The organism is Chryseobacterium angstadtii, from assembly GCF_001045465.1.
Lineage (GTDB): Bacteria > Bacteroidota > Bacteroidia > Flavobacteriales > Weeksellaceae > Chryseobacterium > Chryseobacterium angstadtii.
Map to the genome: position 1 here is coordinate 230,687 of NZ_LFND01000001.1, position 57,671 is coordinate 288,357.

Sequence of the window (57,671 nt, forward strand, 5' to 3'; positions counted from 1 at the left end):
ACTCGTTTTATGCATCAGCATTTTATCTTTTGCACAGACAAAAGCTCCATTTTCAGGTCACAGAAGTTTTGATATTCTTCAGGGATTCAGCGGATCCGGAACTCCTCATTATTATCTGGACATCAAGAAAAACGGAGATGTCTATTTCGGATTTGTACAGGTGAATCAGGCAGACAGAACTGAAACCACAGAAGAAGTCAATGCAGGAAAATACAATCCAAAAGTCATGAAAGTAGTTTTCAAAAAATACGGTGAAACCTTCTATGTGAAATTCGATAAGGACAATATCTACCTTACGGATAAAGAAGGAAACATTCAGAAGTCCGAAGACTGCTGCTCTTCTATGGAAAGCGCAACCCAGGATATCTGTACCTGCGAAAGTCAACTGTATAAGTAATGAAAATACTCAAGCTTCTATTTATTTTCCTTCTTTTGGCCTCCTGTGGCGGAAAAGAAAATCATCCTTATACTTTTTATTACTGGAAAACCTCTTTAAAGCTTGATCAGGAAGAGAAAAAAGCACTGAACAAAGCTTCCGTACCATTTCTCTACACCCGGTTTTTTGATATTGATAAAGCCGGAGGAAAGTTCCAGCCGGTTGGTGTGATCACGCACAATGCAAGCTTTCAAACGGATAAGACGATTGTACCTACTGTTTTCATTACCAATCAGTCTATGTATCATATTTCTGCAGAGGAAATCAAATTCCTGGCGAAAAACATTGATGATCTGGTGAAAAAGAAAGCAAAGGAGTACGGTTTAAAGATGAATAATGAAATTCAGATCGACTGCGACTGGACAGCGGGAACAAGGGATGATTATTTTAAATTTTTAAAGGAACTGAAAAAGGTTTCCGGAAAAGAAATCACCTGCACGCTGCGTCTTCATCAGGTGAAAGATAAAAACCAAACCGGAATTCCGCCTGTGGAAAAGGTATATCTGATGTGCTACTCTACTTCCTCACCATTGGAAAACTCCAATAAAAATTCAATTCTGGATGTAGCCACCTTAAAAAGTTATCTTTCAAAACTGGAAGATTATCCTGTCAAAAAAATAGAGGTCGCACTTCCTGTTTACTCCTGGGGAATTGTCACCAATCATCTTGAAAAACATAAATTAATTAATGCCCTGTCTAAAAAAGATCTGGAAAATCCCGGATTTAAAAAGATCTCGGACAATGAGGTTGAAATTATTAAAGACGGCTTCTATTTCGGAAGTTTTTTAAGCAAAGGATTCAGGATAAAAGTGGAGGAGATATCAACGGAACAACTGGAAGATGTCATCCGTTTTCTGGAGAAAAAAATACCTGCCTTTAATGTAATTTATTATCAATTAGATAGTAAATTTGTAAGTAACCGAAATTTTTAATGGTTTTCAAGCTTATTAAACAGGTTGTCAACTACGCAGATACAGAAAGACACTATGAGTTTTTTAAATTCTGCTGAAATTTAATTATAAAAATAAAAACACCCATTAACTATATGAAAAAGTATATTCTTTCACTGGCGGTTCTATCGCTGTTTTATACTGAATCTCGCGCCTGCGCGTGGTCAGATCCTGATTATGAATATTTCAACCTGTTTACGCAGAGCATCATTAAGGATAAGTCTTATCTTCCTTTTTTACTCACGTATTCAAACAGGTTTTATGGTGATTATAAAGGCATGACGATTCCTGATGATAATATCGAGACCTGGAAGAAATTCTTCAACAACCAGCTCAACTATGCAGAAACAGAGAATCTGGTGTATAAGATAAGCATGAACGACCTCAATGCTTTAAAAAACGGAAATCCGGGTAATCCTTTGCTGCAAAAACTGGGAACAGGATTCTACCAAAAATATAAAGAAGGCATCGATTATTTAATTGAAGCCAAATACCTGGAGCCGTACATGAGTATTAATTATGTGGAAAGTTCGGACTCTTTTTACAACAGCGGCCCGTCAAAGAGTCTAAACGCCACTTCCATTGATTATGCTAAAACAGTGAATGCACTGACTTCTTTGTACAATGCCACCCGAAATCCGGAAATCAAGCAGCGTTACGGATATCAGTTGGTAAGATTCAATCATTATACAAGAAATTACGATGCTGCTCTTGAAGCGTTCAAAACCTATATAGAGCCCATCAAACAGAAAGGCACGGTGTATTTTATGGCACTGGATCAGCTTGCAGGTGCTCAAAGGGGGAAAGAAATGAACAGTGATGCCAACTGGAACTTTTTCCAGGTTTTCATGAACAGCAAAGACCGTAAAGAATCTGCTTTTGTTTCGATGAAACTTTCGGATACGGCTTCTTTCAGCAACATCATGAAAAGAGCGGGCACCAATGATGAGAAAAATATGGCGTATTTCCTTTTAGGCTATGAAGGTTTCAACAACCCTATTCCTATCATGGAAAAGATGTATGACATCAACCCGGATTCAGAAATTCTGAAAGTGATGGCCGTAAGAAGTATCAATGAACTGGAAAGAAGTTATCTTCCTATTTATTATTACACATCGGACGCTACAGACAGTCCCAACGTAATGAGAGGGAATGCGGATGATCATGACAAAACATCTAAGGATTCAACTGCGGAACCTGCCGAAGCAAAAAAAGAAGAGAAGCTTTCGTTCTGGCAAAAGATTGTAAGGTTCTTTAAAAATCTGTTTGGAGGATCAAAATCGGATGGAGCCAACGGAGATAAAAATAAGCAGAGCGATGATGAACTGCTGAACAACCCGGACAGAATTCCGTTCTACACAAAATCCAGCTACGGCTACGATGAGAAAACAAAAGATTATCTGGACGATCTGGAAAAATTCGCAGAGAAAACCGCCAAAGTCTCTAAGGATGAATACTGGCAGATTGCTGATGCTTACCTGAAATTCCTTAAAAAAGACTATAAGACAAGTACGGAAATCCTGGAAGATATTAAAACCACGAATCCGGAATATCTGGAAGAAATTAAAAGAATGAAGGTTCTGAATGATATTGTGTCTCATCCAAAAATAGATGCAGAATTCGAAGATCATCTGATGAAAGACTATGCTGATTATTTTGTAAAAAAAGAAATAAAGAAAGACAGCACAGCGACTTCTGATTATGATTATTACGGGGAAACACCGTCTACTGCAGATTTCCTTAAAGATGTTCTGGCCAACCGTTATTTCCTTCAGGGAGAAGACGGAAAATCGTTCCTGATGAACAACAAACTGTCGGATCTTCAGTACAACCCAAATTCAAGTTTGGTTAAAAGTGTTGAAGACTTCTACAAAAAACCAAATAAGACTCAGTTTGAGCAGCAGATCATCGCTAAGAATATGGATAATGTAGGAAACATTGATGCCTTCTTCAGTATGATTTACGGTGACAGGGCGATGAAACAGGCCGATTTCGAAAAAGCAAAATCCTATTACGAAAAAGCACAAAGTTTCGCCGGCATCCCGAGAATGAATTACGACTGGACCGATAAAGGAGAAGTAATCACTCCAAAACAATATGCTCCGGGTGAATACAATGGCTTCAAAGACATTTCGAATCTTGTTTTCGGGCACAATATGTGGGAAAGTTTCGGAAGTGCTGAAACGGAAAGTATGGAAGCTGAAGATTATTCGGCATTCCCATTCATTAAAGAAAGCATGAATAAGCTTGAACTGACGGATGCTTTGATTCAGCTTAAAAAGATCAGCGCCGGAACAGATGAAAAGGCAGCCAAAGCCAACCAGCTTATAGGAAACCTTCTCTATAATACTTCAAGCTTGGGGTATTACCGACAGCTTTTCGTAATGGATATCGACAACAGCAACGGAGGAAAGTATGATTTCTGGAATACGGACAGAAAGAATCCTTATAAATATTATTACAAAAACTTCCTGTATACCACTTATATTGAACCTGATAATTTTGATCTTGCCATCAATTATTACCAAAAAACGCTGAAGCTTTCACAAGACAAGGAACAGAGAGCCAGAGTTCTTTTCCAGATGGCGAGTGCAGAACAGGGGAAATATTATCAATATGAAGCGAAAAACCAGGTGAATATCAATTATTCGGATCCTAAATATTCTGAAAAAGAACAGGCTCACCAAAACGAGCTCGACAATATCAGAAATGAAAAATACAGAACTTATTTTGCCCAGCTGAAATCTCAGTATGCCGATACTGAAACTTTGAAAGGACTATCGGGAAGCTGTAGCTATTTCGGATATTTTCTGAGAAGATAATTGAACATACATTGATATAAAAGAAAAAGGAATCGCTATGATTCCTTTTTTTGTTGCTGTTTGGAAAGCCATTCTTCATGTTTCCGTTTAAAGAATTCATGTTTGTAATCCTGATTTCGCTGCGCCGCATCTATGGAGTGCGAGGTATGAATATCTGCATCTTCTTTCGCAAACTTAGCCAGTTCTTCATAATAGCAGTGAAGCTGGTCCAGTTCTTTTTCCGTCAGGTCTTCAATATCTACAATTCTGTTGCTTGCTTTTTCATGGGCCGCAATCAGTTCGTTGAGCTTAATCTGTATTGCTTTCGAATCTTTATTCTGTGCTTTCTGAATTAAAAATACCATCAGAAAAGTGATAATGGTGGTTCCGGTATTAATGACGAGCTGCCAGGTTTCAGAATAATTAAAAACAGGTCCCGATACGGCCCATATCACTACAATCAGTACTGCACCTATGAATGCCATTGAACTTCCTGTAAACTTGGTAGCCCAGTCTGAAAATTTTTCAAAAAGATTATTGTTTTTATGGCTCATGCTGTCAATTCTTTTAATAAATGTATTGAATTAACTTGAATCGGGTGTAAGAAAGTTGGAATATTTGTGGGGATGGGAGTTGGGAGATGGTGTTGCTTTTTTGTCTCTCGCGGATTGAGCGGATGAAGCAGATTGTTTTCTGTATTTATATTAAAAAGTTTATCCTGAGTTCGGTGTTTTTTGTAAATATGTTATAAGTCTTATTATGCTTAACCTGAAACATCCTTGTCAAGGTTTTGAACCTTGACAAGGATAGTTGTGGTCATTCATTCAGGTTAATTAAAAGAAAAACAGTCGTCATTCAGACTTCAATAAACTTCCATCCCCAAGCTTCCATCTTCTTTTCTTCACCACACTTCTCTTCTTACAATCACTTCGTTTTTTTAAACCTGTGCCACCAAATCAGAAATCCGGTTACCGGTAACGAGCAGCCAATTAATGAAACCATAAAGTAGAGAATAATACTTGGAAGCCCCATAATCTCTCCTGTGTGCAGGGGTTTCGCCAGAGCGGTAAATTGTTTATTCAACGGTCTGTCGGAAAAGAGTTCTTTTGTTTTAAAAACTCCTGTTTTATCGAAGGTGACTTCATCCGGAAGCATCATGCCCAGAAAATTTTGGGTATTGGTCTTGATGACTACATATCTCGGGTTTTCTTTGTTGGGAAGTTCAATGCTGGTAACCGCCGTATAAGGAAGCTGCTTGTTGGAAAGCTCCAGGATCTTATCAATCGATGCAGAAGCCGTATTCTTCAGATTCTTTTTTTCATTCTGCTTCTGAAGCATATCTTCCATAAGTACTCCGAAAGGATCATCTTCACTTTTATCTTCAGCAATATGATCAATTGACGAGCCTCCCAAACTTACAATAAGAGCATTTTTCACCCACGGATAGGTAACATATAGACCTGTAACCGCGATGAAGAACAGCATTAAAAAAGTATAAAATCCCAATGTATTGTGCAGATCGTAATTCACACGCTGGAATTTGGCTTTCAATTTTACGGTAAGTCCCTGTTTCAGAAATTTCAGTTTTTTAGGAAGCCACAAAATGAATCCGGAAATGAGGAGCAGACAGAATATAAGGACAGATGCTCCTACAATCTGGCGTCCGACATTTCCCATCATCAGGTTTCTGTGGATATCTAGTACTATTTCGAAAAAACGATTGGCTCCTGTATCCGCCTGCCCCAGGATCTGTCCGGTATACTGATTATAGTATGAGCTTTTATCCAGCTGATTTTCTTTGTAGGAGATCACATAGCTTCTGCTTTTGCTTTCGGGAATTAACAGGGATGTAAGTTCTTTTCCGTTTTTCAATAATTCCGCCTGAATCTGATCCGGATTCCGGGAAGCGGATGAGCCTGGAGAGATGTAAACTTTATCACTGTTGTAAAGGTCTATGATCTGGTTTTTGAAGGCATACAGACATCCCGTAAGGCACATAATCAATACAACTATACTCGACAGAAGCCCCAGCCAAAGATGCATCATCCACATCAGGTATTTGATGAGTGATTCATTTTTTCTTCTTTTCCGGTAAAGGGTTTTAAATAGTGATTTCATTGGGTGCGGGTTTCGGGTTTCGGGATACGAGATTCGGGGTGCCGGGTTGGGAAGCGTATTCATCTTAACAGCAAAAACATTAAGACAGGAATTCTGCCTTAATGTTTTCTAATTAAAATTTGATATGAATGTTTTTAATTCAGGATGAAAATTGAAAGACTGATGATGGAATTGATCTTAGTTTAAAAAAGATTTTTGTCATCTTTAATTAACCGGGCAAAAAGACAGTTACAGACTCATATAACTTTCCTCTTCCCTTATCAAATCTTAATCAAGTCTTAGATCTGATTACTTTCTTCCTTTGAATTTAATGTCTTTTACAATCTCCTCGAATTGGGTATAATGTTCGGGAGTAAGTGCTTTCTGAATGGCTGCTTTTCTTTGAGCATCAAATTTCTCCCAGTATTCTTTAGCAAGATCATTATTTCCGTGGTACACATCGTGAGCATCGTTGAATGCTTTTTCAAATGCATCATTGGCAGCGTTCACTACCGCGAATTCTTCTTCTGAAAGCTGTGCTTCCGTTTTTATTCTTTCCAAAAGAGCATTGTCGTATCTCGGTCTCTTTCTTGAATTTTCATCCACGAATTTGTTGAATTTCTCCATTTGCGGACCATCAAGAACTTTAGCCATTTCTACAGACTGCTGTGCTCTCAGTTCTTCATTTTTAATTCCCAGAGCTACTCGGTCCATATTTCCACCCTGCGCTTTTGCAGCCTGGAAGTTCTGTTCCTGAAGATCCTGGTATTTTTTGGTAATCTCGTCGAAGCTTTTCACCTGATCCGGAGTAAGCTGTATTTCAGTTTTGAACTGAGCATAGTCAATTCCTTTCTTTTTGTCTCCTGAACATGCAACTAAAACTGCACCAAGAGCAAGGGCTAAGAATACTGTTTTTATACTTTTCATAACGAATAATTTTGTTAATTAGAATTTATAGTTTACCTGTACCGCAAAGTTTCTCGGTTGGATCTGATCGATATATCCTCCTCTGAAATAAGAGTTGTACCCTACTGTATTGAAGATATTGTTGAAGAAACCTCTTAATCCCAATCCGTTTTTGAAGCTGTACCCAATCTGAGCATCTACCGTAGTGTATTCCGGCATATTGAAAGGCTTCTCACCCGGCTGTGTTCCGTTCACATGGCCATTATCTAATATAACTTCAAGTTTATAATCATCTACCGGTCTGGTTCCTACGTAATAAATCCCTGCCCCCACGTCAAGTCCGGTAAGAGCTCCGGTATTAAATTTATAATTCAGCCAGCCGTTTGCCGTATGTTTAGGGGTATTGATAGGAGCAGATCCCGTTACAAATGAAGGGCTGTCTTTATACTGAGCATCTACATAAGCCCAACCTGTCATAATCTGAAGGTTTGGAAGGATTTTTCCGATCAATTCCACTTCCATTCCTTTTCTTTTCAGTTCTCCGGCTAAAGCATATTTACCGGTTCCGTTTCCTCCGTTTCCAATAATTTCATATGATAAATTATCGGTATTGATATCAAAGAAAGTAACATTAAATCTCAGTCTTTCGTTAAGCCAATCGGACTTAATCCCTGCTTCCCACTGTTTTGTAGTGGAAGCTCCAACGGTACCTCCTGCTGCCAATGGATTATTAGAATTTCTCAGAGCTGTAGTACTGGTATAAGATCCGAACACATTCATGTTTTCAATAGGAGAAATCATAATTCCTAATGAAGGGTTCCATGCATAGTCTTTTTCTTTATCCGAACCAATCAGCCTGCTGTAACGAAGTCCTAAGTGTGCTTTAATATATTTATTGAAGGTAATGACATCCTGCGCCATTAATCCCATAGTAGGTGCTACTGCATTAACAACTTTAGCGGTTTTTAAATCAATAGCCACTCCTTCAGGAAGAATATTGCTAACGTCATTCAGAACATTAATCCTGTCAATTACTTTTGTAGCATCATATGAAGTGGTGGTCACATTAGATTCTTTCCAGTCGAATCCTACCTGGAAGGTATGTTTCATAAACCCGGTCATCACATCTGCCCCGATAAAGTCAAACTGAAGGACTTTGTTCAAATCTTCCCTGTCTGATCTGGTCAGTGTTCTGTTACGGAATTCATTTGGATTGTTTCTATTCAGAGGAGCTAAAGCGGCACCCACAATTTCAGACTGGTAAGATGAGCTCATGAAAGCTGCTCTTAACTTTAACTTTTCGGTCAGTTTTCTGGTGGCTGTCGTAGAGAAATTGAATGTCTCAATTTCCGCGTTATCTGAAGCGAAGCCCAGGAATTTTCTTCCCGGCATTTTGTATATGGCTTCTACATTTCCTTTAGCAAGATTTACGGTTCCTCTGTCCGGAGTTGTATTGTTGTGCATATAATCCATCTCAACTACAATTTCCGTTTTGTCATCCGGACGGAATGCGATAGATGGGTTTACATAAATACGGTCTGTATGAATAAATCTTCTGAAGCTGTTGTTGTTCTGGTAAGCAGCATTTAATCTAACGGCCACTTTTCCCTGAGAATCCAGCACTCTCTGGAAATCTACGGTAGGTCTGTAAAAATCCCAGCTTCCGTATCTGAACCCTACATTGGTTTGGTTGATAAACTTAGGAACCTTCGTTACTACGTTGATCACTCCCCCTGCAGAGCCAAGTCCGTCACCAATTCCCTGTGTAACGGCCGCAGAACCTTTAATTACCTGAATACTTTCCACACCCTGCATATCAGTAAGCATTGCTCCCGTACGGAAGTCCGAGTCCATCTGAACTCCGTTCTTCAATACCGGTACTCCACGATACCCTCTGATAGACATACTTTCTCTGGTACCACCATAGCTTCCAAACTGGGTAACTCCCGGAATATTTTTAGCTACATCTGTTACGGTAAGTCCTCCAAGATCTTCAATTACTTTATAGGAGATCACGGAAATACTCTGGATCTGGTCTCTGGTTTTTAAAGGAAGTCTGGTAATGACTTCAAGCCCTTCCGGCTGCTTCTTTTTTTCACCAAATAATTCTACTTCATCAATCTCTTTTGATTTTTTAATAGAATCATTCACTTGCTGTGCGTTTACAAAAACCCCACCCAATACAAGCAGAGAAAAGGATACTACTTTATTCATCTGATAATTTTCTGCAAAATTATTATTTTTAATAATTCTAAATAAATAATACCAGGTGATATTTCTCATCACAAAGAATTGCCGGATATGGTATGTTGATTATCTGCAGGAATCTTAAAAAATACCTTTAAGAAAAATGTTAAATGATTAATAAATAAAAAGAGATGCCCCGTATAAGGTAGCATCTCTATAAATTTTTCAAAGTAAAAAAATAACAATCTCCTGTAATTTATCCTAAAACAGGATTATTCTTTTTCTTTAAGTTCAACTTCTTTGATGAGCTCTTCGAATTTTGTATAATGTTCAGGGGTAAGTGCTTTCTGAATAGCTGCTTTTCTCTGCTCATTAAATTTATCCCAGTATTCTTTGGCAAGATCATCATTTCCGTGGTATACATCATGAGCATCATTAAATGCTTTTTCAAATGCATCATTGGCAGCGTTCACTACCGCAAATTCTTCTTCTGAAAGCTGTGCCTCCGTTTTAATTTTCTGAAGAAGAGCGTCATTATATCTCGGCCTTTTTCTGGAATTTTCGTCTACAAACTTATTGAACTTTTCCATTTGTGGAGCATCCAGTACTTTTTCCATTTCAAGCGCCTGTTGTGCTCTAGCTTCTTCCTGTTTGGTGAGAAGTGCTGTACGGTTCATTTTTTTGCCCTGCCCCTGTGCTGCATTGTAGTTATCTTCCTGAATCCTGGTATACTTTGCAATAATTTCATCAAACTGCTTTTCTTTTGAAGGATCCAGCTGTATATCTTTCTTTAAGGATATCCAATCTATTTCTTTACCTTTTTTATCTCCTGAGCAAGAGAGCATCAGTATGGCAAAAGCTATCAGTGATAATTTCTTTAACATTTTCATACTTATTATTTTTTAAAATTTGTAGTTAAGCTGTACGGAAATATTTCTAGGAGCAGTTCTGTTAATAAAACCTCCTCTGAAATAAGAAGTATATCCTATGGTATCAAAAATATTGTTGATGAACAATCTGATATCTGCTTTGCCTTTGTAAGAATAATTAAGCTGAGCATCTACTGTGGTATAACTTGGGAAATCAAAATAATTGGTTCCTGGTACTGTATTGTGGGAAGCCACTATTCTTGTGTATTCGTTAGCTAATCGTTCTCCTACATAGTACACTCCGGCTCCGGCCCCGAATCCTTTCAGTGTTCCTTCACTAAACTGATAATTCATCCACGCATTAGCAGTATGTTTGGGAGCATTCATAGGTCTGGATCCATCCATATAAGCCGGGCTGTTCTGATACTGCGCATCCAGATAAGCCCAACCTGCCATCACCTGCCAGTTATTGGTAATTTTACCTAAAACCTCCAATTCTACTCCTTTTCTTTTCAGATCTCCTGCTAATCCGTACAGGTTTCTATTAACCGAACCATTCGGATTCACAATATTATAAGACAGATTATCGGTTAAAATACTGAAGAGGGTAATATTGGCTCTCAGCCTTTCATTAAACCAGTCAGATTTCACCCCTGCTTCCCATTGTGCGGTAGTAGAAGGTCCTACAATCCCACCTCCTTCAAGATTAAAATTGGCAGATCTGAGCGATGTTGTATTGGTATAAGATCCAAAAATATTCACATTTTTCAGTGGTGACACTATAAGACCAAAAGAAGGATTCCATGCTGAAACTTCCTGTTCTGTTTCGGGTCTACCGTTTAGCTTACTGTAGCGTACGCCCAGATTGGTCTTAAGAAAAGGCAGCCATTCTGTAACCGCCTGTGCCAGGAGACCGTAAGTTGGGGTCTTCACCGTATTGTAAACCGGATTATTGAAATGAATATCATACGGCAAATCATTAGAAATATTCTGAGTAACATCTATCTGATCTACTGTATTTACCACAGTCCCATCATTTCTGTAAGCCGTAAAAGTGGATGTTGTAATGTTACTGTCTTTATAATCCGCCCCAATCTGGAAAGTATGTTTTATACTCCCTGTTTTGATGTCCTGGCCAATGAAATCAAACTGAAGGGTTTTATTTTCATCTACAGTTCCGTACTTTTCCCAGGCTCTGTTTCTTAGATTCGGCGTCACAATGACTCCAGCAGATTTTAAAGGAGTGATGTAAACCCCTTCTGTCATTCTGTCATAAGAAGAAGCCATATACTGGAGGCGAACTGATAATTTATCGGTAAGCTTTCTGTTAACTCTCGTTGAAAAGTTGTAAGATGAAACTTTTGAATAATCTTTGTTAAATCCTAAATATTGATTCAACGGTAAATCGTAAACTTTGTATTCTGTATCCTGCCCCAGGTTTACAGTACCTGGATCCACAACAGAATTATCTTTCATATAATCCATCTCTACTATGATTGAAGTTTTATCATCCGGCTTAATCACGAAAGAAGGGTTGATATAAAATCTGTCGCTTCCGGTAAGTTTCCGGAATCCGTCGGAACTGGTATATGAAGCATTCAGCCTTACTGCCAATCTGTTATTGTTATCAAGTACACGCTGGAAATCCAGAGTAGGTCTGATGGTATTCCAACTGCCATATCTTAGTCCAACATTAGTTTCATTAACGAATTTAGGAATCTTGGTGACTACGTTGATGACACCTCCTGCACTTCCTAACCCATTACCGACTCCCTGAGTGATTGCCGCCGATCCTTTAATAACCTGAATGCTCTCTACCCCCTGCATATCAGTAAGTATAGAAGCCGTACGGAAATCCGAATCCTGCGCTACCCCGTTCTTTAAAACCGGAACCCCACGGTAACCACGGATGGTCATACTTTCTCTGTTCCCTCCATAGCTGCTGAACAGGGTAACTCCGGGTACGTTTTTAGCTACATCGGATAGATTTAAACCTCCAAGCTGCTCTATTACTTTATTGGAAATTATAGAAATACTCTGGATCTGATCTCTGGGTTTAAGAGGAAGCCGGGTAATGGTTTCCAAACCTTGAGGCTGCTTATGTTTTTCGCCAAAAAGCTCAACATCGTCAATCTTTTTATGTTTTATAGTATCCGTTTTTTGCTGTGCGCTCGCCAGTACTCCACCGAGTACAAGCAATGAAAAAGATATTGCTTTATTCATCGTATATTTTTTTGCAAAAATATTATTTTTATTAATTCTAAATAAAATAATAAAAATGACTTATGTCACCCGACAATGAACTTAGCTACGGTCTCTGCTAAAAAATCCCTGTCGGGAAACAGGGATACCATATCAATTGAATAAGATAAAACTAGAAGCCAAGATTCATGTATACTTTTCTACCATTCAGCGGCTGAATTGATCTGAAATTGGGATTCTGATAGATTCCGGTGTAAGTATTAAACTCAGCGTTTGAAATCTGCTGTTTATTTTTAAAAACAAACCATGTAACCGGACCTCCGTTGGTAACAGCAGATGCAGCTCCAAAATTGGGAGTGGTTAAAGACCCGTTGTAGGTAAAATATTCTCTTGTATTTTTAGGAAATAGAGCAGTAAGATCGAAGGTCGTATTAGGAGAATATACTGCATTGGGCATTGTGGGAGATTGGTTGAACAAATTCTGGAGTGATGAATTGGCGTTTCCTTCATCAACCATTACGCTCAAAACCGCATAGGAGTTGTCCGCAGCAATATTTACAAAATGAATTTCCATTTTAGCATACTTCCCATCAATGGTGTGTTCGCTGCTGTAATGGAAATGAAAATTGACAAGGTTGTACTTCTTTCCGCCTACGGTAATAAAATTGTTGAAGCTGTCTGAATTACTCACATTCACCCGCAGGTTTTCACCGGCATTATTCGCTACGGAGTTTAAGGTAACAGCACCATAATGCAGAACCGGATCGCTGCTGTGAAAAACGATTGCTTTGGAAGGTTCAATGTTGATTGGCGACTGAGATTCTGCTACCGCTGAAGGAAAATTGGATGTAAAAATAGCCGTACTGATAATATCCGAAGGATACGCTGTAAGTTCAATATTGGTTTCTTCATCATTTTGGCAGGAGGTAAGAAGAAAGAATAACGACGTGATTAGCAGACCGCCTTTATAAGACCGTCTTGAAATAGATTTGCTTTTCATCTGTTTTTTTGTATTAAATTTTTGTGTGTAACTGAAACAAATGTAATGAGATTTCAAAAGTAGAATCATTACAGCCATTAGTTTTAATTCAAATTTAATAACCTACAAAAACTCACAAATTATTTAAAAATATAAACTCAAAAAAACGCAATCGTTATAAAAATTCATCATTTGAAAAAAGCCCGGTTTTTAAAACCATCAATCGGAATTATGAGTCGAAAATAAAAAAATCCGTCTCTGGAAAAAACGGATTCAATAGTTATTGTAAAGTATAGGATTATGACGCTTGAGCTCTTTAAAATATTTGAAAATTTACTTTATCGGAGTGTTTTATTTTTTAGGCTCGGGATATCGTATTGCTTTATCAATTTCAATGGGATTGTTCTCCCTAATCATCTTTTTTCTCTCTTCATCAGACATCCCTTTCAGCTGGTCCAAACTTTTAACCTGTACTCCGGCAACATAGAATGTATTTTCCGGATTGGTATTGGATCTGAATGCCTCTGCAAGGTCTTTCAAAGGATTATCATAAAGTTCCATTTGTTTTTTTGCTATGATTTTTTCTGTAACAGGAACTGGTTTTCGTCCCTGAAAACTGTCGAGGAATTTAGCTTCATAAGTTTTAGGGAGTTTCATACTTTTTGACAGTTTAAAAATAAAGTTCTTTTTATCGTCTTCAATCTCGAAGATCAATCCGGGAAGTCCCCGAAACTTGTAAGGCCCTTCACTCAGATTAACATTTTTGGAAAACCAGGCGATCCAATTTCTTCCCCCAAAAGTTGTCGTTGCTTTCTGCAATGTATACTGCCCGTCAATTTTGGTCTCATTGAGAAGCTTCCAGTCCATTTTATCTGTTGACTGCAGAGAAAAAAAGTCGTTCAGCAAAATCAATGAGGTATTTTCAAAGGAGTTTTTCTTTCTGATCACTGCAGGGAGATGATCATCCCATCTCGTTCTTCTCTGGCCACGAATAATATTTAAAGAATCAGTTTCAGCATAAGAGTAAGGATAAAATTTGACATCGTCTGTATTGACATCTAAGATCATATTATCCTGAGAAAATTCTTTTGCCAGTGAATCCAATTTGTACTGAAACTTATAAATAAAGCGGTGGGTTTGTGCGGAAAAGAACAACGGAAATAAAAGTAAAATCAGTTTTTTCATGTTCGAATTTTATTCAAAAATATCAATAATGTCTGAATTAGCATGAACTTATCACTAGATATTTAGTTAAAAATATATTTCAAGACTTAAAACAAAAAATCCCTTTTCTTTCGAAAAGGGATTTGTATTAAGATGATAAGCCAAAAGGCTCAATTATCACACTTTAATTTCAACGTCTACACCTGAAGGAAGTTCTAATTTCATTAGAGCATCAACAGTCTTAGAAGAAGAAGAGTAGATATCCATCAATCTCTTGTGAGCTGATAATTGGAACTGCTCTCTAGCCTTCTTGTTTACGTGCGGAGATCTCAACACAGTGAAGATTCTCTTATTCGTTGGCAATGGAATTGGTCCGTTTACAACAGCACCAGTAGCCTTTACCGTTTTTACGATTTTCTCAGCAGACTTGTCTACCAAGTTGTAATCGTAAGATTTTAGTTTTATTCTGATTCTTTGTGACATTTCTTTACTTTAAAAAATTAACCTTTTGCTTTAGCGATGATATCTTCAGCAACGTTTTGAGGAGTTTGTGCGTATTTCTCTAATTCCATAGAAGAAGTAGCTCTTCCTGATGAAAGTGTTCTTAGAGTCGTTACATATCCAAACATCTCAGAAAGTGGAACTGAACCTTTGATTACAACAGCACCGTTCTTTTCTTCCTGACCACTGATAGTACCTCTTCTCTTGTTAAGGTCACCAATGATGTTACCCATATATTCTTCCGGAGTTACAACTTCCAGTTTCATAATAGGCTCCATAATTACTGGCTTAGCAGCACGTCCCGCTTCTTTAAATCCTAATTTAGCAGCTAATTCGAAAGAAAGAGCATCAGAATCCACTGCGTGGAAAGATCCATCTTTAAGAGTAACTTTAATACCTTCAACTTCGAAACCAGCCAATGGACCGTTCTTCATTGCAGCTTTAAATCCTTTTTCAATGGCAGGAACAAATTCTCTAGGAACGTTACCACCTTTGATCTCATTGATGAATTCTAAACCGATTTTACCTTCGTCTGCAGGTCCTAGTTCAAATACAATATCAGCAAATTTACCTTTACCACCAGATTGTTTTTTGTAAACTTCTCTGTGTTGAGCAACTTTTGTTAAGTTTTCTTTGTATTCTACCTGAGGCTGTCCCTGGTTTACTTCTACCTTGAACTCTCTTCTCATACGGTCTACAATGATATCCAAGTGAAGCTCACCCATACCAGAGATGATCGTTTGTCCTGAAGCCTCGTCAGTTCTTACTGTAAACGTAGGATCTTCTTCAGCCAATTTAGCTAGAGCGTTACCCATTTTATCCTGGTCAGCTTTAGTTTTAGGTTCAACAGCGATACCAATTACCGGATCAGGGAAAACCATCGATTCAAGAACGATTGGGTTTTTCTCGTCACACATAGTATCACCAGTTTTGATAGACTTGAATCCTACCGCTGCACCAATATCTCCTGCTTCAATATATTCTACAGGGTTTTGCTTGTTAGCGTGCATCTGATAGATTCTTGAGATTCTTTCTTTATCACCTGAACGGGTGTTCAAGATATAAGAACCTGCATCAAGTCTTCCTGAGTATGCTCTGAAGAATGCTAGTCTTCCCACGAACGGGTCAGTAGCAATCTTAAATGCTAATGCAGAGAAAGGCTCGTCTACAGATGGCTTTCTTGTGATTTCAGCGTCAGTTCTTGGATCAGTACCTTTGATATCGTCTTTATCCAATGGAGAAGGCAAGTATTTACATACTGCATCCAACATAAACTGTACTCCTTTATTTTTGAATGAAGAACCACAAGTCATTGGGATAATAGATAAATCAATAGTAGCTTTTCTAAGAGCTTCGTTGATTTCTTCTTCAGAGATTGAATCCGGATCTTCGAAGAATTTCTCCATCAAAGTCTCATCGTAGTCAGCCACAGCTTCTACTAATTTCTCTCTATATTCAAGAACTTCAGCTTTCATGTCTTCAGGAATTGGCACTACTTCGAAAGTAGCTCCTTGTCCTGCTTCATCCCAGATGATAGCTCTGTTTTTAATTAAGTCTACAACACCTTTGAAATCTTCTTCAGCACCGATTGGTAAAACGATTGGAACTGCATTAGATCCTAACATTTCCTTAACTTGTTTTACAACGTTTAAGAAGTCAGCACCTTGTCTGTCCATTTTGTTTACGAATCCCATTCTAGCAACTTTGTAGTTGTCAGCAAGTCTCCAGTTTGTTTCAGACTGAGGCTCTACTCCATCTACTGCAGAGAATAAGAATACCAATCCATCCAATACTCTTAAAGATCTGTTTACTTCTACTGTGAAGTCAACGTGTCCTGGTGTATCGATGATGTTGAAGTGGTAAGGTTTAGTATCTGCTACAGGTTTTCCCTGATCAGTTGGAAAGTTCCAAGAACAAGTAGTTGCTGCAGAAGTAATTGTAATACCTCTTTCAGCTTCCTGCTCCATCCAGTCCATTGTAGAAGCACCATCGTGAACTTCTCCAATCTTGTGGTTTACCCCTGTATAGAATAAAATCCTTTCTGTAGTGGTAGTTTTACCAGCATCAATGTGCGCAGCAATACCAATATTTCTTGTAAATTTAAGATCTCTTCCCATTTCAGATTAGAATTTAAAGTGTGAAAACGCCTTGTTAGCTTCCGCCATTTTGTGAGTATCACTCTTTTTCTTGTAAGCAGCACCTTCTTCTCTTGAAGCAGCTACTACTTCATTAGCTAATTTCAAAGCCATAGACTTATCATTTCTCTTTTTAGAGTAGCTAATTAACCATTTCATTGCCATAGAAATTTTTCTGTCAGCTCTGATTGGCATTGGGATCTGGAAGTTAGCTCCACCTACTCTTCTAGAACGTACTTCTACGTGAGGCATAACGTTTGTTAATGCATCTTTCCAGATTTCCAGGGCAGTTTTTTCAGTTTCCCCTTTTTTAGTTTCTACGATATCTAATGCATCATAGAAAATTTTGAATGCGATTGACTTCTTACCGTCAAGCATTAAGTTGTTTACGAATCTCGTTACCAATTGATCATTAAATTTAGGATCTGGTAACAACGGTCTTTTTTTCGCTTTTGTCTTTCTCATTGCTTCTGTACCTTATTTAATGATTACTTTTTCTTTCCTTTTGCAGGAGCAGCAGCTGCTTGTCCTGGTTTAGGTCTCTTAGCTCCGTACTTAGATCTTCTCTGAGTTCTTCCATTTACACCAGCGGTGTCTAATGCACCTCTTACGATGTGGTAACGTACTCCCGGTAGGTCTTTCACCCTTCCGCCTCTAACCAATACTATCGAGTGCTCCTGAAGATTGTGTCCTTCGCCCGGGATGTAGGCATTCACTTCTTTACCGTTAGAAAGTCTTACCCTTGCTACTTTTCTAAGTGCAGAGTTAGGTTTCTTAGGTGTAGTAGTATATACTCTCGTACATACACCACGTCTTTGTGGACAAGAATCTAGGGCAGCCGATTTGCTCTTCTTGGCAAGCGTGGCTCTTCCTTTTCTTACTAATTGTTGAATAGTAGGCATTTAATTGCTTTTTATTTTAGGGTGCAAAAATAGGAATATTTTTTTAATCTGCAAAACTTATATAAAAATTAAAATCAAACACTTACACATGAAAGACACCGCATCTGAAATGTTCCACAACAGGGGCCCGATATTCATTGAGAAAATATAAAAAACAGAGGAATATTTTTTCTTAATGACTCTATATTAAATAATTGTAAAATCTATTCCATTATTTCAACATCCACATTTTTATTCCAGTCAAAGTTTTTGACATGCTCTTTTAAGGAATTATGAATATGAGGATCTACGGAATAAACAGACACATGATCTACTAGCCGATGTTATCAATAAGCTTTTCATTTGTCTGCAACATTAATACTTCCAAACTATTTTAAGAAATTTTCTTATAGTTATCTTCTATCGGCATCGGGGCCTGTTCGGCACAATATTTTCTAATTTTGTTACTATAAAAAAATAAACATATGAAAAATGCAAGCATTATCGGCCTGAAAGAGGCCGATTGTAAAAACATTTCAGAAAAATTAAATACCCTGTTAGCGAACTATTCCATATTCTATCAGAACACAAGAGGTTCTCACTGGAATATCAAAGGAGACCAGTTTTTCACCCTTCATCCGAAGTTTGAAGAATTGTACAACAGCCTTGTATTGAAGATCGACGAAATTGCGGAAAGAATACTGACATTAGGAGCAACTCCCGCCCACAATTATTCCGATTATCTGAAAGTATCTACTATTAAGGAAAGTAAAGAGGTAAGCGACGGTACAAAAAGTGTAGAAAATATTCTAAGCTCCTTCAAAGTAGTTCTGGATCTGCAAAGAGAACTTCTGGATATTACCGGAGAAGCAGGAGATGAAGGAACCAATTCCCAGATGAGCGACTACATCACAGAACAGGAAAAAGAAGTATGGATGTACAATTCTTATTTAGGAAAGTAACCGACAAAAATCAATTGATTAATAAAAAAATCGTCTTACATTTAGACGATTTTTATTTTAAATAACTATATTTGCGTTAAAATCACACATATTATGTACGACGTTCGATTAAACTCTATACTTGATAACGATTTCTATAAAATAACCATGCAGAATGCGGTGGTAAAGCTATTTCCTAGCTCCATCGTGAAATATGAATTCATCAACAGAGGAAAACATCAGTTTCCGGAAGGTTTTGATACCGCATTAAAAGAAGCTGTCAATAAAATGGCAGAGCTGAAACTGACCAAAGATGAAAAAAAATTCATGGCAAGAACCTGTCCTTATATAGATCTGCCCTATCTTGATTTCCTGGAAGGCTATCATTATGATCCTTCCGAAGTAAAAATTCACCAGGAAGGCAGTGATCTTTCGGTAACCGTAGAAGGACTTTGGTACAGAACCATTCTTTGGGAAGTTCCTTTGCTCGCTTTAATCAGCGAACTTCATTATGAGATGAATCATATGGAAAGAGATTCCAATGAAATTGTAATGAAAAAAACTTTAGAAAAAGCAGATTCACTCGCAAGACTTGGGGTTAATTTTGCCGAATTCGGGACCAGAAGAAGACATTCTTATAAAGTACAGAATCTGGTGATGGAAGCTTTAACGCAAAAGAAAGAATCCACATTCATCGGAAGCTCCAATGTACATTTCGCTATGAAATACGGAGTTAAACCAATTGGTACTCACGCTCATGAATGGTTTATGTTCCATGCTGCCGAATATGGATTTAAAATGGCCAACGAACTGGCACTTGAGCACTGGGTAGATGTCTACAGAGGGGATCTTGGAGTAGCCCTTTCCGACACCTATACCACGGATGTTTTCTTCCAGCAGTTCGATAAAAAATTCGCCAAGCTTTTTGACGGTGTCCGTCATGACAGCGGTGATCCTTTAGAATTTGCAGATAAAACCATCGCACATTACAAAAACAACGGTATTAATCCATTATTCAAATACATTATCTTTTCTGATGCTTTAAATCTGGAAAAAGTAGAAGAAATCACCAATTACTGCAAAGGAAAAATCGGTGTCTCTTTCGGTATCGGAACAAATCTTACCAATGATGTAGGCTTAAAACCAATGAATATCGTCATGAAATTGATCGGTGTACAGGCACCCAATAAAGAATGGATCCCAACAGTGAAACTTTCAGACGAACATGGAAAATATACCGGAGATCCTAAGATGATAGAACTGGCTAAGGAGTTTTTGAGAATAAAAGATTAGGTTTTAGATTTCAGACTTCGGAGACTAGATATTAGACTTATTATTAAAACATTGATTGCTATGAAACTAAAAATTTACGTATCCCTGAGCATCCTGATGGCAACTTTATCTTTTGCACAGGAAAAGAAGGCAGAAAAACCAAAATTCAACCAGGAACTGGCCACTTCTCTTGGTGCAGACCAATACGGAATGAAAGCTTACACCATCGTAATGCTTACAACAGGCAGCACAAAAATTGAAGACAAAGCCAAAATGGGCGAAGTGATGAAAGGCCACATGGCCAATATCGGTAAGCTGGCCGATGAAGGAAAAATTGTGGTAGCCGGACCGTTTTTAGAAAAAAATAAAGAAAACTATCGTGGTATGTTCATTTTCAATACCAAATCTAAAGAAGAGGCCGAGCAATGGGTAAAAACAGATCCCGCTGTGCAGGCCGGCGTTTTCAGCTATGAAATATTTCCGTGGTACGGTTCCGCAGCCTTGCCGCTATATCTGAAACATCACGGAGAGATTTCAAAGGAAAATCCTTAAAAAAATCTTTGACCATATATTGTTTCAAGAGTTTTGTATAATCAAATTCATATAAAAACCAATGAGCATCCTATCCAACATTTTCTGGGCATTTAAGCGCCAGAATTATCCCAGCATTGAAGATTTCAATAATGAAGTTAAAGATTATCAGAAACGTATATTAAAGGACAAAGCCTCCTGGGATCCTGAAAAAATAGTTATTGACGCACCAGAAATTGATGTTTGCTACGAAGCATGGATCAGAGGAAAAGAAAATATCAGTACCAATGAAACACTACTGGAAAGCGAAAAAGATCCTTTCCATCAAGACAACAGCGAAAATGGCATGTTTCAGGTAGAACTGTGTGCAACGCTGAAAGCAGCCAACGGAACCAATTTTACAGCTCTGGACCTTTTGCATCAGTTACAAAATCAGGTTAGCAACAAAGAACTTGGAGATCATCTCTTTTTTGAAGGTCTTACTCCGCAAAGTCCTGGTGAACAAAAACAGGATAAGCCGCTTTATTATATGTACTGCGGTAGCTGATAAAAAAAATTAGACTTCAGCCTGCTTCAGATAACAATTGAATAAAATATAAATAAATCATTATGTAACATCATAGTGATTTATTTTTTTATTATATTAGACATTCGTTTTCAGACGAATACAAATTAATACCATAAACTAAAAAAAATTAATTCATGAAAAAAACTCATTTATCAAAGATCTCAAGAAAAGAACTGAAAGAGGTATTTGGAGGAACATTAGTCCATGCCCTGGAATGTTATTCAGACAGAGAATGCAGTGGACGTGGCGAAGGAATGATCAGATGTCCTGACGGAACCACTTCCATGACCGGCCATATATGTATGGGAGGAACATGTGTTATGGCCACAGGATTCTGCGGACCCCTTGTTCTGGATCCGGGACCACACCCGGGACCAATGCTTCCATAATTATAGTATTCATAACAAATAGAGTGAACCTTTCCGGTTCACTTTTTTTGTGATAATAATTAAATAAGTAAAAAAATAAATCCCACAAAATATGGAACATTTAGTCTAAAAATACACAATTAACAAATTAAATACCACAAAAACATTATTATGAAATAAAAAATCAATATTAACTCATAAATACGTAAAAAATTATTATATTAGGTGAAAATTAATTCTATGAAAAAACTATTACTTTTGAGTTCCATGGCACTCGCAACAATGGGCAGTGCACAGATTTTAGTTACGGAAAGCTTTGAAAATCCAACCTATCCTGGATTTGTAATTAGCGGAGGGTATACAGGTACTGCCGGAGGGTATCTTGCAGGATGTGACGGTACGGTAGCCATAGGTGCTGAAGCTTATGGATCGAGTACAGCCAACAGAACCATTAATCTGATCTACACAAAACCGGCAAGCATAACTGCCAATGGAAAAAAAATAGATATTTCTTTTTCATACAGTACATCCCCTTATGATGGAACAAGCAGCATAGGCGGAACCATTACCGCAGCCTATTCTACAGACTCAGGAGCCACTTATACAACTGTTGGCTCTCCGGTTACTTTAACATCAGCTGCACAAACCTGTGCCACATTTGCGGGTACAATTCCTGAAAGTGCGAATGTCAACGGAAATTTTATGCTTCGTATTCAGACGTTAGGAACAACAGGAACTACCTATGACTTTTACAGTTTTATAGATAATGTTAAAATCAAACAGGAAGTGGTAGCAGCTCCTGCCTGTACTGCACTAACCAGTCCGGCAAACGCCGCCACAGGAGTTCCGGTACGTCCGCCAATGACCTGGGCAGCAGCAGCAGGCGCAGAACTTTATAAAATAAAAGTGGGAACCACTCCGGGAGCTTCCAATGTATATACCGGAACCACATTCGGTACTTCATTTACGCCACCATCTACAAGTGCTTTCCCTCAAAATACACTGCTTTATGCATCAATTACTCCATCCAATGCGATAGGTGATGCAACAGGATGTACGGAAATTTCCTTCACTACAGGAAGCAATCCTTTCACCCCTTATTGCGGACCACTTGTTGCTAAATCAGCAGTGTACCCTATTTCAAATGTTGTATTGAGCGATATGACCAATGCTTCCAGTGCAACTGCCAATACCGGTGATGGACACGAAAACTTTACCAACAAAATAGCAACTCTTACAAGAGGAACGTCACATCCTATAACACTTTCAGGAACAGGTTTAGGAACTAACCGATTCGGATTTACTGTTTTCATAGACTGGAATCAGAACGGAAGCTTTACAGATGCAGGGGAAGCTTATTTCGTGACTTCTGATTTTGCAGGAGGTACAGGCGCTACAGTGACTGCCAATAAGAATATCGTGGTTCCGGCTACTGCAGCTTTAGGAAATACGAGAATGAGAGTAAAATACCAGTTCAATAGTTCAACCACCAGTGTAAGAGCAGAATTATCAAACCCTTGTACAGATCTTAATGAAGGGCAGGCTGAAGATTATATGATTATTGTACAGAAAAATGTATTAGCTACGTCTGATGTAAATGCAGATAACAAAGCAGACATCACTGTTTATCCTAATCCATTCAAAGATATCCTGAAGATCTCTGATATCAAAAATGTACAGACTATTGTTGTAACCGATATTTCAGGCCGTCAGGTAAAAACACTGAAAGCAAGCAATGAAATTAATCTTTCTGACTTGAATTCAGGTCTTTATCTAATCTCTCTTCATATGGAAGACGGAAGCATTAAAACGCTGAAAGCTATCAAAAAATAATCAACTTAAAATTCTATTACATCATGAAGCGGCGGTATTGTACTGCCGCTTTTTATTATTCTGTACATTAATTTAATATATTTAAGTAAAACTAAAATCGTATGAAAACAATACAGGAAGTTCTGAAAAAGCTGGACGAAATCATTATTTGGCGCAAGGAAAACCAAAGCCCGACAGGATATTTTGTATGAAACTCATATCAGATTTGAATTCAACGATTATGTATTTCCAAAAATGATGCACTATGAAAACACAAACTATGACTTTATTTCTATTAATTCCTATTTCATTTTTTTCCCAAAAGACTGAAAAAAATTTTATCATAGACGATGACGGAATTACTGTTGAAAAGTTGAATAAAACACTTTCGTATGATGATAATTATAATAAGGATAACAAGATTTATAAAATTGGGAGACGTTTTATTTACTCCTATTATTATGAAAACCAGGAGGGAAAAAAAATTTTAGTTGGAAAAGGTGAACCCATAAAACAGCAGGATTATTATATACATGATTGGAAGTTCATCCCAATAGATAACCCTACAGACGAGACAGTAAAAAATATAATTTTAAAACCCGTTACTGGCAACATATTCAAACATCACCTTCCTGACTATAACCAAACCGGTATCTCATATGAGTATGTAATGGGCAATAGCCTTGCGCTAAATACGGAAACCACAGGCGTGATAGAAAATGAAATGAATCTTTGGATCCACCCGCCACGCAGCAATTTTTTTGAGATTTTAGAGATAAACCCTTTTCCTTATATTAAAGCTCCCTATAAAACAGGCAACAAATGGAAGTGGAAACTGGAAATCGGAGACGGCTGGTCAGATAAAAGATGGAAGGAATGGACAGGGGGAATAGAAAACAGCTACGAGTATGAAATTACAGACAGAAAAAATATACCAACAAAATTAGGAAATCTGGATTGCTATGTTGTAACTGCAAAAGCCACAAGCAGAATAGGAGAAACGGGACTCATCTCCTATTTCAGTCCCATCTATGGATTTATAAAACTCGAATACAAAAATATTGATGGGACAAAAACGGTCCTTGAACTTGAAAAGGCGGAATAAACAGTACATATTAATTCCAGATTTACCAGAATTACACTCTTACCATTAATACAAATAAAAAAACAAATCATTATGTAACATCATGGTGATTTATTTTTTAATATATTAGTAACTCATTTTCAGAAATATACAAACTAAAACCATCAAAAATTAATTCCATGAAAAAAATGAATCTATCAAAACTTTCAAGAACAGAGCTGAAAGAGGTATTTGGCGGGTATTTATATCCGGCACCATGTCCCGGAGGATGTCCGGGAGAAGCGATGATCAGGTGTCCTGACGGCTCCACAACGATGACTAATTTCATATGCATGGGCGGAGGATGTGTAGCAGCAGCAATGTGCAAACCATTGGTTCTTGAACCTTTTCCAGATCCGGTGATCTTCACTCCATAATCAGATTAACAAAAATAAAGTGAGCTTTCCGGCTCACTTTTTCATTATTAAAAAGATGACTCTACTCGTTTTCAAACCAATACACCAATGATCACAGGTTTTTTTATTATCTTTAAATAAACAAAAACCGCCATGAAAACCATTGAAGAAGTTCTGAAAAAACTGGACGAGATCATTATCCTGTGTAAAGAAAATCAAAGCCCCGCGGGGTATTTTGCATGTACTTACCGCATTATGACCGCTCAGGTCCTGAAAGGCATCCAACAGAAAAAATTTGATGACAATCCAAGAATGATCCAGTTGGATATTGCTTTTGCCCAAAGATATCTTGAAGCATGGGAAAACTACAGTAAAGGAAAAAAGTGCACCCAGTCATGGTACACCGCTTTTGAAGCCGCAAAAAACAAAAATCTTCTGATTTTACAGCATATTTTCTTAGGAATGAATGCACACATCAATCTGGATTTGGGTATTTCCGCTGCTTCTGTAATGCCTTACCGTAAGATCAATCCGTTGAAAAAAGATTTTGAAAACATCAATACCGTTATTGCTTCCATCAACCAGCAGGTTCAAAATTCTCTGAGTACAATCTGCTATCCGGTAGATCTTATCGACAAAATATCTAATGGAAAAGACAATGCCATTCTGGATTTCGCCATTTCAAAAGCAAGGGAAACCTCCTGGGCCACGGCAGTGATTGCCTCAAATACCCCTAACTTTTTAAGAGAATCCGTTATTAATATAGTAGATTATGCGGCAGCAAAAGTGGCATCCCAGATATTAAATCCAAAAATTCTCACACCTGCACTCACCAAAGAGTTTAAAAAATATGAAAGCACCAATATTGTAAAAAATATTGAAATCCTTGAATCGACAAAAACGGTTTAGATTCAGCCTACTTCCTCTTGCTGTCATTAAAACAAAAAAGATCTCTGCACAGGCAAAGATCTCTTTTTATAGTTAAAAACTGAGTTTTAAGGGCACATCAACACGCACTCCAAAACAGTCGCTCTGTATCCGAATAATACTCCGTTACAGTAGCAGGCTATTTGTGCCGGTGGTTGACCACCTCCATCAATAATTTTACCTCCTTGAAGTTCTTTAAGCTCAGTTCTTGTAAGCTTTTTCAATGTTTTTTTCATGTTTAAATTAGTTTTAATTTTATCACAATACTATGATTTATCAAAAATAGCAAATAAATTAAACATTTAAAAATACTATCAAATAAAAAAATCATTTAAAAACACGGATAAACATTACTATATTCTAAAAATGTTTCAGATTAAATTAATGAATGCATTCATGCCCATTTTTATTGAACCCGCCATTAAAAATAATTTTACAAAAACCAATTTTCACAGCATCAAGTTCCTTTAAAAAAGAGTCTTTTGCTTCATGAAAGAATACAGTTTTCCGTATAGTTTTTACAGCCTTTTTTCATAATTTTGAAACATGGAGATGACATATTTAATTATTGGATTGATTGCCGGCGGAATTCTGGGGGCCGTTATTTTGTATTTTGCTTTAAAATCATCAACGGTTTCAAGAAGTTCTTATGATGAACTGAACAATCTGCATATCAGGAACCACTCGGATCTGGAAAACCTGAATCTGAAGGTTCAGGAACTTACCCAAAATATCAACAGAGAAAAAGAACAGAATCAGCAACAAACCGATCTTTTGAATGATCTGAAAAATGAATACGCAAAAATTTCCGCTGAACACGCTTCTCTGAACACTCAGTTCTCAGAGCAGAAACAGCTCAATGCAAAACAGACTTCTCAGATTGAATCCCTGATTTCTGAAAAGCAGCATATTTTTGCTAAAAACTCCGAACTTTCTGCCAAGAATGATGGCCTTCAGCAGTCTATAGATACTCAGAAGGAAGAAATTATAAAGATACAGGAAGAATCTAAGCTTCAGTTTGAAAACCTGGCCAATAAAATTTTAGAAGAAAAAACGGAGAAATTCACCACCTTAAACCAGAATAATTTAAAAACGATCCTGGAGCCTTTTCAGGAAAAAATCGCGGATCTGAAAAACAGAGTTAATGAAGCGTATGAAAAGGAAAATAAAGAACGTTTTTCGCTGGCTGAAAAAGTAAAAGAACTCGCAGAACTGAATCAGCAGATCTCTGAAGACGCAAAAAAACTTACGAGAGCATTGAAAGGGGAAAGCAAGACCCAGGGAAATTGGGGTGAAATGATCCTTGAAAGTATTCTTGAAAAATCCGGGCTTGTAAAAGGCAGGGAATATTTCCTTGAACATGAACTCCGCGATGAAGACAACAAAGCCCTTTTCTCAGAATTTTCCGGTAAAAAAATGCGCCCTGATGCCGTGGTAAAATATCCGGATGAAAGAAATGTAATTATTGATTCCAAAGTATCTCTTACTGCTTTTACCGAACTGGTAGATGAAGCTGATCAGGACGTATACGCCATGAAGCTTAATCAGCATTTAGGATCTATAAAAAACCACATCTTACAACTGAGCCAGAAAGCTTATGATGACTATGGAAAGTCACTGGATTTCGTAATGATGTTTATCCCTAGTGAACCTGCTTATATTGCCGCTATGCAGGCCGATCAAAACCTATGGAACTATGCGTATGAAAGAAGGATTTTACTTCTGAACCCAAGCAATCTCATCACTTCCCTGAAATTGATCGCTGATCTCTGGAAACGTGAATACCAGAACAGAAATTCCATGGAAATTGCTGACCGCGGTGCAAAACTGTATGATAAGTTTGTAGGCTTTGTGGAAAACCTTGAAAAAGTGGGAAAAAATCTGGATCAGGCTAAAAATGTTTACAATGATGCTTACAAACAGCTTTCCACCGGAAATGACAATCTCGTGATACAAACCCAGAAACTGAAATCCCTGGGAATTAAAAATAAAAAAGACCTGCCGCAAAGTCTTATTGACAACAGCAGCTTTTTAGAAACAGAAAATTAAACGCATGAAAAAAAACCATATTATTTTAATTGTAAGCATTGTTTTCTTTATAGCGGCTTTAGCTTTGCCTGCTGTTTTCAGACAAAAGGCCAGTGAGATATATGGTTTTACCTGTTTTTTAATGGGATGGATGGATCTGTACGGAAACGGAATTTCCTGGCTGGCCAATCCTGTTTTGATTTTTTCCTGGATTTTTCTTTTGGTCAAAAAGCCTAAGATTGCGGCCTTTCTAGGATTGATTTCCGTAGGAGCTGCCGTGTACTATCTTACGGAAACAGAAATAACCGTTTATGAATCCGGATCTAATCATAATTACCCTATTTCTTCATACGGAATCGGGTATTATCTTTGGGTGGTAAGCTGCCTCACCATGTTTATAGGCAGCCTGCTTCTTATGAGATCTGAACAGAAAAGCCCGGCAGTTTAAAAAAACCGTTTACCATGTTTTCCTTTGCCGCCTATTCTTATCCAAAATCCGAATCTTTTAAAGAGATTCTGTTTTCATCGGTTATTGCCGGGATTTCAATTTATCTATTTCTGATCGTTTTCCAACCTTTCGGAACAGAGAACTTTCATCATCCTTATAAATATCTCCTTCTTTTCCCTTATTCAATTATTTTCGGAGGTGCTTTTTTTCTGGCAGGCTGCAGCACCATTCATTTTAAAGAGTGGAATATCGGATCTGAGCTGCTGAAAATTACAGCTATTCTTTTTTCCTCATCTATCGTATCTTATTTTTACAACATTCTATTCATAAGCCATGTTACAGCAAGTTTTGAGAATTATCTCTATATGTTTCTTTACTGCCTGGCAGTAGGTATCCCAATTTCCAGCATTTATATTTTGTCAAGGTATATTTATCTGAAGACCATTCATGAAAAAGAAGCTGATCAGATTTCCCGGCATCTGGCAGATCATTCCGTTTCCACTGAAAATAAAGACCAGCAAAAGCTATTCATCTCAGCAAACAACACAAAACTGGAGATTCAGGAAAATCATTTCATCTGTGCCCAGTCTATGGAAAATTATTGTCTGATCTATTTTTCAGAGTATGATCAGGTGAAAAAACTTATGATCAGAACCAGTCTTTCCCATCTGCTGGAACAGGTTCAGACCGATTCTATAAAAAGATGCCATCGTTCTTACATCATCAATTTAAATAGGGTGAAAAGCTTGAAGGGAAATGCACAGGGCTACAAGCTCTCACTTCCTGAAATTGATTTTGAAATTCCGGTTTCGCGAAGTTTTATTTCCACGATTATTCCGAAACTACAATCATAAATTAACTGAGTTCGGGCTAAGACATTTCAGATCTCCAGGCTAAGGCTGAGATTTAGAAAAGCCAAAGGCCAATTTTGCTACGCAAGTGAAATGTGAAACTCTACAATCCCGCACCTCGAAACTTGTATTCCAAAACTCTCAAACCCTCCGACTCTCAAACCCGAATCCCGGACCTCGTAACTTTCAACATCTCAATTTTCTTATCCTGAACTTAGTTTAAATAAGCCTCTCTTTGCCGCCCGTCACTTTAGTTTGCCATTCATCACTTTAATTTGGTATAGCTAACGATAAGCTTCAATTTTGTTCAAAACTTAAAAGCAATGAGCAAAAACATCCGTTTCTTCAGTATTTTTATTCTGGGATTTACCCTCTATTATTTCTTTGATTTTTTCTGTTTTAAAAGTATCCAGACTTTTATAAAAGAGACTTCGGGAAGTAAGGCACTTGCCCATACGGCAGCCTACTCCATTACCCTGATCCCTTTGATCATTACATTGAAAATCTTATTTCCTAAGAAGAATACCTTCTCGTTATTTTCACTGGATAAATCTATTCTAAAAGGATTATTCGTGGCATTTATAGGAACACTTCCCATGCTTATCGGCTATTTTATGTATTTTAAAAGGGTAGAAAGTGTAAATTTTCAATCTTTATTCATCAATACAATATCTTCTCCTTTCTTTGAGGAAGTGATCTTCAGAGCATTTCTTATCGGGATCTTATTCAGATTTACGGGATTGGGCTTTATTTCTTCTATTCTGTTCGGATCTTTGTTATTTGCACAGATGCATTTGTACCAAAGCAGTAATCCCACAGAGCTTATGGAGATATTTCTTATTACTTTTTTAGGATCGGTATTCTTCTCGTGGGTCTATTTTGAGATGGATTTTAATCTTTGGCCGGCTATTTTCCTTCATGTTTTTATGAATCTGTACTGGGAAATCTTTAATATCGCCGAAAATGTATCCGGTAACCTGTATGGAAATATATTCAAAATCTTATCTATTATACTCGTTATCACAGTGGTTATTTATAGAAAACAGAAGCATAAAACTCCGTTTCAGATCACAGGGAAAACCCTTTTCATCAAAACTAAACCGTCTTAGTCCCAATTTTTTGCATAATTTTGCAGCATGTTGATAGAAAGTTTTCAAAACGATAAAATAAAAAATGTCACCAAACTACTGGCAGACAACAGGTTTCGTAAAAAATCAAAAGTTTTTGTAGTAGAAGGACAACAGGAAAATGAAAGGGCTTTGCAGTATGGTTTTGAGCCTGTTGAATTTTTTATCTGTGAAAATATCTTTAAAGGAAAGCTTCCGGAAGGCAGAATTCATCATGTGAGCGAAAAAGTGTATGAGAAAATAGCTTATAGAGGAAGCTCTGAAGGAATTATAGGAATTTATAAAACCAAAGAAAGTTCACTTTCTTCCTTTGTTCCAAAAGAAGATTCCACGGTTATTATTGTGGAAGGTGTTGAAAAGCCGGGAAATCTCGGTGCCATTCTGAGAAGTTGTGAAGCTTTTGGAATTGATGCCCTGATTGTAGCCAACGGAAAAGCTGATTTTTACAATCCCAATGTCATTCGTTCCAGTGTGGGATGCTTATTCGGAATGGATGTTTATGATGCGGGAAATGAAGAGACTCTTGAATTTTTGGAAAAAAATCAGTTCAATATCTACACCACGCTTATGGATGAAACGGCGGAAGATATGTATAAGAGAGATTTTACGCAGCGTTCTGCCGTATTGTTCGGAACAGAGCATTCGGGATTAAGTGATTTCTGGATCGGTAAGGGAAAAAATACATTGATCCCAATGGCCGGCAGTATTGATTCATTGAATTTAAGTAATGCGGTGGCTATTACCTGTTATGAATCTCTGAAACAAAAGAAAGGATAGTGAAGGAAGCCGGCAGATCCTGAAAGTCTGCTTCTGCTGTTGAATAAAAGACATAAAAAAACCGTCTCACTGGGTGAAACGGTTCTTTTATTGTTAAGCTTAAGCTAAAATTATTTCTTAGCAGCGTCTTTAACTTCTTTAGCAGCATCAGCAGCAGCACCTTTAGCAGCGTCAGCAGCACCTTTAGCAGCATCAGCAGCTCCTTTAGCAGCATCTTTAGCAACTTCAGCACCAGCAGCAGTTGTAGCAGCAGCAGCATCTTTAGTAGCGTCAACAGCAGTAGTTGCAGCAGAATCGATTACTTTAGCAGCAGAATCAGTAACTACAGCAGCAGAGTCAGCTACGTTAGCAGCAGCAGAATCAGTAGCTCCTTCAGTAGAAGTAGTTTCAGTTTTTTTACAAGCAACTAGAGAGATTGCAGCGATAGCAGCTACGAATAATGACTTTTTCATAATAAATTAAATTTAATTTTGTTAATATTGTTTTTATAAATTTTCTTCTGTTCTGTTATTTGAACAAGACAAAGGTAGAGCAGATACAAAAGTTGTTTATGAAAAATAATTGTAATACATTTGTAAAATAGTTTTACAAATAAACAAAGCTGATAATCAACAATTTAATTATTTTATAAAAATTGACAGATTTAGATCTATTGCATTTTGAACAGCTCAAAAAAGATGTTCAGGCAGAATATTTAAAAAGATCCACCCCTTCCCATGATGATATTTCAAAATGGAAAGGGATAGATATCATATATTTTCAGGAAGACCTTCGCAAAAAAGCGAAAGGCAACATCAGTGAAAAGTCTTTTTACACCTATTTCAAAACTTCACCGGTTACCAAATTACCAAGAATTGACATGCTCAATTTATTGAGTATTTATGCGGGATACGACTCATGGTACGAGTTCAAGAAACAGCATCTTTTTGCCGGAGAATTACTCTTGGAAAATGAAGAACTGGAAGAAGAAGAAATTGAAGAACTGGAAAAAACGGTTTCTCAGGCTCCTGAAATTCCAAAAACTGAAATTCCGGCGAAGAAAATCGAATATCAATCCCAAGAAAACACTGATTTACAAAAATCAAACAATGATAATCAACCAGTTACCAAAAAAGAAGAATCATTAACCCGAGCAGAAATACAACCTCCTGCGGTAAGAAAAAATTTCTTTAAAAAGAATGCCTGGGCTATTGTTACTTCTATATTAATTGCCATAACCGGAGTTTTAGGGTTTAAAGATGAAATCTTTTCAAAAACCTATAAATACTGCTTTACCGATAAAGACCGTGGTGTTTCCGTCATCAATACCCTTGAAATAAGAGTGATTAAAGAAAACGAATCTCCGCTATTGTATAAAATAAAACCGGGCGAATGTTTTTATTATTCCACAAAAGACAAAAACATCAAAATGCAGATAAGCGCTCCTTTCTATGAGTATCTGGAGGTGAACAGAAACCTTGAAAATGCTCCTGATGAGGAAATGATTGAACTTAAACCTGATGATTACAAAATGGCAGCCTATTATTTCTCCATTAAAGATGTAAAAGGTGGAAATCCTGAGGAACAGATAGCGCTCATCAAACAGAAAAGGAACCAGCTGGAGAATCTGATCAGCAACAGTGCTGTGATTTACCAGGTTTATGACAACAAAACCTATGGTATTGAAAGGCTAGACAAGCAAAAATACATCACTCTGGTGACCACTCCTACTACATCCCTTAAAAATCTAAGTGTAATAGAGATGAAAAAGGACAATAAAGGAAAAATAGTATCTATCAAATTTAAAATTGCATCCACAGATGAAGAAAATAAATAAGTTTTTAATTTTTACCGTACTTTTTTTAGCATTTGTTTCCTGCAATAATAAGAAGACGGAAGTAAGCGACCTGGATAAACTAAGAAACAGCACCAATGTAAAAAGCTATCCTGCTGTACAGATGGACAGCATGCAGGCCATTAATTCCATTACCAAACAGAAAGTACAGGAACTTCTGGATCTTTCTACGCTCTATCTTTCCGGTAACAGAAATACAGAGATAGATACCGTTATCTATTCACAAATGGAAAGCTATTTTCATAAACCGGACTCTCTAACCTTTAAAAGATTATTCCGTGAACTGGACAGTCTGAAAGTAAAATCGGTAAAGGTAAACAGCCTGAATGTCTATAAAGAATTCTATAAAAAAGATACATTAGATTATGCGAAATTCAATCTGGAATATTTTGATGCAAAAAATAAATCCCTAGGAACATTTGAGAAAAATGCGCAATATATTTTGCTCTCCACTCCTATGATCAAAAAGGAATTTAAATTTTACTTTTTAGATTTTTATTCTGCCCCGTTAAAGAAAGACAGTATTTCTACCGGTGTCACGAGATAGTCTAAAGGAATATCATTTTTCCAGACATCATCAATTTTTTCATCGGGACTGAAATAATTAACACCTATTTTTTTACTCGCCGGGGAAATATTCTGGAAAAAGCCGTCATAGAAGCCTTTTCCATAACCTACTCTGTTTCCCTGCTGGTCACAGTAAAGCAGAGGTGTAATGACATAATCAAAATGGTGTATTCCGGAATCTGCATTTGAAATGGGTTCCGAAATGCCCCAGCTGCTGGTTTCATAAACCGTATCTCTATCTATTTCAACAGAAATCAGTTGATCTCCTACAATTTTAGGAACAAAAACACGGATATTTTCAGCTAAAAAAGCATCAATAAAGATTCCGGTATTAATTTCGTTCAGCTTTTCAATCGGAATAAAAATATGGATCTTCTGCCCTGCTTCCGGATTAAAATAGCTCAGAAAGCGTTTCAGAATCTCTTCAGATAACAGGAAAGCCTCATCAGTTGACAAGGCTTTTCTTTTTTGCATATATTTTTTTCTAAGCTCAGCTTTTAACATAATGAGTTATGCATTTTCAGAAGGCTCTATAATTTTATATAATTTATCCGATAAACGAACTCTGAAAGGAAGTTCAAAAGTAATCTGATCTCCGATTTTTGCCGTTTCACAAGGACCTCCGTTAACATGAATTTCTGTAACGGTAAGCTCCTGCTCACCTGTTGTAGGGCCAGAAATCAATATTGTGTCTCCTACTGAAAGTTCTTTATTTTCAATTAAGAACTGGGCAATCTTTGATTTTGAGTAATAATGTTCTGCCTTTCCAACCAAAACTTTTTTAACGGCCAGTTTCTGACGGATATTTTTTGTTGCTGCTTTTGCTAAAGGTTTATCAGACAGATCTCCTGAATTTTTGAATTTCAAAGCATCCGATTTTCCTTTTCTGAACACTTTATTTCCAACCTGCAATCCTTTTCTTAATTTCACCTGCTCTTCTAAGGGTAAATGTATTGTTTCCAGACATTCTGTAGAACAGCAATTTTCCATCACTGCCTTACACTCATCACACTGAATAAACAATAAATGGCAGGCATCGTTGGAACAGTTGGTATGATTATCACAAGGTTTTCCACACTGATGGCACTGTGAAATAATATCGTCCGTAATTCTTTCCCCCAGCCTGTGATCAAACACAAAGTTCTTTCCGATAAATTTACTTTTTATCCCTTCTTCTTTGATCTGACGGGTATATTCTATAATTCCGCCTTCTAACTGGAAAACGTTTTTAAAACCCTGATGTTTAAAATAAGCACTGGCTTTTTCGCAACGGATTCCACCTGTACAGTACATCAAAAGGTTTTTATCTTCTTTAAAATCCTGCAGCTGCTCATTAATGATAGGTAAACTTTCTCTGAAGTTTTCTACATCGGGAGTGATGGCTCCTTCAAAATGACCGACTTCACTTTCGTAGTGATTTCTAAAATCAACCACAATAGTGTTCGGATCTTCAAGCATATTATTGAATTCCTGGGCTTTTAAGTGAATTCCTTTGTTGGTAACATCGAAAGAATCATCATTCAGACCGTCGGCAACAATTTTATGTCTAACCTTTATCGTCAATTTCAAAAAGGAATAATCATCCTGATCAACAGCTACATTTAAGCGAATCCCCTTCATAAAGTCATACACTTCCAGCGTATCCCGAAAAGCCTCAAACTGATCTGCAGGAACACTCATCTGAGCATTAATTCCTTCATGTGCTACATAAATACGGCCTAAAGCATCCAGTGCATTCCAGGCTATAAATAATTCGTCGCGAAATTTTTGGGGATTTTCAATTTTGGCATACGCATAGAAAGACAAAGTAAGACGTTCCTTACCAGCTTCATCAATAAGTTGAGCTCTTTCTTCTGCGCTTAAGGTGTTATACAGTTGCATGCTATAAACGGTTTAAGTGAGAAAAATATTTCTGCAAATATACGCATTTTTAAATTGAGTGATCTGAACCAAGCATTAACACTGCCGATTGGCAGGAAAATAGTCAACAGGAAAACCCCGATGAATGAAGAACTTTCAGATTAATTATCGTATCTTAATCATTATTTTTTTATTGCTTCGGGGTCTACAAAATGTCACATTTTTCCTTTAATTTTTTTTTAAGTTTCGTTAATACCTTATTCAGGATTATGACATAATGTATAAAATGACATAATAGCCGTTAAATTTTAGTTAAAATTGAAACATAGCATACTAATTGCATACTTATTTAGCATTAAATTTGTTTACGATTAAACAAAAAACGATAGAATTAATTAATAAAAAAGAAAGATATACAATGAAGAGTACTTTAAAAAAACTATTACCATTTGCAGTAGTGGGAGTTGTCTCAGGAGCTACTACCGTTGGGACATTACAATACTTCGGTCAGCATTCCAACAATGGTGATCAGTCTTACTTCACCGCAGCAGCCCCAAATGCCTCATTTGTAGGTATGAATACGGGAGTGGTAGGCGATGATTTCGTGAAAGCATCCAAAACTACGGTTCCGGCTGTTGTAACCATCAAAAATTATCAAAGCAGATCTACAAGCAGGGCTTCGGAACAGGATCTGTTTGATTTCTTCTTCGGAGATCCTTTCGGAGGAAGAGGCCAGCAGAGACAGAAGCAGCAGCAGGCTCCGGACAATATGCCGTCGGGAATGGGTTCAGGTGTCATCATTTCACCGGACGGATACATCATCTCCAACAACCACGTTGTGGCGGGTGCCAATAAGCTTGAAGTCGTATTAAGTAACAAAAAATCATACATTGCTACCCTTGTGGGAACAGACCCGAACACGGATATCTCTTTACTGAAGATTGAAGAAAAAGGGCTTCCTTTCCTGAATTTTGCTAATTCAGACAATATTGAAGTGGGACAATGGGTACTGGCGGTAGGAAACCCGCTTGGATTAAATTCCACGGTTACTGCCGGAATCGTTTCTGCTAAAGGCAGAGGAATCGGTATTCTGGGAGGCCAGGGGAAAGCGACCAACCCTATTGAAAGCTTTATTCAGACCGATGCGGCCATTAACCCTGGAAACTCAGGAGGAGCGCTGGTAAACGTGAATGGAGACCTTATCGGGATCAACTCAGCGATTCAGTCTACAACAGGATATTATCAGGGATACGGATTTGCGGTTCCTTCCAATTTAGCAAGAAAGATTGTGGAAGATATCAAGAAATTCGGAATTGTACAGAGAGGATTCTTAGGCGTTTCTTCACTGGATCTTTCCAACGATCAGCAGGTAGCGGCATACAACAAGCAGTTCAAGACTAATATCAAATCCGGTTCCGGAGTTTATGTAACAGGATTCGGAGATAAGAGCGGCGCGGAAGATGCAGGTCTTAAAAAAGGAGATATCATTACTAAAATCGACAGCTATGACATTACGGATTTCGCAGATCTTTCCATGTCTATCGGAAGCAAACGTCCGGGTGATAAAGTTCAGGTAACTTATTCAAGAAACGGTAAGGACAATACCACTACGGTAACGCTTAAAGATCAGAAAGGAGGAACTTCTACAAGAACCAAAGACGATCTTACCATCACGGAAAAAATCGGGGCAGAATTCGAACCGCTTACTGAAAAATTCAAAACAGAATATGGATTGAACAGTGGTGTAGTGGCTAAAGATGTAACCGAAGGAAGCGAAATGGCGAAGATTGGAATCGTAGATAACTATATCATTATTGAAATCAACGGTAAGCCTGTCAATTCACAGAAAGATGTAGAAAAAATCCTGGATAAATGCCAGGGGAATGTACAGGTGAAGTTTGTGGATGACTACGGAAGAATCTACACCAAAGGATTCAAAATGCCTTAAAAACTACAAACAATAAGTCTTTTATATATTAATAAAAACGCCGCAGAAATTTCTGCGGCGTTTTGCTATTTTGATTTATTCATTTTCTCAGCAATCCTTTTTTTCTTGTTCCGTTCGTAAATAATCTCTACAATTTTACCTCCGATCCACGAAAAAGGGAAAAAGGTGAGGAAAATAGAGATCTTATAAAACGTAGGATGATATGGAAATATAATAACATCCAGCATGGCTATAAACAGCATGATGAAACCGATAAGAATAGCATAAGCTACCTTCGCATACTTCACAATAAGAGCAGTGGCAACTCCTCCCACCGTTGTTCCCAGCCCGGAAATAAACAGCAGAAATCCGAAAAATGCTTTATCGCCTCTCATACTGTAAAGGAATCTCTGCCAATGCTCAAAAGGAGCAAAAGCTTCGAAAGTGATCCATTGCGGAAAAACCCTTATACCAAGAGTAATAATAAGCCCTGCTATACCAAGACCTACAAGAACCGCAATTGTATTTCTTATAAAATTCATTAATCCTGATGTGCAATCATAGAAATTTCAATATCAACATTCTTTGGCAGGCATGAAACCTGTACTGTTTCACGCGCCGGATAGCTGTCTGCATCCAGATATGAAGCATAAATATCGTTCATTACTGCAAAATCATCCATACTTTTTAGGAAAATGGTAGCTTTTACTACATTTTTGAAAGTCATCCCAGCTTCTGTAAGAATAGCTTCAAGGTTTTTCATCACCTGATGAGTTTCTTTCTCAATTCCCTCTACCAGCTTACCAGTTGCAGGATCTACAGGGATCTGTCCGGAAATGTATAAAATTCCGTTCGCCATATTAGCTTGTGAATATGGGCCGATAGCTGCAGGTGCATTAACTGTGTTGATTATATTTTTCATTAGATTTTATTTTGGTTGCAAATATAAAATTTATATTTACAATTGTCAATTTGATATTAGAAAGGTGAATTAGGCTGTGTAAAGCTTCTGTCTTTATACTTCAGCGCGTCACTTAATATATTGGCTTTGATCCCGATAAAGAAATCATACACTTTATACTGTCCGAAAGGCACCCAGTTAAAATTAATGGTAAAACTTCTCTGATCTCTTGAAAAACCTATTCTCGTATACGCCAGATCTTTCGTTACAAGGTCGAAATGGGTACTTCCGTTGATATTCCAGTATGGGGTAAGCTTTATACTTCCATCCAGGCCTACGGAAGCAATTTTGGTTCCGAGTGCTGACAAGCCCTTTGAGTAAGCATAGTTGGCATTAATGTTTAATGTCCATGCCTGATCGAAATGAGCATAGTTATCATCATCAAAATAATAATTCTCGTTTCTCACTTCTCCTTTTGCAGGATATTTTTTAGCATAATCTGTTTTTTCTCCAAACAGCTCGCTGGTCAAAGGATAAGAAAGCTGTACGTTGAAGCCCTGCACACTGAAATGTCCGAACTGCTCCGTTCTTACTCCCTGTGTAGCACCCGGTGCAAAAACAATTTTATAAGGATCCAGTGAAAGACTTGTATTGACACTTAACTTGTTATTGAAGAATGAAGACTGTCCGTTGATGCTGAACACAGACCACGGATGAGTCTTTGCAGCAAAGTTATAGTTTCCGGAGAGGTTAAGAGATTCAAAAATCTTGATCTTTTTCACTCCTGTAGAATCGCTTTTAGATTTCACTTTCATTTCAATATTATTTCCAATATTAAAACCAAGTGCTCCCACTACTCCACTTGAAGGGCTGCCCACAATTCCTTTCTCAAATATTGAATAAGGCGTAAGGGCTCCTTCTGCATTGTAATAATTTCTGTAGTATCCAAAGCCCGGGCTGGAGAAATCCGGTGAATAAGTAAAACTAAGACTTGGGGTCATCATATGTCTTACCGCTTCTACAGCTGCTCCTTTTTTAAATTTCAGCATCCCGTAAAGTGTTGTCTGAAGACTGGCAGATGAAGAGAAAGTGGAATATCCCGCTACATTCTTCTGAATTTCGTCCACATCCACATTCTTTACCGGATCATAATATTTTTTAAGAGTTTTGGTCGTTAATGCATTGTCAATATTCGCAGATAAACTGAATGTAAAATATTTAGCAACCGTAGTATTGGTCCCTAAAGCGATATTGTTCTTAAGGCCCGTCTGCATTTTATCCCACATGGCTTTTGTGAAAAGCTCGCTTTCCTGGGTATTGACAAAGTTCGTCAGGTTGAAACCTGTATTCACCGTAATATTTTCAAGAAGTCCCTGTCTTACTCCCGTTTTGGATTTAAAAAGATAAAACTGATTGATCGCTACGTTCATCTGAGGAAGTCGCAGGTCTGCAAGTCCCGTCGCAAAGTTCTGAGCGTATGAAGTAGTTGCCGTAATGGTAGCAGGAAGTTTCAAAAATCTTTTGGTAAGCGTTACGGTTGAATTCTGCTGCGTATTCAGTACGTTTTGGTTGAAAATATAATTGTTGTTCAGCGGGTTGTTGTAAAACTTCGTACTTACAATATCCACAGATGCCGTGAAATTCAGAAAAGGATTCGCTTTCGTATCCTGTGTATGAGTCCAGGCAATTCTGTATGTACTGTTTTTGGTGTAATCATCAAGACCTTTGATCCCACGGACCATTGTTCCGATATCCGCAGTAAAGGTTCCCGAATAGCGGTACTTCTTGAGATAATTCATCTGCGGCCTTACGTTCCAGCTTCCTTTGGTATAAATATCAGCCAGTACTTTAAGGTCAAAATGTTCTCCTATCGGCTGATAATACCCTAGTCCATTCAGGAAAAACCCAACATCTTCCCTTTCCCCGAAGCTTGGAATCAGGATACCTGCAGCCCTTTTGTCTGAAAATGGAAGGATGGCAAACGGAAGAATCAGAGGAGTCGGAACCTTTTCGATGTACATCTGGATAGGTCCTGTAACGATCTGAGATTTATTTTTAGTTTTGATCAGCTTGATGTTCGAAGCACGCATAAAGTAATCGGAAGCGGTATCTTTTTTCTTGATATAATATTCATCCGTTGTATAATCTGCATTTCTCATGGCAAATACGGAGTCATTATATTTTTTGGTTTTCTGAGCGGTAATTACCCCTTCGTTCTCCTCCGTTCTGGCATTAAAAGCAATAGCCTGCCTCGTTTTCGTATTATAGCTGAATTCGTTCGTTTCGTATTTCTTCCCTGCCTGGGTTGTAATTACAGGTTCAATGATCTTTCCGAGAGAGTCTTGTTTACCCCGGGCATAGATCAGGTTTTTATTGTCATCAATAGAAATATAGTCTGCATCAATCTGCATGTCCTGGTATTTTACCTGGGCATTTTTATTGAGGAAAGTCATTTTCTTAGGGACATCTCTTCGCTGATCATCTGCTTTTGTACGCAGAATATCTTCTAAAGCTTCTTTTTTTACTACAATGGTATCCTTTTTGGAAATAGTATCATTAACCACATTTTTAGGCAATTTTTCAGGTGTTTTCTGTGCTAAAAAATTGTTAAAAATTAGGATAATTAAAATTTGTAATATATTTTTGAGGACGGTTTTGGCCAATTTTCTTCTATATAATTAAGGCTCAAAATTAATATAATTTTTAAAACTGTAAGATGCACAAACAAAATTTTAAAATAATTTTATCATTTCTTCTTATTCTTTCCAGCTCTTTAATTTTCTCGCAAAAGAAATTTACGATTGTTTTGGATGCCGGACATGGGGGAAGTGATCACGGAGCAAACAGGTCCTATGCAGACATTGGAAGAGTAGCAGAAAAGGACGTTACGCTTGCCGTTACACTGAAAGTGGGAGCCATGCTGGAAAAAAACAGAGATTTCAAAGTCATATATACCCGTAAAATTGATGAATACCCTTCTCTTTCGGACAGAACCAATCTGGCGAACAGAAGTAAGGCAGATCTTTTCGTATCCATCCACTGTAATTCTTCACAAAGACCTACGGCATACGGAACAGAAACTTATGTACAGGGACCGAACCAAAATGATGAAAATTTGGAAGTAGCCAAAAGAGAAAATGATGTGATCTTTCTTGATGAAAAAGATAAGCAGACCTTCGGTTCTTACAATCCCAGCTCTCCGGAATCTCTGATTGCACTGAAACTCCAGCAGAACAAATATCTGGAATCCAGCTTATTGCTTGGCGGACTTGTGGAAGGTAACTTTGTGAATAAGGATAAAAGATTCTCAAGAGGTGTTTTTCAGAAAAACCTTCACGTTCTGCGTATGAATGCCATGCCTTCTGTACTGATAGAAACCGGATTTATCAATCATCCTGAGGAAAGCCACTATCTGGCGTCTGATAAAGGACAGACTGAAATTGCGGAAAGTATTTACAATGCCATCATTGATTATAAAAAAGCCATCGACCGAAAAACAGGAGGATCTGTTTCCGTGAAAAAACCGGAACCGGAGAAACCTGCAGAATCTCCTCTGAAAAACGATTTCAGAATTTTACTGTTAAGCTCTCCTATCAAATACAACGATGGAGATCCTGCCTTAAAAGGACTGAACTATATTCTTCCTCTTAAAGACAATGGATTGTATAAGTATTATTATGGGGTAACGAATATGGCTTCCGTAAAAGATATCAATTTAAAGACTGCCAAAGATGCAGGGTTCAGGAACGCTTATGCGGTAGGATTTATGCCTAACCAAAAGCTCCTTACCGGCTACTATACTATCGAGGTTTATACCGGTGAAAAGCTGAACGGAAACTCATTTATCTTACAGACACTGAAGGATGTAGAGAGAAATAAAGAGAACGGTGTTTTCTACTATACGTATGGCAAAGTGTTCACTCTGGAGGATGCTGTGAAGCTCCAAAAAGACCTTGAATCCAAAGGAATCAAGAACACGATAATTCAAAAAGTTTTTAAATAATTTTGAAAATAATTTTGAAGTTAAAAAGTTAATCACTACTTTTGCAACCTCAAAATTTGGCCTATTCGTCTAGTGGTTAGGACTCAAGGTTTTCATCCTTGCAACAGGAGTTCGATTCTCCTATAGGCTACCAAATTTGATATCATGCCGGATTTAAAAATACAAGAAGCTAAACTTCTTTTTAAGAAAATCCACTCTAACCCAAAAAGTTACGATTTAAAGATCAATGAAGACGGGATTACAGGCAGGGATGATAAAATAAGTTTCAGACTTTACAGGACTGGAGAAAGGGTCGCCTTTGAAGTAACAATTGATGGACTTACCTTCACCAATACGACTGGAGAATGGAACAATGCGATGATTATGCTAAGCAGCACAATCAAGAAAATAGAAAGAGAACAAGAGAATTTAAAAATAGAACAAGCAATAGATAAACTGAGAAAATACCTGTCCGAAGAAAATTGAAAATTTTTAAAAATAAATTTGGCAGATTGAAAAAAAGTTTATAGTTTTGCACTCACATTTGAACGATATGGCAAATCATAAATCAGCACTAAAGAGAATTAGACAAAACGAAGTTAGAAGAGTTCGTAACAGATACTATCACAAAACTGCTAGAACAGCAATGAAAGTTTTGAGAAATGAGGAAGATAAGGCTGCAGCAACTGAGCAACTTCCAAAAGTTATCGCTTTATTGGATAGATTAGCTAAGAAAAATATCATCCACAAGAACAAAGCTGCTAACTTGAAAAGCAAATTAACAAAGCACGTTAATAAATTAGCGTAATAGCATAGTTGGCCCGTTCGTCTATCGGTTAGGACCTCAGATTTTCATTCTGGTAAGAGGGGTTCGATTCCCCTACGGGCTACAAAACTTAATCATCACTAACCGGGTGGTTAAACTAAGAGTTGAAACTTATAAAAACAAAAAACTAACCCTGTAGATATTTATTTACAGTTTGGTAGATGGCCCGTTCGTCTATCGGTTAGGACCTCAGATTTTCATTCTGGTAAGAGGGGTTCGATTCCCCTACGGGCTACTTAAAAAGAGATTCTAAAATTAGAATCTCTTTTTTTATTGAATTATTTTACCAACACCACCAGGAAATCTTTTTTTTAAGTATCTTTGTATTCATCAGATGATAAGATGTATATGCAAATTCAAAGAAAATCATTAGCTCAGGAGGTCGCAGAAAGATTATTTCAGGGAATTATCCGGGAAGAATACGCAATAGGCGACAAGCTTCCGATAGAACCGGAACTGATGAAGATCTATGGTGTAGGGCGTTCGAGTATTCGTGAAGCTATAAAGATTTTGTCAATACAAGGTGTTCTGAGTGTTCAGCAGGGCGTTGGAACTTTCGTTATTTCTAAGAACATTCAGGAGTCTTTGGAAACCCAGATCAATAAAGCTGAAATCGAGGAAGTTTATGAAGTCCGTTCATTACTTGATTCAAAAATTGCGGCGCGGGCAGCCGTTTTCCGCAGTGAAAAAGAATTAAAGACCATTAAAATGTATCTGGATCTCAGAAACCGGTTTGCAGAAGAAAACCGCGCATTGGAATGCTACCAGGCCGACATCAATTTTCATATTTCTATCGCTGAAGCATGTGGCAATAAACTATTAAAAGAAATTTACAAAATAACAAGCACGCATATTCTCAGAACTTTTGAAAGCAGACACAACAACAATACGGACTCTTTTAAGATTTCACAAAAAATACATACGGATCTTTACCTGTCTATTGAAAAAAGAGATGCTGAAAATGCGGCCCGAATTGCACAGCTGATTGTTGAAAAAGTGTATTAATTTGAATTTGAGACAAAGCTTTAATACTGTTATGCTGTTTGAAGATGGAGGAAGGAAGATGGAGGTTATTGAGACTGAAGCGGAATTGCAGGACAGTTTTATTAGTTTTTGTCTGTTTAGGAACTAGCTAGCCTTGTCAAGGTTTTGAACCTTGACAAGGCTCTAAAAATAACAGAAGTAACTCCCTTCTAGCTTTAGCATATCATAGTAACTTCTTTGCCCGATTGGGTTTTATTAAAATTAAAAGTAATCAGAAAATATTTCATCTAAAAATTCATCAGATGACATGATGAATTAAAATAAAAAATTTATGGAAAACATACAGACTCCAACCATTGATACAACAAAAATTGTTTATCCGATCTTATTCATGATCAGTTTTTCGCATTTTCTGAATGATCTGATCCAATCTACTATTCCTTCGCTCTATCCTATTCTGAAGGGAGAGTTCAGTCTGTCTTTTTCGCAGATTGGTATTATTACACTTGTCTTTCAGCTCACGGCTTCTATTTTACAGCCGTTCGTAGGAATTTATACGGACAAAAAACCAAATCCGAGGTCTTTAGCTATAGGTATGGGATTATCTATGGCCGGTTTATTATTGTTGGCAGCCGCTCATCAGTATTATGTGATTCTTATTGCCGTTGCATTGATCGGTATGGGATCTTCTATTTTTCATCCTGAAGCTTCAAGAGTTGCCCAGCTTGCATCCGGCGGACAGAAAGGGCTCGCGCAGTCTATTTTTCAGGTAGGTGGAAATTCAGGAAGTGCAGTGGGACCTTTACTGGTTGCTCTTATTATACTTCCGCTAGGTCAGGGATATGTGGGTCTTTTTGCAATTGCTGCTTTTATCGGAATTATTGTACTCTGGAGAATCGGGAACTGGTATGCTGAACGATTATCTTACAAAAAAAGGGCTAAGCATTCTGCAGAAACTATTACGATAGAACTGTCCCGGAAAAAAGTAATATTTTCAATCAGTATTCTATTGGCTCTGGTATTTTCAAAATACATCTACTTAGCTTCTATGACGAATTATTTCACTTTCTTTCTTATTGATAAGTTTCATATTTCCGTAAAAGATTCCCAGCTTTATTTATTCATGTTTCTTGCAGCGGTAGCCATAGGTACAATTCTGGGCGGAAAACTGGGAGATCAATACGGACGAAAAAAAATCATCTGGGTATCTATCCTCGGAGCTGCTCCTTTCACTCTTTGCTTACCCTATCTTCCTTTAGTCTGGACCATTATATTTGCGGTTCTGATAGGATTAATCATTGCTTCAGCATTTTCTGCTATCCTTGTGTATGCTACCGATCTTATGCCTAACAAAATCGGATTAATAGCAGGATTGTTCTTTGGGTTTATGTTTGGGATGGGAGGAATCGGATCTGCCATATTGGGAGCAATAGCCGATGATACAGGGATTGAATATGTATTTAAAATCTGTGCCTTCTTGCCGCTTATGGGAATTATCACAGCTTTTCTACCCAATATTAAAGGGCGTAAAAAAGCAGGTTAAGGAAAATCTATTGGTGATTGAAATTTTAACAGTAATCCTATTCAAGATTACGTAATTGTTACATAATTCACATTTACCAGAGATAATATTGTATACATATACTTTTATGCTTAAATTTGATTGAAACATTAACCAAAAAAAATCTATAGCATGAAATCTATTCTCTTTTCCAAAAAACGTTTTTTCCAAGCCGCATTATTTCTGACATTTCTATCTCAATCCGGAAACACGCAGGCTCAAAGCAGAATTTATGCCCATGACCAGCTTTCCAATGTATATGGAGTATGTCTGGGATGCGGTGTACAAAATCCACTGAATGCCGTGGGAGATAACGAAGACAATTATTCCACCATGGTGATGGGAACTGTTTTACTGGGAGGTGTTGAACAAACCCTGAGATTCCCTCAGGTGAGAACCAACACTAAACTGGTAATTGGTATCGGAACCAATAACATTCCTCTTACCGTACAGCTTTTAAGCGGTGTATACATTGAAACGATGAGCGGAACAACTCTGAACAACGACAGCCAGATGGTAACCGGCAGCTTACTGAAACTTGCAGACAATCCTGCCAGAGCCACTATTGAACTTGTTCCTGCCAGCTCCTATGATGCCGTTAAAATAAGGCTGAGCGGAGGCGTATTAAGTCTGGGTGGCGGTTTCAGAATCTATTATGCTTACCAGGACCCTCTTTCCACTATATTGGCTTACAGCAAAGCAGGACAGATTACTCTTGGCGGTACAGTTCCACTGGAAGGGTCTGAAGTGACTCTAAGAAATACTTCCGGAAAAGAAGTACACCGTTCTACCCTGAAATCAAACACTTTCAATCTGTCTACTCCACAGCCTGAAGGAATATATATTCTGACGGTAGAAACAAAAGACAAAAAGACTTATACCCGTAAGATCAGAATTACAAACTAAATAGCGGACATTTTAAATTTTAGCTCCGGCAGGCTTTCAGCCTGCCGGAGCTTTTTTTATCAATCTGTATAAAAAAAATCGGCGGCCCTGCGGGCCGCCGATTCATTGAAATAAATAAATAGACTGTGAAAACTATTATTTCTTAATCAATTTCTGTTGGTAAACTGCCTTGTCAGTTACCGCTTTCAGAATATACACTCCGTTCGGAAGCATACTTACGTTGATTTGTCCGTTATTAACCTGTGTATTCACCACTTTTCCTGAAGCATCATAAAGAGAAACGTTTAAGATTTTTTCCTGGGTTTTTAGGGTAAGAATATCTGTAACAGGGTTTGGATAGATACTGAATTCTATTTTCTTCACTTCTGCGGTAGCTAAAGTAGAAGTTGTGCTGTTTACGGTAAGTGTTTTCTCAACCACTTTTCCGTTTGAATTGAAACTGATTTTAATATCAGCCGTTCCTGAAGACAGTGGAGTCAGAACAAGTTCGTCCTCTCCGTTGATCACAGCAGATACAGCTGTAGGATTGGAATTCGACTTAATTGATTTTACAATTGCAGAAGCCAAATTATCCTCATCAGAAACGATTGTCTTCAGATCAATAGTAGAGGCGCTGTTTACATTCACCTGTGAAGGGAAAGTACTGCTTACAGTCGGAACCGTATTATCCGGGAATACAGCCAGAGCCGGGAACCAGTAATAATCATTCAGGGTCTTTGTATTTGTAAGCGTTCCTGACGTATCGAAAGTATGGATCCAGTTTTTCTGATAATGGGCACCATAGCCACTTTCCGTGGTATTTAAAATTAACTCATCCGTGGTAGGATTCACGCGGAGTGCCGCTCCATAAGGAATTTGTTTAAAAGTACCTGTCTGCCCCGGAATGGTAGCAAAAGTTTCGTTGAATGTCTTGGTAGTAACATCAAATTTTACAATCTGTGTTCCTGAAGCAAAACTGTTCACGGAATTGATCCAATATAAAACATTCTGTTTGCTGCTTGCTGAAAAGCTTCCTGCATTCCATGCTCCCCATGAACCTAAATATTTCGTAGTCGGAATAGTATATGAAGTCGTAGCAAAAGTTGTAGGGTGGATATTCACCACTTTCTGATCCTGAATAGCCCAGATACTTCCGTCTTTTGCCTGTACAATAGAATGATAAGCTCCTGAAATGGTGCTGATCAATGTATCAGTAGCCGGATCAATTACTAAGATTCCTGCGGACTGCTTCACCGCAAATACATACTTTGAAGAACGGATCATATTTCCGATCTGTCCTGCATATTGGCCGCCGCCGCCTGTTCCGGCTATCAAGCTACCAACCTGTAAATTAGCAATATCAAAGATAAAAATACCGTTGGATGCTCCTATATATCCTTTATTTTCATTAACCCCAACGAATGATCTTCCGTCACCGCCGCCAATATTATTGAATCCTGCAATTTTCTGCATCGTCTGTGCATTGGCAATAACAAGTCTTCCGCCAGGAGTGTACTGGGTATCTCCCCCATCTGCGGCCTGCTTGGAAACAAAGTAGAATTTATCTCCATAAATTGTTCCATACTGCGTAGTAGCCCCAAATGCATGATTATTGTTAGCATTGCTGTAAACTCTGTAATTAATCTGTCCATTATTATCTATAAAGTTAACAGAACCATTGGTGTGTCCGAACCATTCTTCATTAACCATATAGTAACCGCTGGTAAAATTGGTAGAAGCGGCAAAAGAAGATACGGGTGTAAATGTGGAAGCAATAGGGAAAGAATTCATTCCCGGATTAAAATTCCAAACATCAAAAGAACCGTTCTGAAGCACACGCGAAGTGGCTCCTACCCCGGAATATCCGAAATCTGCATCAGTAGGGTCCTTTACCCAATAAGACCAGTAGCTGTTGTACCAGCCTGATCCCCAATGATCGCCTGCATCAGCTGCCGTATAATCATCAAAATCATAAGCTGTTGTATTCACAACACCGCTCACCGGATAAAGAGGATAAGTTGTATTGGCATTTTTGTAAAGCGCATTGGTATTTTGTCCGTTCAGGTCAAAACCCAATCCTCCTACTGCCGTTCCGAACTGTGTTCCCGGATAAAGAAGGCTGTAGAATCTTTGATCTGCCTGTGCCACTGCTCTCAGCATATCTTCTCCCGTAGCATTTCCGTTCCATCTGAATCCCCATACCAAGGCATCAGGATTTTTACTGTCGTTCCACTGTACAACAAAAGCCGCTTCATTGGTTCCGGTTCCTACCCAATACTGAATATCAGAAAAACTGATATTGGTAGTTGTTGTTGTATTCTGTTGATTGCTGCTCCCCTGAATGTCATTCCGGGGCACACCCTGAACTTTGATCTGCGCATTCGCGAAGAATGCAAACAGAAACAGGGTCATAAATAGGTAAAACTTTTTCATTTTTCGAATTATATTGATTAAATTTTGTAATCGTTATTAATTGAGGTGCAGGTCATAGGCTCCTGCCACTTCAGTAGAAACCTCTCCCAGCCATCCGGCTTCCTGATTGACTCCGGTATACACTTTTATAAAGTCGATGCCGGGAAGCTTTACATAATTCCCATTTTTATCTACTGCCCAGGAAATATCTATATTGGAAGCTTCATCTGTATTGGGAGCATTATCTGCATACCCATAATCGTAAGAAGTTCCCACCCAATAAGTCCCCGTTCCGCTCTGATCGTAAAAATTATCCTTCAGTTTGGTCCCCGTCAGGCTGTAAGAGCTGCCGGATAACCATAAAGGATAATAACTTTGTGCATGGAAGGTGTTTTTAGTTTTAAATCCAGAATTCCCAAAATTGTCCTGCCATTTGATGTACTCCACATCAGTCTGCCAAAGCTCACTTCCGGGAACGGGGGGCTTATTTTCATTGGGCTTGAAGTAAGTTATACTATAGTTTTTAGTAGTTGTATTTTTAAAATATTCGCTGCCGGCAATTTCATACCATTCATCTTCATCAGGTTTTCCGTTTTTATTTTTATCATAGCCTACCATAATAATTCCCGGTTCACATGATCCGGATCTTGTAGCAGTCGCATTGTTTCCCCAGAATGCATTCCCCAAAATTTTGAAATCTCTTCCTTCAAGGTTGGGAATCGTATGATCGAAACCGAAAGAAACATAACCTCCGAAACCTCCAAGCGTAATCATGGTGGCATTTCCTCCTACCAGTGACTGTTTTGCTTTTTTAATCATATCCGCCTCCATATTTCCGTTCATATATTCCGGAACCTCATTGATAAACTGACCCACAGCAGGACGGAATTCAAAAACGTCTGCAATATATTTGCTGTAAGGTGATGCTTCTTTATTGACGGTAATCGATGATTTGTACGTTTTTACGACACCCTTTATTTCCACTTTTAGTGTTAAAGGATAAGTTTTTGCAAAAGCACTTACAAAATCCAGCTGTTTATGATCAGAAATAACGGAATCATTGATACTCCAGGTTAGCTTCCCTTCAATTTTTGGATCTATATTTAAAAACTTCAGTCGGTCTACCGTGTAGGATTCTTTAAGAACTTCCGTCGGAAAAGTAACTTCCTCCACCACTTCCTCACTATCGCTTTTACATCCTGCTATTCCCAGCAGTACCGAAGAGAGAAAGGCCGTTTTTAAAATCTGTATCGTTTTTCTTTCCATGTTTAGATCTGATTTCATTATTTATATAAAAAAGTAAAGTGAGCCGGAATGTTTCCGCCTTCGGTCTTCCATTTGAATTTTCCGCCTTTATCGAAACAGTATATATATCCCGTGGTTACATAATTCCTTGCATCTGTGAGGTAGATGTCTTCTGTATAAGGGTTTACTGCAATTCCGTATGGCGCTTTGATTTCATCCACATAAGCCTGATCAATAATTTTATTGGAAATGATCTGCTCTGTTTTTACATCAATAATTCCAAAAGTTTTGGTGTAGGAATGGGTATTGTAGTTAAACTCATTTCCATAATAATACAGTTTATCATTAACGATTGTCATACCGCTGACGGCTACATGAAAATCTTTTTTCACCACTCCCGTAGCAGCATCCACCAGAAACAGGCTTGACGGAATATTATAATAATCTCCCCTCGAACTCACGTATAAATCTCCGTAGTTATCTTTTTTGATCCGATGAAGATTAATGGCCACATCTATTTTTTTCGTTTCTGTAAAACTGTTAAGATCAATTACTGAAACCGTTTTATCATAATTCGGGAACATATATCCTCCGGAATTGGCTACAAAAAGCTGATTCCCGATAATTTCTATTTCTTCCGGCTGGTATCCTACCACAACCTGTCTTTCAATCGCCAGCGAAGTAGTGTCAATTTCAACTACTTTCCCCGGCGGGGAATTCGGATTCAGATCAACAGGGCCGGCATAGCTGCTGGCATAGACTTTATTCCCTTTAAAAGACATGTAACGGCAGTTTTGCAGCTGTATAGTTTTGATCCGTTTGGCTGTTTTTGCTTCCAGAACTTCAATTTTATTGGAAACATTCACCACTACATACATTTTGCTTCCGTAGATCATGATATGGTTTCCCACATCACCAAGCTCTTTCACCACGGATGGGTTGATCTCTGCGTAAATATTCTTGTGATAGGTTCCGGTAGCATAATCGAAGTAATCGAGCGTACATTTATTACTGCCCATATTTCCTTCATTCAGAAGATAAAAACCTTTGATAGGCGTATCTTCTCCTGTACTCACCTCCTTTTTCTCTGAGGGAACCACATAATCATCTGTCCGGCACGAGAACAAAAAGAAAAGGGTAAAGGCCAGCAGGCAAAAGTTTAGTTTTTTCATAATGTAAAGCTTACAATAAGTTTAAAATTTCTTCCGGGCATCGGATAATTTCTTACCACGTCATAATATTGATCAAGGACGTTATTGACCTCAAAACCGGCTTTGATCTGATGGGAATGCCAGTTGAATTTTTTCTGAACGGACAGATCATGGGTATACCACGGCTGAAGATAATTTGCCCGGATATTATTCAGCTGTGCGTCATACCGCTCTCCGGTGTACATAAAACTGTAATTGAAACTCCAGTCTCTGTAATCTGCCATCATGGTAAAAGTGACAGCATGCCACGGCACATAAGGAATCTGGTCTCCATAATAATCTTCCTTTTTATCGGTATAATCGCCTGCTCTCTGATAGGTATAGCTTACCAAAGGCTTCAATTTTATAGTATTAATATCGAATTCGGCCTGAACATTGACGTCTGCTCCCAGAATTCTCACATCTCCAAGATTCGTCATCATCCATCTGAAAAGATTGGTGGTAGGAACGGCTACGATTTTATCTTCCACTTCATTATAATATCCGTCCACTTTCACATAAATTCCTTTGAAAACTTGATGGTCATAGAGTTTCTGGTAGGTAAAACCCACATCATATTGATTGGTATATTCCGGTTTCAGCATTACATTTCCGATCATGGTGTAATACAGATCATTGAAAGTCGGCATTCTGAAAACCCTCTTGTAGAAAGCTCTTACGGTAAGATCTTTCGATTCAAAAGGTTGATAGCTGAGGAAGGCGGAAGGAGTCCATTCTGTTTTATCGGGAGATTTTGCATTCTTCCGTACCTCTTCATGCACAAAAGTTCCGAGGATGCTTCCCAAAAATTTAAAGCGTTTCCACTGATAGGTAGTCGCAAAAGCAAGGAGCGAAGTATAGCGCACAGGAAATGAAAAATCGGTGAGGCTTGCGTTCAGGTTATTATACTGAAAATCATAGCTGGCACTCACATCCCAGTCTTTAGTGATTGAATATATATTGGAGGTAGAAAAGTAAAGTTCCCTTTGAACATAGGCATTATCAATAGGTAAAACCGTAGTAGCTACATTCACCGTATCCAGAAACCGGGTGTAATCATACGCAAATTTGGCTTTAACCTGAGTTTCAAATTTGGGGAACAATTTTTTCCTGAAACCGCCCTGAACAAAATAGTTTTCATCCAGCATCTGCTGGCCTTTGGGCCCGAAACTGTTATTAACAACAGCAGTCGGGATTCCGCGGTCGGAAATATAGCCGTACCCGCGCACATTCCAGCTTCCATCATTAATTACCCCGTTCACACTCGCTTCAAAACGTTTAGCACGGATATAAGAATCATATCTTCTGGCAATGGTATCATTGGCAACGGATCCGTCGGAATTTTTCTTTTCGTATTTAAACTTATACAATCCTCTGCTTTGAACAAATTCTGAACTGAAACTTGCCGAAACTCGACCTGAAAGCTTCTGTTCCACACGAAAAGAGGGATTAAATAAGCTGATGGAGCCTAATTTCAGTTTAAGAGCCAGATTGGTTTTCCGGTCTCCTTTAAAAACAGGGGTTTTAGGTTGCAGATAAATAGATCCTGAAGAACCAAAATCCCTCGCAGGCTGAAAAATTTCACTCTTCTGGCCGTTGTACAACGAGATGGATTCCACATCATCCAATGAGAATTTCCCTAAATCTACAATGCCGTTCTGAACATTTCCCAGCTGAATTCCATCATAGAAAACGCCTACATGCTGGCTTCCCATACTCCGGATATTGACCGTCTTCAGTCCGCCCATACCGCCGTAATCTTTGATTTGCACTCCTGAAAAATAACGCAAAGCATCCGCCACCGACTGACTGTTCAGTCTTTCCAGCTGTTCTCCCGAAAGTACCTGTGCCGGAAGGATTTCTTTAAAATCTTTTTTGTAAATATGAATCGGAAGAATAGTTTTCTCCCGGAGAGTATCTGTAGATTGTGAAAATATAAATGGAGAGACTACCACACAGAATGTGATAATTCCTTTTTTAAATTGCGAAGCCGTAAATTTTCTGACCATTAGCTCATCTAGAATAATGCTGATGCTAATGGATATAAGATAGCAACGATAAAGCACAGCTGTCACTGCACAGAATCATTGTTGTCCTAAGCTTTATTCCACGAAAGCATCAAACGTTCATCCTCCGGCAGGTCTTCTGACTTACTCCGTTTTTGAAATCCTTCCCATAAAAAAAACAGTGGATATATTCTTCAAAAACTTTGGTATGGAGCTTACAGCAGCGGGTCTGCTCCGGATTTTCACCGGATTCCCTTTTAAGTGCTTTTTACAGCGCACCAGATTGCGGCAAAGATAGAAAATAATTAATATATACAATACGGGACATAATAAATTAATTCCCAGCGCTATAAAAACGTCTTCCAATTTGTTTTATGATGATTAAAAAACATGAGACTTCGTTTTTTAATGAAAATAGTAAACCCGATGGCTGAAGTTCTCGAAGCCACCGGGTTTTTTAAGCTTTAAACGGTATCAATAGGTGGCTTCGGGAGCCTTAGCCACCTATTGTAATGCTGCAAATAATCAATGTATGAACAAAAATTAACAACAAACATGATACATTTGGTTACCTATAATGCCTAATACCCACATTGGGCGGCTGAGGCACTCGAAGCCACCCTTCATCATCAAATTCCAAAATTGATAAAAACACTGAATCTGGATTTCGCTTCAATGTCTCCTCCCGCCAGATTAGAATAGGTCGGAAGCATAACTTCTCCACCCAAACTGAATTTTTTATAGGAAGCCTCAAAGCCCAGTTTTCCATACAAAGCACTTCCTGCTGTTCTCAGCATTACCTCATCAAACTGTTTGTTGGTATCATATACTTCACCCTGAAGTCCCATCTTGACAGAAACAATGGTCTTTTCTGTCCCGGTAATCTGATAAAAACCTGTAGCGGCATAATTCCACTGGTTACCGAAACGATAATGTTTCCTGTTCTCCGTTTTCACCGTATAATCCGTATTGATGAGCAATGCCAGTTTATTTTTTTGAAATTTGTAGTTCAGAGCAGCCTGATAGTCCCAGCTTCCTGTTCCCAGCTGAAAACTGGGATTAACACCGGAAATTCCTTTTTCATCAAATTTACCCAAAGGAACTTTCACGCCCAATCCTCCATTAAGCTGATGAATGTTATCTTTAGAATTAATGATCCTGTAGATTCCCATTAAGTTCAGATCTCCTATTCCATTGATGTTGATATCTCCCTGTATGGTTCTCTTTTCATGAAAATGAAACGGAAGACTGGCATATACACTCAATTTTTCAGTCAAAGGAATTTTTCCCCAAACCTGCAGCGTATTGAAATACTGATCCTGCGTAAGATCTTTTACAAACAGATTCTCTTTGGCTTTATAATGTTGGGCAAAATATTTAATCCCAATGAATTGTGGATTCAATAAAGATTCAAAACCTGAGGAACCGTTTCCCGCCGCACAGCCGCATGCATCACAATCGTCAAGCATCTCCCTGCTGACAGATTCTGGAATATCAATACTGTCATTAATGGTTTTCGCCTGCCCAACCGATGATACAATCAGGCAGAGTATAAAAATTAGTTTATTCATGTTGATAGCAGAATTATTCTGCAAATTTTGGATTAGAAATAAAGTTTTTATCAGACAGCGTTTTCAGAAAGGCAAGAATAAACTGCTTATCCTGTGTATTCATGGCAATTCCGATATGCCCATTCTGTTTCATCTGAGGATCGAGATTGGGATTATCTTCTACATTATCCGAATAGAAATTAAGAACCGCCTCCAGGGTATAAAATCTACCGTCATGCATGTACGGCGCGGTATATTCTATATTTCGAAGGCTGGGCACACGAAATTTCATCCAGTCCTTCTGCTCAAGGGTCACACGGTAACGCCCGGCATCTTTGAACTGGGTATTGTAATACATCCCCGTATTTCTGAAACTCTCATCCGTAAACAGTTCTCCGCTGTGGCAGGAGGCGCATTTCTGATTAAAAAGAGTCATTCCCTGGGATTCCTCAGCTGTAAAAATTTCTTTTCCCTGCTTGAATCTGTCATACTTAGAATCTGCGGAGATCATACTTGCCATAAACTGTGAAAGGGCTTTCAATATTCTTTCTCCGGTCATATTCTCATCACCGTAAGCAGCCATGAATAATTTTTTATACTTCTGATCGTTCTTTAGCTTAGCAATCACTTCAGGAATAGAACTATCCATTTCATTAACATCGGTGATAGGGCTAATGGGCTGCTCGTTCAGATTGTGAATCACTCCGTCCCACATATACCGCTTCAGGAAAGCCATATTCTGAATAGGCGGTGCATTGCGGATTCCGATCCGGTCATCAACGCCGTGGCTTACATTATGCCCGTGATGGGTAAAAGCATTTTCCTGAATATGACAGAAACCGCATGATATGGTATTATTTCGGGAAAGCCTTCCTTCATAAAATAATTTTCTGCCCAGCTCCACTCCATTTTTCGTAACCGGATTTGCTGATGCATCAAAAGTCATCTCAGGAAAATAAGACGGAAACTGCAGACTGTAGGCTTCATCTTTTTCCAGTGGCTGCATGACTTCATCTGCACAGGATATACAGCTCAAAAAAGTAATGACAATCAGTATCGTTTTCAATAAAATCCTAATCATTATGAACATGATCTACTTTAAACATGGCTGTAAGATTATCCGTAACGTCTACAAGGTGCTGTCCTGAGCCCATCATCATACTATTTCCTGTATTAAGAGAAAGCGTCTTGCTTCCACTCAGAAATTGATTAAGATCGGCAAGGATATGAACAGAAGGTCTTACCTGTGAGGTTACTCTTGCAGTAATGGGTAAATTCAACGTAATTTCCCGGTAAAGATCAGGTGTATTATTAGCGGTTGTATTTCCCATATTTCCGGTATGGTTCATAAATTCGGTATCTGCCGTACCGGCTCCGTACTTTCCTTCCAGCTTTACGAAAACATAGCCTGCCGCCCAGGACCAGGTCATTCCTTTCTGTTTCGCTTTCGTCCAGAATTCTGCCTGTCCGTCCTGCCCCAACAGATATGCCTTCTGGCTGATTCCAAGTCCGAATTTTATTTTTTTGTAATTGTTTTTCGGAATGCCATTCAGGTCAAGATAAACAACTCCTGCCACTGCATCTGCCTGATCTACGATAAAAGCTCCTTTATCCGGATTATTTTCATTGTATTTAAATTCATTTCCGGCCTCATCAATCAGAGTAATATTGCTGATGATGTATTTAAGGGTTGAAAAGTTATGTTTCTGTCCTGCAGCAGACGTCTGAACGGTTTGATTTAATACAATATTCCCGAGATTATTAAATCCGTTTTCAAATTTTATCTGAATGTTCCCCGACTCTTCACTCTGCGGATCATCGTCATCGCTGTTACGACATGATGATAAAGTGAACAGATTAAACGCAATACATAATAATGATAAAAATTTATAAATTTTCATTTTGATTTTTTAAGTTGAATTTTTGAAATAGAAATGTTGATGAATGAGTAAACATTCATTTTTTTACCACAAAAGGCACAAAAGTTTTTGACACTTTAGTTTTCAGTTTAAAATCCTACTGCAAAAAAGTACACTGAGGTTTTATAAAAAATCAAAGATTTTATTTGGTATGATAAAAAAGATCTGCGTAAGCCGCTCAATCTGCGCGAGCTTAAAAAATCATTTGATTTTATCTTCACTCTTCTTATCATCTTCATTCTTCTTAATGGTTCAAAAATATTTGAATAAACATCTGTGTTCCTCTGCGTATTCCGTGGTTAAAAAAGAATATTCTCAACTACAAAAGGCACAAAAGTTTTTTGACACTTTAGTTATTTAAAGTGCATTGAACATTGACATAGAAGGGTACCTGAATTAAACAAGTATATATTCTAGGTATTCTTTATGCTTTTGTAGATTTTTAAAGATTAAAACTGAACTTAAAAAACCGGTGGTTTGAAAATGTGTTTCAGAAACAGAAAAGAATATGCTGTTTCATAGAGAAAATTAAAATTCAGAGAAAGAGGTTTCTCCGTTTTCAGAATAGCCGTAATTTCCGGAAGGGTGCAGTGATCAAGAATCTTCTGTCCGGAACTTTTGGTTTTGTTTAATGGGATGGAATCTGAATCGTTGGTTTTGGCCAGTTCTTTACTCAAATAGCACCTTCCGTTACAGTGAAGCTCGGGTTTTGCTTTATTGACGCAAAGAACGGTAGAAATATAGGTATAATTTACAGCATACTCCATTAATGGAATCAGAGGTCT

General features: G+C 38.0%; 53 protein-coding genes, 3 tRNA genes and 1 riboswitch (2 of these 57 running past the window's edge). Of the genes, 29 read left to right on the plus strand and 27 right to left on the minus strand.

Annotated features, from left to right (window positions below):
• The 3 genes from ACM46_RS01040 to ACM46_RS01050 all read left to right on the plus strand — a co-directional run.
• A protein-coding gene (locus tag ACM46_RS01040) for a hypothetical protein (protein WP_048504774.1) crosses the window boundary here: on the plus strand, positions 1-397 show its 3' portion. Its footprint begins 20 nt before the window's first position; 397 of the gene's 417 nt are visible here — the last part of the coding sequence; the start codon falls outside the window, past its left edge; it ends in the stop codon at positions 395-397.
• A complete protein-coding gene (locus ACM46_RS01045; RefSeq protein WP_048504775.1) occupies positions 397-1,368 on the plus strand; it encodes a hypothetical protein in 972 nt (323 codons plus the stop codon). Before ACM46_RS01040 ends, ACM46_RS01045 begins: the two co-directional genes overlap by 1 nt.
• Positions 1,369-1,481: 113 nt before the next feature.
• Positions 1,482-4,208: a hypothetical protein gene (locus ACM46_RS01050; protein WP_048504776.1), complete on the plus strand. Its 2,727-nt coding sequence runs from the start codon at positions 1,482-1,484 to the stop codon at positions 4,206-4,208.
• Between the two features lie 35 nt (positions 4,209-4,243).
• On the opposite strand, the gene ACM46_RS01055 is transcribed toward ACM46_RS01050, so the two are convergent.
• The 12 genes from ACM46_RS01055 to rpsL all read right to left on the minus strand — a co-directional run bounded on the left by ACM46_RS01055 (position 4,244) and on the right by rpsL (position 18,129).
• Complete coding sequence (locus tag ACM46_RS01055; RefSeq protein WP_048504777.1) at positions 4,244-4,741, minus strand: low affinity iron permease family protein; 498 nt, start codon at positions 4,739-4,741, stop codon at positions 4,244-4,246.
• Positions 4,742-5,111: 370 nt separating this feature from the next.
• The gene (locus ACM46_RS01060; RefSeq protein ID WP_157859409.1) at positions 5,112-6,305 is read right to left on the minus strand and encodes a PepSY-associated TM helix domain-containing protein; all 1,194 of its coding nucleotides are present in this window, start codon (positions 6,303-6,305) and stop codon (positions 5,112-5,114) included.
• A gap of 288 nt (positions 6,306-6,593) precedes the next feature.
• Entirely contained in the window at positions 6,594-7,211 is a 618-nt protein-coding gene (locus tag ACM46_RS01065; RefSeq protein ID WP_048504779.1) for a hypothetical protein, read from the minus strand.
• Positions 7,212-7,229: 18 nt separating this feature from the next.
• The gene (locus ACM46_RS01070) at positions 7,230-9,404 is read right to left on the minus strand and encodes a TonB-dependent siderophore receptor (RefSeq protein WP_048505544.1); all 2,175 of its coding nucleotides are present in this window, start codon (positions 9,402-9,404) and stop codon (positions 7,230-7,232) included.
• 245 nt (positions 9,405-9,649) lie between these two features.
• A complete protein-coding gene (locus ACM46_RS01075) occupies positions 9,650-10,267 on the minus strand; it encodes a hypothetical protein (protein WP_048504780.1) in 618 nt (205 codons plus the stop codon).
• 12 nt (positions 10,268-10,279) lie between these two features.
• Entirely contained in the window at positions 10,280-12,469 is a 2,190-nt protein-coding gene (locus tag ACM46_RS01080; RefSeq protein ID WP_048504781.1) for a TonB-dependent siderophore receptor, read from the minus strand.
• Between the two features lie 151 nt (positions 12,470-12,620).
• Complete coding sequence (locus tag ACM46_RS01085; RefSeq protein WP_157859410.1) at positions 12,621-13,448, minus strand: carbonic anhydrase family protein; 828 nt, start codon at positions 13,446-13,448, stop codon at positions 12,621-12,623.
• 330 nt (positions 13,449-13,778) lie between these two features.
• A complete protein-coding gene (locus tag ACM46_RS01090; protein WP_048504783.1) occupies positions 13,779-14,612 on the minus strand; it encodes a GLPGLI family protein in 834 nt (277 codons plus the stop codon).
• Between the two features lie 156 nt (positions 14,613-14,768).
• The gene (gene rpsJ / locus ACM46_RS01095) at positions 14,769-15,074 is read right to left on the minus strand and encodes a 30S ribosomal protein S10 (protein WP_002661363.1); all 306 of its coding nucleotides are present in this window, start codon (positions 15,072-15,074) and stop codon (positions 14,769-14,771) included.
• Between the two features lie 17 nt (positions 15,075-15,091).
• A complete protein-coding gene (gene fusA, locus ACM46_RS01100) occupies positions 15,092-17,209 on the minus strand; it encodes an elongation factor G (protein ID WP_048504784.1) in 2,118 nt (705 codons plus the stop codon).
• A 6-nt stretch (positions 17,210-17,215) separates the two neighbouring features.
• Positions 17,216-17,692, minus strand: a complete 477-nt coding sequence (gene rpsG / locus ACM46_RS01105; RefSeq protein ID WP_027387226.1) for a 30S ribosomal protein S7 — start codon at positions 17,690-17,692, stop codon at positions 17,216-17,218.
• A gap of 23 nt (positions 17,693-17,715) precedes the next feature.
• Positions 17,716-18,129, minus strand: coding sequence for a 30S ribosomal protein S12 (gene rpsL / locus ACM46_RS01110; protein WP_002983146.1), 414 nt, complete (start codon positions 18,127-18,129; stop codon positions 17,716-17,718).
• A 464-nt stretch (positions 18,130-18,593) separates the two neighbouring features.
• Here rpsL and ACM46_RS01115 point away from each other — a divergent pair, with 464 nt between their 5' ends.
• The 9 genes from ACM46_RS01115 (at position 18,594) to ACM46_RS01155 (ending at position 25,988) form a co-directional block, all read left to right on the plus strand.
• Positions 18,594-19,070 carry a Dps family protein gene (locus ACM46_RS01115; protein ID WP_048504785.1) on the plus strand — a complete coding sequence of 159 codons (477 nt, stop codon included), beginning with the start codon at positions 18,594-18,596 and terminating at the stop codon, positions 19,068-19,070.
• A 93-nt stretch (positions 19,071-19,163) separates the two neighbouring features.
• Positions 19,164-20,342 (plus strand): nicotinate phosphoribosyltransferase, encoded by a 1,179-nt coding sequence (gene pncB / locus ACM46_RS01120; RefSeq protein ID WP_048504786.1) that lies wholly within the window; start codon positions 19,164-19,166, stop codon positions 20,340-20,342.
• A 60-nt stretch (positions 20,343-20,402) separates the two neighbouring features.
• Complete coding sequence (locus ACM46_RS01125; protein WP_048504787.1) at positions 20,403-20,873, plus strand: YciI family protein; 471 nt, start codon at positions 20,403-20,405, stop codon at positions 20,871-20,873.
• A gap of 61 nt (positions 20,874-20,934) precedes the next feature.
• On the plus strand, positions 20,935-21,399 hold the full coding sequence (locus ACM46_RS01130; RefSeq protein ID WP_048504788.1) for a hypothetical protein: 465 nt from the start codon (positions 20,935-20,937) through the stop codon (positions 21,397-21,399).
• 155 nt (positions 21,400-21,554) lie between these two features.
• Complete coding sequence (locus ACM46_RS01135) at positions 21,555-21,809, plus strand: hypothetical protein (RefSeq protein ID WP_048504789.1); 255 nt, start codon at positions 21,555-21,557, stop codon at positions 21,807-21,809.
• A 219-nt stretch (positions 21,810-22,028) separates the two neighbouring features.
• Positions 22,029-23,621 carry a GEVED domain-containing protein gene (locus ACM46_RS01140; RefSeq protein WP_083997305.1) on the plus strand — a complete coding sequence of 531 codons (1,593 nt, stop codon included), beginning with the start codon at positions 22,029-22,031 and terminating at the stop codon, positions 23,619-23,621.
• A gap of 244 nt (positions 23,622-23,865) precedes the next feature.
• Positions 23,866-24,705 carry a hypothetical protein gene (locus ACM46_RS01145; RefSeq protein ID WP_131707523.1) on the plus strand — a complete coding sequence of 280 codons (840 nt, stop codon included), beginning with the start codon at positions 23,866-23,868 and terminating at the stop codon, positions 24,703-24,705.
• A 158-nt stretch (positions 24,706-24,863) separates the two neighbouring features.
• Positions 24,864-25,100, plus strand: coding sequence for a hypothetical protein (locus tag ACM46_RS23170; protein ID WP_131707524.1), 237 nt, complete (start codon positions 24,864-24,866; stop codon positions 25,098-25,100).
• A gap of 132 nt (positions 25,101-25,232) precedes the next feature.
• Positions 25,233-25,988, plus strand: coding sequence for a DUF5995 family protein (locus ACM46_RS01155; protein ID WP_048504793.1), 756 nt, complete (start codon positions 25,233-25,235; stop codon positions 25,986-25,988).
• Positions 25,989-26,074: 86 nt separating this feature from the next.
• Here the strand turns inward: ACM46_RS01155 and ACM46_RS23245 are convergent, their stop codons facing one another.
• The gene (locus tag ACM46_RS23245; protein WP_157859411.1) at positions 26,075-26,242 is read right to left on the minus strand and encodes a bacteriocin-like protein; all 168 of its coding nucleotides are present in this window, start codon (positions 26,240-26,242) and stop codon (positions 26,075-26,077) included.
• A 316-nt stretch (positions 26,243-26,558) separates the two neighbouring features.
• Here ACM46_RS23245 and ACM46_RS01160 point away from each other — a divergent pair, with 316 nt between their 5' ends.
• The 5 genes from ACM46_RS01160 (at position 26,559) to ACM46_RS01180 (ending at position 31,237) form a co-directional block, all read left to right on the plus strand.
• Complete coding sequence (locus ACM46_RS01160; protein WP_048505545.1) at positions 26,559-28,055, plus strand: DNA recombination protein RmuC; 1,497 nt, start codon at positions 26,559-26,561, stop codon at positions 28,053-28,055.
• Between the two features lie 4 nt (positions 28,056-28,059).
• Positions 28,060-28,482, plus strand: coding sequence for a hypothetical protein (locus ACM46_RS01165; protein ID WP_048504794.1), 423 nt, complete (start codon positions 28,060-28,062; stop codon positions 28,480-28,482).
• Between the two features lie 14 nt (positions 28,483-28,496).
• Positions 28,497-29,336 carry a LytR/AlgR family response regulator transcription factor gene (locus ACM46_RS01170; protein ID WP_048504795.1) on the plus strand — a complete coding sequence of 280 codons (840 nt, stop codon included), beginning with the start codon at positions 28,497-28,499 and terminating at the stop codon, positions 29,334-29,336.
• A 320-nt stretch (positions 29,337-29,656) separates the two neighbouring features.
• Positions 29,657-30,442, plus strand: coding sequence for a CPBP family intramembrane glutamic endopeptidase (locus ACM46_RS01175; protein WP_048504796.1), 786 nt, complete (start codon positions 29,657-29,659; stop codon positions 30,440-30,442).
• Between the two features lie 27 nt (positions 30,443-30,469).
• Positions 30,470-31,237 (plus strand): TrmH family RNA methyltransferase, encoded by a 768-nt coding sequence (locus ACM46_RS01180; protein ID WP_048504797.1) that lies wholly within the window; start codon positions 30,470-30,472, stop codon positions 31,235-31,237.
• Positions 31,238-31,347: 110 nt separating this feature from the next.
• Here ACM46_RS01180 and ACM46_RS01185 read toward each other — a convergent pair whose 3' ends face one another.
• Positions 31,348-31,689 carry a hypothetical protein gene (locus ACM46_RS01185; RefSeq protein WP_048504798.1) on the minus strand — a complete coding sequence of 114 codons (342 nt, stop codon included), beginning with the start codon at positions 31,687-31,689 and terminating at the stop codon, positions 31,348-31,350.
• Positions 31,690-31,871: 182 nt separating this feature from the next.
• Between ACM46_RS01185 and ACM46_RS01190 the strand changes: the two genes are divergently transcribed.
• Positions 31,872-33,053 carry a hypothetical protein gene (locus tag ACM46_RS01190; protein ID WP_048504799.1) on the plus strand — a complete coding sequence of 394 codons (1,182 nt, stop codon included), beginning with the start codon at positions 31,872-31,874 and terminating at the stop codon, positions 33,051-33,053.
• Positions 33,037-33,618: a hypothetical protein gene (locus ACM46_RS01195; protein WP_048504800.1), complete on the plus strand. Its 582-nt coding sequence runs from the start codon at positions 33,037-33,039 to the stop codon at positions 33,616-33,618. The genes ACM46_RS01190 and ACM46_RS01195 overlap by 17 nt, the downstream gene beginning before the upstream one ends.
• Here ACM46_RS01195 and ACM46_RS01200 read toward each other — a convergent pair.
• Both ACM46_RS01200 and trhO read right to left on the minus strand, forming a co-directional pair.
• Positions 33,567-34,142 carry a 5-formyltetrahydrofolate cyclo-ligase gene (locus ACM46_RS01200; protein ID WP_048504801.1) on the minus strand — a complete coding sequence of 192 codons (576 nt, stop codon included), beginning with the start codon at positions 34,140-34,142 and terminating at the stop codon, positions 33,567-33,569. The genes ACM46_RS01195 and ACM46_RS01200 overlap by 52 nt on opposite strands.
• Before the next feature lie 6 nt (positions 34,143-34,148).
• On the minus strand, positions 34,149-35,519 hold the full coding sequence (gene trhO / locus ACM46_RS01205; RefSeq protein ID WP_048504802.1) for an oxygen-dependent tRNA uridine(34) hydroxylase TrhO: 1,371 nt from the start codon (positions 35,517-35,519) through the stop codon (positions 34,149-34,151).
• A 397-nt stretch (positions 35,520-35,916) separates the two neighbouring features.
• Here trhO and ACM46_RS01210 point away from each other — a divergent pair, with 397 nt between their 5' ends.
• Entirely contained in the window at positions 35,917-37,446 is a 1,530-nt protein-coding gene (locus ACM46_RS01210; RefSeq protein WP_048505546.1) for a trypsin-like peptidase domain-containing protein, read from the plus strand.
• 65 nt (positions 37,447-37,511) lie between these two features.
• Here ACM46_RS01210 and ACM46_RS01215 read toward each other — a convergent pair whose 3' ends face one another.
• The 3 genes from ACM46_RS01215 to ACM46_RS01225 are packed head-to-tail and all read right to left on the minus strand — an operon-like array spanning position 37,512 to position 40,989.
• A complete protein-coding gene (locus ACM46_RS01215; RefSeq protein ID WP_048504803.1) occupies positions 37,512-37,967 on the minus strand; it encodes a hypothetical protein in 456 nt (151 codons plus the stop codon).
• Positions 37,967-38,347: a RidA family protein gene (locus ACM46_RS01220; protein WP_048504804.1), complete on the minus strand. Its 381-nt coding sequence runs from the start codon at positions 38,345-38,347 to the stop codon at positions 37,967-37,969. Before ACM46_RS01220 ends, ACM46_RS01215 begins: the two co-directional genes overlap by 1 nt.
• A 56-nt stretch (positions 38,348-38,403) precedes the next feature.
• Positions 38,404-40,989 (minus strand): putative LPS assembly protein LptD, encoded by a 2,586-nt coding sequence (locus ACM46_RS01225; protein WP_048504805.1) that lies wholly within the window; start codon positions 40,987-40,989, stop codon positions 38,404-38,406.
• 53 nt (positions 40,990-41,042) lie between these two features.
• Between ACM46_RS01225 and ACM46_RS01230 the strand changes: the two genes are divergently transcribed.
• The 9 genes from ACM46_RS01230 (at position 41,043) to ACM46_RS01270 (ending at position 46,585) form a co-directional block, all read left to right on the plus strand.
• Entirely contained in the window at positions 41,043-42,329 is a 1,287-nt protein-coding gene (locus ACM46_RS01230) for an N-acetylmuramoyl-L-alanine amidase family protein (protein WP_048504806.1), read from the plus strand.
• A 58-nt stretch (positions 42,330-42,387) separates the two neighbouring features.
• Positions 42,388-42,462, plus strand: a tRNA-Glu gene (locus ACM46_RS01235).
• 11 nt (positions 42,463-42,473) lie between these two features.
• Complete coding sequence (locus tag ACM46_RS01240) at positions 42,474-42,794, plus strand: hypothetical protein (RefSeq protein ID WP_048504807.1); 321 nt, start codon at positions 42,474-42,476, stop codon at positions 42,792-42,794.
• Positions 42,795-42,861: 67 nt separating this feature from the next.
• A complete protein-coding gene (gene rpsT, locus ACM46_RS01245) occupies positions 42,862-43,116 on the plus strand; it encodes a 30S ribosomal protein S20 (protein WP_048504808.1) in 255 nt (84 codons plus the stop codon).
• Between the two features lie 10 nt (positions 43,117-43,126).
• Positions 43,127-43,198 (plus strand) — tRNA-Glu (locus ACM46_RS01250).
• A gap of 99 nt (positions 43,199-43,297) precedes the next feature.
• Positions 43,298-43,369: transfer RNA gene (locus ACM46_RS01255), tRNA-Glu, on the plus strand.
• Between the two features lie 113 nt (positions 43,370-43,482).
• Entirely contained in the window at positions 43,483-44,139 is a 657-nt protein-coding gene (locus ACM46_RS01260) for a FadR/GntR family transcriptional regulator (RefSeq protein ID WP_048505547.1), read from the plus strand.
• A 310-nt stretch (positions 44,140-44,449) separates the two neighbouring features.
• Positions 44,450-45,661: an MFS transporter gene (locus tag ACM46_RS01265; RefSeq protein WP_048504809.1), complete on the plus strand. Its 1,212-nt coding sequence runs from the start codon at positions 44,450-44,452 to the stop codon at positions 45,659-45,661.
• A gap of 150 nt (positions 45,662-45,811) precedes the next feature.
• A complete protein-coding gene (locus ACM46_RS01270) occupies positions 45,812-46,585 on the plus strand; it encodes a T9SS type A sorting domain-containing protein (protein WP_048504810.1) in 774 nt (257 codons plus the stop codon).
• Between the two features lie 135 nt (positions 46,586-46,720).
• Here ACM46_RS01270 and ACM46_RS01275 read toward each other — a convergent pair whose 3' ends face one another.
• The 8 genes from ACM46_RS01275 to ACM46_RS01310 form a co-directional block, all read right to left on the minus strand.
• Positions 46,721-48,997 (minus strand): DUF5074 domain-containing protein, encoded by a 2,277-nt coding sequence (locus tag ACM46_RS01275; protein ID WP_048504811.1) that lies wholly within the window; start codon positions 48,995-48,997, stop codon positions 46,721-46,723.
• Positions 48,998-49,033: 36 nt separating this feature from the next.
• The gene (locus ACM46_RS01280) at positions 49,034-50,242 is read right to left on the minus strand and encodes a hypothetical protein (RefSeq protein ID WP_053082670.1); all 1,209 of its coding nucleotides are present in this window, start codon (positions 50,240-50,242) and stop codon (positions 49,034-49,036) included.
• A gap of 17 nt (positions 50,243-50,259) precedes the next feature.
• Positions 50,260-51,393 (minus strand): YncE family protein, encoded by a 1,134-nt coding sequence (locus tag ACM46_RS01285; RefSeq protein ID WP_048504812.1) that lies wholly within the window; start codon positions 51,391-51,393, stop codon positions 50,260-50,262.
• Positions 51,390-53,420 carry a TonB-dependent receptor plug domain-containing protein gene (locus ACM46_RS01290; protein ID WP_048504813.1) on the minus strand — a complete coding sequence of 677 codons (2,031 nt, stop codon included), beginning with the start codon at positions 53,418-53,420 and terminating at the stop codon, positions 51,390-51,392. The genes ACM46_RS01285 and ACM46_RS01290 overlap by 4 nt, the downstream gene beginning before the upstream one ends.
• Before the next feature lie 109 nt (positions 53,421-53,529).
• Positions 53,530-53,715, minus strand: a riboswitch (cobalamin riboswitch).
• 331 nt (positions 53,716-54,046) lie between these two features.
• Positions 54,047-54,988 carry a transporter gene (locus tag ACM46_RS01295; protein WP_048505549.1) on the minus strand — a complete coding sequence of 314 codons (942 nt, stop codon included), beginning with the start codon at positions 54,986-54,988 and terminating at the stop codon, positions 54,047-54,049.
• 13 nt (positions 54,989-55,001) lie between these two features.
• Positions 55,002-56,048, minus strand: a complete 1,047-nt coding sequence (locus ACM46_RS01300) for a cytochrome-c peroxidase (RefSeq protein WP_048504814.1) — start codon at positions 56,046-56,048, stop codon at positions 55,002-55,004.
• Positions 56,041-56,868: an MbnP family protein gene (locus ACM46_RS01305; protein WP_048504815.1), complete on the minus strand. Its 828-nt coding sequence runs from the start codon at positions 56,866-56,868 to the stop codon at positions 56,041-56,043. The genes ACM46_RS01300 and ACM46_RS01305 overlap by 8 nt, the downstream gene beginning before the upstream one ends.
• Positions 56,869-57,347: 479 nt before the next feature.
• Positions 57,348-57,671, minus strand: the 3' portion of a protein-coding gene (locus ACM46_RS01310; RefSeq protein ID WP_048504816.1) for a hypothetical protein. Its footprint extends 45 nt past the window's final position; only the last 324 of its 369 coding nucleotides appear in the window; its start codon lies off the right edge, out of view — the gene reads right to left on this strand; the stop codon is at positions 57,348-57,350.

What these genes read in the sequence shown, in the direction of transcription:
- ACM46_RS01045 (WP_048504775.1), top strand. Translation starts at nt 397, where the DNA reads ATGAAAATACTCAAGCTTCTATTTATTTTCCTTCTTTTGGCCTCCTGT.
- ACM46_RS01050 (WP_048504776.1), top strand. Translation starts at nt 1,482, where the DNA reads ATGAAAAAGTATATTCTTTCACTGGCGGTTCTATCGCTGTTTTATACT.
- ACM46_RS01055 (WP_048504777.1), bottom strand. Translation starts at nt 4,741, where the DNA reads ATGAGCCATAAAAACAATAATCTTTTTGAAAAATTTTCAGACTGGGCT.
- ACM46_RS01060 (WP_157859409.1), bottom strand. Translation starts at nt 6,305, where the DNA reads ATGAAATCACTATTTAAAACCCTTTACCGGAAAAGAAGAAAAAATGAA.
- ACM46_RS01065 (WP_048504779.1), bottom strand. Translation starts at nt 7,211, where the DNA reads ATGAAAAGTATAAAAACAGTATTCTTAGCCCTTGCTCTTGGTGCAGTT.
- ACM46_RS01070 (WP_048505544.1), bottom strand. Translation starts at nt 9,404, where the DNA reads ATGAATAAAGTAGTATCCTTTTCTCTGCTTGTATTGGGTGGGGTTTTT.
- ACM46_RS01075 (WP_048504780.1), bottom strand. Translation starts at nt 10,267, where the DNA reads ATGAAAATGTTAAAGAAATTATCACTGATAGCTTTTGCCATACTGATG.
- ACM46_RS01080 (WP_048504781.1), bottom strand. Translation starts at nt 12,469, where the DNA reads ATGAATAAAGCAATATCTTTTTCATTGCTTGTACTCGGTGGAGTACTG.
- ACM46_RS01085 (WP_157859410.1), bottom strand. Translation starts at nt 13,448, where the DNA reads ATGAAAAGCAAATCTATTTCAAGACGGTCTTATAAAGGCGGTCTGCTA.
- ACM46_RS01090 (WP_048504783.1), bottom strand. Translation starts at nt 14,612, where the DNA reads ATGAAAAAACTGATTTTACTTTTATTTCCGTTGTTCTTTTCCGCACAA.
- rpsJ (WP_002661363.1), bottom strand. Translation starts at nt 15,074, where the DNA reads ATGTCACAAAGAATCAGAATAAAACTAAAATCTTACGATTACAACTTG.
- fusA (WP_048504784.1), bottom strand. Translation starts at nt 17,209, where the DNA reads ATGGGAAGAGATCTTAAATTTACAAGAAATATTGGTATTGCTGCGCAC.
- rpsG (WP_027387226.1), bottom strand. Translation starts at nt 17,692, where the DNA reads ATGAGAAAGACAAAAGCGAAAAAAAGACCGTTGTTACCAGATCCTAAA.
- rpsL (WP_002983146.1), bottom strand. Translation starts at nt 18,129, where the DNA reads ATGCCTACTATTCAACAATTAGTAAGAAAAGGAAGAGCCACGCTTGCC.
- ACM46_RS01115 (WP_048504785.1), top strand. Translation starts at nt 18,594, where the DNA reads ATGAAAAATGCAAGCATTATCGGCCTGAAAGAGGCCGATTGTAAAAAC.
- pncB (WP_048504786.1), top strand. Translation starts at nt 19,164, where the DNA reads ATGTACGACGTTCGATTAAACTCTATACTTGATAACGATTTCTATAAA.
- ACM46_RS01125 (WP_048504787.1), top strand. Translation starts at nt 20,403, where the DNA reads ATGAAACTAAAAATTTACGTATCCCTGAGCATCCTGATGGCAACTTTA.
- ACM46_RS01130 (WP_048504788.1), top strand. Translation starts at nt 20,935, where the DNA reads ATGAGCATCCTATCCAACATTTTCTGGGCATTTAAGCGCCAGAATTAT.
- ACM46_RS01135 (WP_048504789.1), top strand. Translation starts at nt 21,555, where the DNA reads ATGAAAAAAACTCATTTATCAAAGATCTCAAGAAAAGAACTGAAAGAG.
- ACM46_RS01140 (WP_083997305.1), top strand. Translation starts at nt 22,029, where the DNA reads ATGAAAAAACTATTACTTTTGAGTTCCATGGCACTCGCAACAATGGGC.
- ACM46_RS01145 (WP_131707523.1), top strand. Translation starts at nt 23,866, where the DNA reads ATGAAAACACAAACTATGACTTTATTTCTATTAATTCCTATTTCATTT.
- ACM46_RS23170 (WP_131707524.1), top strand. Translation starts at nt 24,864, where the DNA reads ATGAAAAAAATGAATCTATCAAAACTTTCAAGAACAGAGCTGAAAGAG.
- ACM46_RS01155 (WP_048504793.1), top strand. Translation starts at nt 25,233, where the DNA reads ATGAAAACCATTGAAGAAGTTCTGAAAAAACTGGACGAGATCATTATC.
- ACM46_RS23245 (WP_157859411.1), bottom strand. Translation starts at nt 26,242, where the DNA reads ATGAAAAAAACATTGAAAAAGCTTACAAGAACTGAGCTTAAAGAACTT.
- ACM46_RS01160 (WP_048505545.1), top strand. Translation starts at nt 26,559, where the DNA reads ATGACATATTTAATTATTGGATTGATTGCCGGCGGAATTCTGGGGGCC.
- ACM46_RS01165 (WP_048504794.1), top strand. Translation starts at nt 28,060, where the DNA reads ATGAAAAAAAACCATATTATTTTAATTGTAAGCATTGTTTTCTTTATA.
- ACM46_RS01170 (WP_048504795.1), top strand. Translation starts at nt 28,497, where the DNA reads ATGTTTTCCTTTGCCGCCTATTCTTATCCAAAATCCGAATCTTTTAAA.
- ACM46_RS01175 (WP_048504796.1), top strand. Translation starts at nt 29,657, where the DNA reads ATGAGCAAAAACATCCGTTTCTTCAGTATTTTTATTCTGGGATTTACC.
- ACM46_RS01180 (WP_048504797.1), top strand. Translation starts at nt 30,470, where the DNA reads ATGTTGATAGAAAGTTTTCAAAACGATAAAATAAAAAATGTCACCAAA.
- ACM46_RS01185 (WP_048504798.1), bottom strand. Translation starts at nt 31,689, where the DNA reads ATGAAAAAGTCATTATTCGTAGCTGCTATCGCTGCAATCTCTCTAGTT.
- ACM46_RS01195 (WP_048504800.1), top strand. Translation starts at nt 33,037, where the DNA reads ATGAAGAAAATAAATAAGTTTTTAATTTTTACCGTACTTTTTTTAGCA.
- ACM46_RS01200 (WP_048504801.1), bottom strand. Translation starts at nt 34,142, where the DNA reads ATGTTAAAAGCTGAGCTTAGAAAAAAATATATGCAAAAAAGAAAAGCC.
- trhO (WP_048504802.1), bottom strand. Translation starts at nt 35,519, where the DNA reads ATGCAACTGTATAACACCTTAAGCGCAGAAGAAAGAGCTCAACTTATT.
- ACM46_RS01210 (WP_048505546.1), top strand. Translation starts at nt 35,917, where the DNA reads ATGAAGAGTACTTTAAAAAAACTATTACCATTTGCAGTAGTGGGAGTT.
- ACM46_RS01215 (WP_048504803.1), bottom strand. Translation starts at nt 37,967, where the DNA reads ATGAATTTTATAAGAAATACAATTGCGGTTCTTGTAGGTCTTGGTATA.
- ACM46_RS01220 (WP_048504804.1), bottom strand. Translation starts at nt 38,347, where the DNA reads ATGAAAAATATAATCAACACAGTTAATGCACCTGCAGCTATCGGCCCA.
- ACM46_RS01230 (WP_048504806.1), top strand. Translation starts at nt 41,043, where the DNA reads ATGCACAAACAAAATTTTAAAATAATTTTATCATTTCTTCTTATTCTT.
- ACM46_RS01240 (WP_048504807.1), top strand. Translation starts at nt 42,474, where the DNA reads ATGCCGGATTTAAAAATACAAGAAGCTAAACTTCTTTTTAAGAAAATC.
- rpsT (WP_048504808.1), top strand. Translation starts at nt 42,862, where the DNA reads ATGGCAAATCATAAATCAGCACTAAAGAGAATTAGACAAAACGAAGTT.
- ACM46_RS01260 (WP_048505547.1), top strand. Translation starts at nt 43,483, where the DNA reads ATGCAAATTCAAAGAAAATCATTAGCTCAGGAGGTCGCAGAAAGATTA.
- ACM46_RS01265 (WP_048504809.1), top strand. Translation starts at nt 44,450, where the DNA reads ATGGAAAACATACAGACTCCAACCATTGATACAACAAAAATTGTTTAT.
- ACM46_RS01270 (WP_048504810.1), top strand. Translation starts at nt 45,812, where the DNA reads ATGAAATCTATTCTCTTTTCCAAAAAACGTTTTTTCCAAGCCGCATTA.
- ACM46_RS01275 (WP_048504811.1), bottom strand. Translation starts at nt 48,997, where the DNA reads ATGAAAAAGTTTTACCTATTTATGACCCTGTTTCTGTTTGCATTCTTC.
- ACM46_RS01280 (WP_053082670.1), bottom strand. Translation starts at nt 50,242, where the DNA reads ATGGAAAGAAAAACGATACAGATTTTAAAAACGGCCTTTCTCTCTTCG.
- ACM46_RS01285 (WP_048504812.1), bottom strand. Translation starts at nt 51,393, where the DNA reads ATGAAAAAACTAAACTTTTGCCTGCTGGCCTTTACCCTTTTCTTTTTG.
- ACM46_RS01290 (WP_048504813.1), bottom strand. Translation starts at nt 53,420, where the DNA reads ATGGTCAGAAAATTTACGGCTTCGCAATTTAAAAAAGGAATTATCACA.
- ACM46_RS01295 (WP_048505549.1), bottom strand. Translation starts at nt 54,988, where the DNA reads ATGAATAAACTAATTTTTATACTCTGCCTGATTGTATCATCGGTTGGG.
- ACM46_RS01300 (WP_048504814.1), bottom strand. Translation starts at nt 56,048, where the DNA reads ATGATTAGGATTTTATTGAAAACGATACTGATTGTCATTACTTTTTTG.
- ACM46_RS01305 (WP_048504815.1), bottom strand. Translation starts at nt 56,868, where the DNA reads ATGAAAATTTATAAATTTTTATCATTATTATGTATTGCGTTTAATCTG.